This is a genomic window from Streptomyces sp. NPDC003393 (assembly GCF_053589015.1).
This window is the reverse complement of record NZ_JBSFRB010000015.1, coordinates 99,547-154,554: the sequence shown is the minus strand read 5'-3', so window position 1 is coordinate 154,554 and position 55,008 is coordinate 99,547. Positions and strand designations below refer to the sequence as shown.

52 protein-coding genes and 7 tRNA genes (1 of these 59 only partly in view) are annotated in these 55,008 nt (G+C 72.2%); 16 read left to right on the top strand and 43 right to left on the bottom strand.

The genetic code is table 11. The features are described 5' to 3' along the window. The 14 genes from secF to pgsA form a co-directional block, all read right to left on the bottom strand. Positions 1-701 carry the 5' portion of a protein translocase subunit SecF gene (gene secF / locus ACWDUZ_RS17565; protein WP_451632692.1) on the bottom strand. It extends 418 nt beyond the left edge of the window, so 701 of the gene's 1,119 nt are visible here — the first part of the coding sequence; the start codon lies at positions 699-701; its stop codon lies off the left edge, out of view. A 3-nt stretch (positions 702-704) separates the two neighbouring features. Beyond that, a complete protein-coding gene (gene secD / locus ACWDUZ_RS17560) occupies positions 705-2,498 on the bottom strand; it encodes a protein translocase subunit SecD (protein WP_451632697.1) in 1,794 nt (597 codons plus the stop codon). Positions 2,499-2,630: 132 nt separating this feature from the next. Then, complete coding sequence (gene yajC / locus ACWDUZ_RS17555) at positions 2,631-3,119, bottom strand: preprotein translocase subunit YajC (protein ID WP_451632691.1); 489 nt, start codon at positions 3,117-3,119, stop codon at positions 2,631-2,633. Between the two features lie 163 nt (positions 3,120-3,282). Further along, positions 3,283-4,377, bottom strand: a complete 1,095-nt coding sequence (ruvB, locus tag ACWDUZ_RS17550) for a Holliday junction branch migration DNA helicase RuvB (RefSeq protein ID WP_451632690.1) — start codon at positions 4,375-4,377, stop codon at positions 3,283-3,285. Positions 4,378-4,402: 25 nt separating this feature from the next. Continuing rightward, on the bottom strand, positions 4,403-5,008 hold the full coding sequence (gene ruvA / locus ACWDUZ_RS17545) for a Holliday junction branch migration protein RuvA (protein WP_451632689.1): 606 nt from the start codon (positions 5,006-5,008) through the stop codon (positions 4,403-4,405). Next, a complete protein-coding gene (gene ruvC / locus ACWDUZ_RS17540; RefSeq protein ID WP_451632688.1) occupies positions 5,005-5,565 on the bottom strand; it encodes a crossover junction endodeoxyribonuclease RuvC in 561 nt (186 codons plus the stop codon). Before ruvC ends, ruvA begins: the two co-directional genes overlap by 4 nt. Positions 5,566-5,767: 202 nt before the next feature. Next, entirely contained in the window at positions 5,768-6,520 is a 753-nt protein-coding gene (locus tag ACWDUZ_RS17535; protein ID WP_451632687.1) for a YebC/PmpR family DNA-binding transcriptional regulator, read from the bottom strand. 49 nt (positions 6,521-6,569) lie between these two features. After that, complete coding sequence (gene pdxT, locus ACWDUZ_RS17530; protein ID WP_451632686.1) at positions 6,570-7,181, bottom strand: pyridoxal 5'-phosphate synthase glutaminase subunit PdxT; 612 nt, start codon at positions 7,179-7,181, stop codon at positions 6,570-6,572. A 45-nt stretch (positions 7,182-7,226) separates the two neighbouring features. Then, positions 7,227-8,075, bottom strand: coding sequence for a pyridoxal 5'-phosphate synthase lyase subunit PdxS (gene pdxS, locus ACWDUZ_RS17525; protein ID WP_451632696.1), 849 nt, complete (start codon positions 8,073-8,075; stop codon positions 7,227-7,229). Between the two features lie 210 nt (positions 8,076-8,285). Beyond that, the gene (locus tag ACWDUZ_RS17520; RefSeq protein ID WP_451632685.1) at positions 8,286-8,900 is read right to left on the bottom strand and encodes a hypothetical protein; all 615 of its coding nucleotides are present in this window, start codon (positions 8,898-8,900) and stop codon (positions 8,286-8,288) included. Positions 8,901-9,021: 121 nt separating this feature from the next. Next, complete coding sequence (locus ACWDUZ_RS17515) at positions 9,022-9,570, bottom strand: hypothetical protein (protein WP_451632684.1); 549 nt, start codon at positions 9,568-9,570, stop codon at positions 9,022-9,024. 176 nt (positions 9,571-9,746) lie between these two features. After that, positions 9,747-10,925: a glycosyltransferase family 4 protein gene (locus ACWDUZ_RS17510; RefSeq protein ID WP_451632683.1), complete on the bottom strand. Its 1,179-nt coding sequence runs from the start codon at positions 10,923-10,925 to the stop codon at positions 9,747-9,749. Then, positions 10,922-11,839, bottom strand: a complete 918-nt coding sequence (locus ACWDUZ_RS17505; protein WP_451632682.1) for a phosphatidylinositol mannoside acyltransferase — start codon at positions 11,837-11,839, stop codon at positions 10,922-10,924. Before ACWDUZ_RS17505 ends, ACWDUZ_RS17510 begins: the two co-directional genes overlap by 4 nt. Then, positions 11,836-12,567, bottom strand: coding sequence for a phosphatidylinositol phosphate synthase (gene pgsA, locus ACWDUZ_RS17500; RefSeq protein WP_451632681.1), 732 nt, complete (start codon positions 12,565-12,567; stop codon positions 11,836-11,838). The genes ACWDUZ_RS17505 and pgsA overlap by 4 nt, the downstream gene beginning before the upstream one ends. Positions 12,568-12,830: 263 nt before the next feature. Here pgsA and ACWDUZ_RS17495 point away from each other — a divergent pair, with 263 nt between their 5' ends. Both ACWDUZ_RS17495 and ACWDUZ_RS17490 read left to right on the top strand, forming a co-directional pair. Then, positions 12,831-15,029, top strand: coding sequence for an elongation factor G-like protein EF-G2 (locus ACWDUZ_RS17495; RefSeq protein ID WP_451632680.1), 2,199 nt, complete (start codon positions 12,831-12,833; stop codon positions 15,027-15,029). 247 nt (positions 15,030-15,276) lie between these two features. After that, entirely contained in the window at positions 15,277-16,932 is a 1,656-nt protein-coding gene (locus tag ACWDUZ_RS17490) for a hypothetical protein (protein ID WP_451632679.1), read from the top strand. 145 nt (positions 16,933-17,077) lie between these two features. Here the strand turns inward: ACWDUZ_RS17490 and ACWDUZ_RS17485 are convergent, their stop codons facing one another. From ACWDUZ_RS17485 to ACWDUZ_RS17470, 4 genes are all read right to left on the bottom strand, one after another. Continuing rightward, entirely contained in the window at positions 17,078-17,626 is a 549-nt protein-coding gene (locus tag ACWDUZ_RS17485) for an HIT family protein (RefSeq protein WP_030166387.1), read from the bottom strand. Between the two features lie 104 nt (positions 17,627-17,730). Then, positions 17,731-19,707: a threonine--tRNA ligase gene (gene thrS / locus ACWDUZ_RS17480; protein WP_451632678.1), complete on the bottom strand. Its 1,977-nt coding sequence runs from the start codon at positions 19,705-19,707 to the stop codon at positions 17,731-17,733. 261 nt (positions 19,708-19,968) lie between these two features. After that, positions 19,969-21,198 carry a hypothetical protein gene (locus tag ACWDUZ_RS17475; RefSeq protein WP_451632677.1) on the bottom strand — a complete coding sequence of 410 codons (1,230 nt, stop codon included), beginning with the start codon at positions 21,196-21,198 and terminating at the stop codon, positions 19,969-19,971. Continuing rightward, a complete protein-coding gene (locus tag ACWDUZ_RS17470) occupies positions 21,195-21,761 on the bottom strand; it encodes a DUF4365 domain-containing protein (protein WP_451632676.1) in 567 nt (188 codons plus the stop codon). Before ACWDUZ_RS17470 ends, ACWDUZ_RS17475 begins: the two co-directional genes overlap by 4 nt. A gap of 197 nt (positions 21,762-21,958) precedes the next feature. Here ACWDUZ_RS17470 and ACWDUZ_RS17465 point away from each other — a divergent pair, with 197 nt between their 5' ends. After that, positions 21,959-22,687 (top strand): exonuclease domain-containing protein, encoded by a 729-nt coding sequence (locus ACWDUZ_RS17465; protein ID WP_451632675.1) that lies wholly within the window; start codon positions 21,959-21,961, stop codon positions 22,685-22,687. A 186-nt stretch (positions 22,688-22,873) separates the two neighbouring features. After that, positions 22,874-24,073: a cellulose binding domain-containing protein gene (locus tag ACWDUZ_RS17460; protein WP_451632674.1), complete on the top strand. Its 1,200-nt coding sequence runs from the start codon at positions 22,874-22,876 to the stop codon at positions 24,071-24,073. Positions 24,074-24,160: 87 nt separating this feature from the next. Here the strand turns inward: ACWDUZ_RS17460 and ACWDUZ_RS17455 are convergent. From ACWDUZ_RS17455 to ACWDUZ_RS17440, 4 genes are all read right to left on the bottom strand, one after another. Then, positions 24,161-24,232: transfer RNA gene (locus tag ACWDUZ_RS17455), tRNA-Val, on the bottom strand. A 39-nt stretch (positions 24,233-24,271) separates the two neighbouring features. Next, positions 24,272-24,724 (bottom strand): SRPBCC family protein, encoded by a 453-nt coding sequence (locus ACWDUZ_RS17450; RefSeq protein ID WP_451632673.1) that lies wholly within the window; start codon positions 24,722-24,724, stop codon positions 24,272-24,274. An 842-nt stretch (positions 24,725-25,566) separates the two neighbouring features. Continuing rightward, a tRNA-Val gene (locus ACWDUZ_RS17445) sits at positions 25,567-25,638 on the bottom strand. A gap of 66 nt (positions 25,639-25,704) precedes the next feature. After that, positions 25,705-26,190 (bottom strand): TIGR02611 family protein, encoded by a 486-nt coding sequence (locus ACWDUZ_RS17440; protein WP_451632672.1) that lies wholly within the window; start codon positions 26,188-26,190, stop codon positions 25,705-25,707. A 198-nt stretch (positions 26,191-26,388) separates the two neighbouring features. On the opposite strand from ACWDUZ_RS17440, the gene ACWDUZ_RS17435 reads away from it, so the two are divergent. After that, positions 26,389-26,802: an SsgA family sporulation/cell division regulator gene (locus tag ACWDUZ_RS17435; RefSeq protein WP_004002642.1), complete on the top strand. Its 414-nt coding sequence runs from the start codon at positions 26,389-26,391 to the stop codon at positions 26,800-26,802. 231 nt (positions 26,803-27,033) lie between these two features. After that, positions 27,034-27,594, top strand: a complete 561-nt coding sequence (locus ACWDUZ_RS17430; RefSeq protein ID WP_451632671.1) for a CGNR zinc finger domain-containing protein — start codon at positions 27,034-27,036, stop codon at positions 27,592-27,594. Between the two features lie 58 nt (positions 27,595-27,652). Here ACWDUZ_RS17430 and ACWDUZ_RS17425 read toward each other — a convergent pair whose 3' ends face one another. Then, positions 27,653-27,805 carry a hypothetical protein gene (locus ACWDUZ_RS17425; protein ID WP_189898003.1) on the bottom strand — a complete coding sequence of 51 codons (153 nt, stop codon included), beginning with the start codon at positions 27,803-27,805 and terminating at the stop codon, positions 27,653-27,655. A 195-nt stretch (positions 27,806-28,000) separates the two neighbouring features. Further along, positions 28,001-28,453, bottom strand: coding sequence for a hypothetical protein (locus ACWDUZ_RS17420; protein ID WP_451632670.1), 453 nt, complete (start codon positions 28,451-28,453; stop codon positions 28,001-28,003). A 313-nt stretch (positions 28,454-28,766) separates the two neighbouring features. Here ACWDUZ_RS17420 and ACWDUZ_RS17415 point away from each other — a divergent pair, with 313 nt between their 5' ends. Continuing rightward, complete coding sequence (locus ACWDUZ_RS17415; RefSeq protein ID WP_451632669.1) at positions 28,767-29,294, top strand: DsbA family protein; 528 nt, start codon at positions 28,767-28,769, stop codon at positions 29,292-29,294. Positions 29,295-29,362: 68 nt separating this feature from the next. Here the strand turns inward: ACWDUZ_RS17415 and ACWDUZ_RS17410 are convergent, their stop codons facing one another. From ACWDUZ_RS17410 to ACWDUZ_RS17400, 3 genes are all read right to left on the bottom strand, one after another. Then, positions 29,363-30,187, bottom strand: a complete 825-nt coding sequence (locus ACWDUZ_RS17410) for a GNAT family N-acetyltransferase (RefSeq protein ID WP_451632668.1) — start codon at positions 30,185-30,187, stop codon at positions 29,363-29,365. Between the two features lie 74 nt (positions 30,188-30,261). Continuing rightward, the gene (locus tag ACWDUZ_RS17405) at positions 30,262-31,083 is read right to left on the bottom strand and encodes an aminotransferase class IV (RefSeq protein ID WP_451632667.1); all 822 of its coding nucleotides are present in this window, start codon (positions 31,081-31,083) and stop codon (positions 30,262-30,264) included. A gap of 42 nt (positions 31,084-31,125) precedes the next feature. Continuing rightward, positions 31,126-32,175, bottom strand: a complete 1,050-nt coding sequence (locus ACWDUZ_RS17400) for a chorismate-binding protein (RefSeq protein WP_451632666.1) — start codon at positions 32,173-32,175, stop codon at positions 31,126-31,128. A 176-nt stretch (positions 32,176-32,351) separates the two neighbouring features. Between ACWDUZ_RS17400 and ACWDUZ_RS17395 the strand changes: the two genes are divergently transcribed. The 5 genes from ACWDUZ_RS17395 (at position 32,352) to ACWDUZ_RS17375 (ending at position 32,841) form a co-directional block, all read left to right on the top strand. Beyond that, positions 32,352-32,424, top strand: a tRNA-Gly gene (locus ACWDUZ_RS17395). A 37-nt stretch (positions 32,425-32,461) separates the two neighbouring features. Continuing rightward, positions 32,462-32,535: transfer RNA gene (locus ACWDUZ_RS17390), tRNA-Cys, on the top strand. Position 32,536: 1 nt separating this feature from the next. Beyond that, positions 32,537-32,608, top strand: a tRNA-Val gene (locus ACWDUZ_RS17385). Positions 32,609-32,643: 35 nt separating this feature from the next. Then, positions 32,644-32,715, top strand: a tRNA-Val gene (locus ACWDUZ_RS17380). A 54-nt stretch (positions 32,716-32,769) separates the two neighbouring features. After that, positions 32,770-32,841 (top strand) — tRNA-Val (locus ACWDUZ_RS17375). A 56-nt stretch (positions 32,842-32,897) separates the two neighbouring features. Here ACWDUZ_RS17375 and ACWDUZ_RS17370 read toward each other — a convergent pair. The 3 genes from ACWDUZ_RS17370 to ACWDUZ_RS17360 form a co-directional block, all read right to left on the bottom strand. Then, entirely contained in the window at positions 32,898-33,179 is a 282-nt protein-coding gene (locus ACWDUZ_RS17370) for a TFIIB-type zinc ribbon-containing protein (RefSeq protein ID WP_451632665.1), read from the bottom strand. Between the two features lie 80 nt (positions 33,180-33,259). Then, the gene (locus tag ACWDUZ_RS17365) at positions 33,260-34,213 is read right to left on the bottom strand and encodes a phosphotransferase family protein (RefSeq protein WP_451632664.1); all 954 of its coding nucleotides are present in this window, start codon (positions 34,211-34,213) and stop codon (positions 33,260-33,262) included. Positions 34,214-34,464: 251 nt separating this feature from the next. After that, positions 34,465-34,644, bottom strand: a complete 180-nt coding sequence (locus ACWDUZ_RS17360; RefSeq protein ID WP_451632663.1) for a hypothetical protein — start codon at positions 34,642-34,644, stop codon at positions 34,465-34,467. Positions 34,645-35,234: 590 nt separating this feature from the next. Between ACWDUZ_RS17360 and ACWDUZ_RS17355 the strand changes: the two genes are divergently transcribed. After that, on the top strand, positions 35,235-36,653 hold the full coding sequence (locus tag ACWDUZ_RS17355) for a protein kinase domain-containing protein (protein WP_451632662.1): 1,419 nt from the start codon (positions 35,235-35,237) through the stop codon (positions 36,651-36,653). Between the two features lie 46 nt (positions 36,654-36,699). Here the strand turns inward: ACWDUZ_RS17355 and ACWDUZ_RS17350 are convergent, their stop codons facing one another. The 8 genes from ACWDUZ_RS17350 to ACWDUZ_RS17315 all read right to left on the bottom strand — a co-directional run bounded on the left by ACWDUZ_RS17350 (position 36,700) and on the right by ACWDUZ_RS17315 (position 48,051). Next, complete coding sequence (locus tag ACWDUZ_RS17350) at positions 36,700-37,518, bottom strand: TrmH family RNA methyltransferase (RefSeq protein ID WP_451632661.1); 819 nt, start codon at positions 37,516-37,518, stop codon at positions 36,700-36,702. A gap of 105 nt (positions 37,519-37,623) precedes the next feature. Next, positions 37,624-38,853, bottom strand: coding sequence for a uroporphyrinogen-III C-methyltransferase (gene cobA / locus ACWDUZ_RS17345; RefSeq protein WP_451632660.1), 1,230 nt, complete (start codon positions 38,851-38,853; stop codon positions 37,624-37,626). A gap of 195 nt (positions 38,854-39,048) precedes the next feature. After that, positions 39,049-42,864: a nicotinate-nucleotide--dimethylbenzimidazole phosphoribosyltransferase gene (gene cobT / locus ACWDUZ_RS17340; protein ID WP_451632659.1), complete on the bottom strand. Its 3,816-nt coding sequence runs from the start codon at positions 42,862-42,864 to the stop codon at positions 39,049-39,051. A 345-nt stretch (positions 42,865-43,209) separates the two neighbouring features. Continuing rightward, positions 43,210-44,430: a precorrin-6y C5,15-methyltransferase (decarboxylating) subunit CbiE gene (cbiE, locus tag ACWDUZ_RS17335; protein ID WP_451632658.1), complete on the bottom strand. Its 1,221-nt coding sequence runs from the start codon at positions 44,428-44,430 to the stop codon at positions 43,210-43,212. Positions 44,431-44,582: 152 nt separating this feature from the next. Beyond that, positions 44,583-45,221, bottom strand: a complete 639-nt coding sequence (locus ACWDUZ_RS17330; protein WP_451632657.1) for a GNAT family N-acetyltransferase — start codon at positions 45,219-45,221, stop codon at positions 44,583-44,585. A gap of 145 nt (positions 45,222-45,366) precedes the next feature. Next, positions 45,367-46,203, bottom strand: coding sequence for a MetQ/NlpA family ABC transporter substrate-binding protein (locus ACWDUZ_RS17325; RefSeq protein WP_451632656.1), 837 nt, complete (start codon positions 46,201-46,203; stop codon positions 45,367-45,369). A 73-nt stretch (positions 46,204-46,276) separates the two neighbouring features. Continuing rightward, positions 46,277-47,014 (bottom strand): methionine ABC transporter permease, encoded by a 738-nt coding sequence (locus tag ACWDUZ_RS17320; RefSeq protein ID WP_451632655.1) that lies wholly within the window; start codon positions 47,012-47,014, stop codon positions 46,277-46,279. After that, the gene (locus tag ACWDUZ_RS17315; protein WP_451632654.1) at positions 47,011-48,051 is read right to left on the bottom strand and encodes a methionine ABC transporter ATP-binding protein; all 1,041 of its coding nucleotides are present in this window, start codon (positions 48,049-48,051) and stop codon (positions 47,011-47,013) included. The genes ACWDUZ_RS17320 and ACWDUZ_RS17315 overlap by 4 nt, the downstream gene beginning before the upstream one ends. Positions 48,052-48,621: 570 nt before the next feature. On the opposite strand from ACWDUZ_RS17315, the gene ACWDUZ_RS17310 reads away from it, so the two are divergent. Together ACWDUZ_RS17310 and ACWDUZ_RS17305 are read left to right on the top strand one after the other, a co-directional pair. Beyond that, a complete protein-coding gene (locus tag ACWDUZ_RS17310) occupies positions 48,622-48,981 on the top strand; it encodes a hypothetical protein (protein ID WP_358865143.1) in 360 nt (119 codons plus the stop codon). Between the two features lies 1 nt (position 48,982). After that, entirely contained in the window at positions 48,983-49,426 is a 444-nt protein-coding gene (locus ACWDUZ_RS17305; RefSeq protein ID WP_451632653.1) for a hypothetical protein, read from the top strand. Here ACWDUZ_RS17305 and ACWDUZ_RS17300 read toward each other — a convergent pair. The 3 genes from ACWDUZ_RS17300 to ACWDUZ_RS17290 all read right to left on the bottom strand — a co-directional run bounded on the left by ACWDUZ_RS17300 (position 49,416) and on the right by ACWDUZ_RS17290 (position 51,760). Then, the gene (locus tag ACWDUZ_RS17300; protein WP_451632652.1) at positions 49,416-49,913 is read right to left on the bottom strand and encodes a GNAT family N-acetyltransferase; all 498 of its coding nucleotides are present in this window, start codon (positions 49,911-49,913) and stop codon (positions 49,416-49,418) included. The genes ACWDUZ_RS17305 and ACWDUZ_RS17300 overlap by 11 nt on opposite strands. 45 nt (positions 49,914-49,958) lie before the next feature. Continuing rightward, positions 49,959-50,465, bottom strand: coding sequence for an RNA polymerase sigma factor (locus ACWDUZ_RS17295; protein ID WP_451632651.1), 507 nt, complete (start codon positions 50,463-50,465; stop codon positions 49,959-49,961). Positions 50,466-50,542: 77 nt separating this feature from the next. Further along, positions 50,543-51,760 (bottom strand): glycerophosphodiester phosphodiesterase, encoded by a 1,218-nt coding sequence (locus ACWDUZ_RS17290; RefSeq protein WP_451632650.1) that lies wholly within the window; start codon positions 51,758-51,760, stop codon positions 50,543-50,545. Positions 51,761-52,026: 266 nt separating this feature from the next. Here ACWDUZ_RS17290 and ACWDUZ_RS17285 point away from each other — a divergent pair, with 266 nt between their 5' ends. Continuing rightward, positions 52,027-52,788: a lysophospholipid acyltransferase family protein gene (locus ACWDUZ_RS17285; RefSeq protein ID WP_451632649.1), complete on the top strand. Its 762-nt coding sequence runs from the start codon at positions 52,027-52,029 to the stop codon at positions 52,786-52,788. Between the two features lie 117 nt (positions 52,789-52,905). Here ACWDUZ_RS17285 and ACWDUZ_RS17280 read toward each other — a convergent pair whose 3' ends face one another. Both ACWDUZ_RS17280 and ACWDUZ_RS17275 read right to left on the bottom strand, forming a co-directional pair. Further along, complete coding sequence (locus ACWDUZ_RS17280) at positions 52,906-54,417, bottom strand: MFS transporter (RefSeq protein WP_451632648.1); 1,512 nt, start codon at positions 54,415-54,417, stop codon at positions 52,906-52,908. Next, a complete protein-coding gene (locus ACWDUZ_RS17275) occupies positions 54,414-54,962 on the bottom strand; it encodes a TetR/AcrR family transcriptional regulator (protein WP_451632647.1) in 549 nt (182 codons plus the stop codon). The genes ACWDUZ_RS17280 and ACWDUZ_RS17275 overlap by 4 nt, the downstream gene beginning before the upstream one ends. Positions 54,963-55,008 lie beyond the last annotated feature (46 nt).

Genomic DNA, 55,008 nt, shown 5'->3' with positions numbered 1-55,008 from the left:
AGGTCGCTGTAGGTCCAGCGGGTCTGCCGGGTGATGCCCTTGGTCTGCTCCTTGAGGCTGTCGAAGACGACGACCGTGTCGTAGAGCGAGTAACCGAGGATCGTCAGCAGACCGATCACCGTACCGGGGGTGACCTCGAAGCCGACGAGGGCGTAGATGCCGCTGGTGATCGTGATGTCGTGGATCAGGGCGACCAGCGCGGCCAGCGCCATGCGCCACTCGAAGGCGATCGCCAGGTAGATCACGACCAGGATCATGAAGATCGCCAGGCCCTGCCAGGCCTTGTTGGCGATCTGCTCACCCCAGCTGGGGCCGACCAGGTCGGCGTTGATCTGCTCCGCGTCGACCTTCAGGTCCTTGGACAGCTCGTCCTTGATCTGGTCGGACTTGGCGGTGTCGATGCCGGCGATCTGGATGCGCAGGCTCCCGTCACCGAGCTTCTGCACGATCGCGTCGTGGCCGGAGGCCTCCTCCGCGTACGTCTCGGCCTGGCTGACCGAGGTGCTCATGTGCTTCGGCGTGGTGAAGACCGCTCCGCCCTGGAACTCGATGCCCATGTTCAGGCCGCGCACCGCCAGGCCCAGGATGGCCGTGATGGTGATCAGGATGGAGATGCCGTACCAGATCTTGCGGTTCTTGACGAAGTCGTAGCCGACCTCGCCACGGTGCAGTCGGGCGCCGAGGTTGCCGAGTTTCGACATCGCTCACGCCTCCTTCGTCTCGACGGGGCCGGCGGCAGGACCGGAGGGACGGCGGGTGCGGCGCAGCGGCGGCTTGGCTCCCAGGCTCTTGGGGTCCAGGCCGGACCAGCGATGACCCTGTGCGAAGAACTTCCTGCGGGCGAGGACCGTCATCAGCGGCTTGGTGAACAGGAAGACGACGACCACGTCGAGCACGGTGGTCAGGCCGAGCGTGAACGCGAAGCCCTGGACCTTGCCGACGGTGACGATGAAGAGCACCGCGGCGGCCAGGAACGACACGAAGTCGGAGACCAGGATGGTGCGCCGGGCCCGGGGCCAGCCGCGCTCGACGGCGGGGCGCAGCGAGCGCCCCTCGCGGATCTCGTCCCGGATGCGTTCGAAGAACACGATGAACGAGTCCGCGGTGATGCCGATGGCGACGATCGCACCGCACACGGCCGGCAGGTTCAGCGCGAAGCCGATGGCCGGGCCGAGCAGCGACATGATCACGTAGGTGAGGACCGCGGAGACCAGCAGCGAGGCGACGGCGATCATCGACAGGCCGCGGTAGTACACCAGCAGGTAGAGGACGACCAGGGCGAGGCCGATGGCGCCCGCGACGATCCCGGCGTGCAGCTGGTCGCCGCCGAGCGCGGCGGTGACGGTGGTGACGCTGTCCTCCTTGAAGGTCAGCGGCAGGGCGCCGTAGGACAGCATGTTCGCCAGGCTCTGCGCCTCATCCTGCGTGAAGCGGCCGGAGATCTCCGCGCTGCCGCCGGTCAGCGCCTGGCTGACGTACGGGTCGGAGACGACGTTGCCGTCCAGGACGATCGCGAACTGGTTCTGCGGCGACTGGTTCTGAGCCAGCTTGCCGGTGATGTCCGCGAACTTCTTGGCGCCCTTGCCGGTGAACTCCATGGTGACGGTCCAGCCGGAGGCGTTCTGCGTGTTGAAGACCGCCTGGGCCTCCTTCACGTCCGTGCCGTCCACGGCGGCGGGGCCGAGGACGTACTTCTGCCACTGGCCCTGCGAGTTCTGGCCGCAGGCCACGGTCGGCTCGGTGGACTTGACGCCCTTGCCGGCGGTGGCGCGGACGTCCTCCTTGGAGCAGTCCAGCGCGGCGTACTGGGCCTGGAGCTTGGCGGTGGCGTCGTCGGAGGTGCCGCCGCTCGCGGACGGAGACGGGCTGGCGGCGGCCTTGGGGGTGCCGGACGCCGTGCCGCCCGCGGAGGGGGTGGCGTCCGCCTTCAGGCCGTCGGTGACGGCGCGGCCCTGCGGGCTGGCGGGCGCCGAGGGGGTGGCGGAGCCGGTGGAGGTCGCCTTGTCGCCGGCCTTGTCCGTCGCCTTGTCCGTCGCCTTGTCGCCGGGCTTGCCGGAGGCGCTCGGGGAGGGACTGGCGGCGGCACCGGCGGACACCTCGGTGGCCAGAACCGGGCGGAAGTACAGCTTGGCGGTGGTGCCGACCTGCTCCCGGGCCTGCTTGGAGTTCGTGCCCTTGGGGATGTTGACGATGATGTTGTCGTTGCCCTGGGTCTGGACCTCGGCCTCCGAGACACCAAGACCATTGACACGGCGTTCCATGATGTTGACGGCCGTGTCCATGTTGGTCTTGTTGATCGCGGATTCCTGACCGCGCTCGGGGACCGCCCGCAGTGTGATGCTCGTACCGCCGGCCAGGTCGATGCCGAGACGCGGCGTGGTGTTACCGGAGGCGAACATGCCTCCGGTGAGCGCCACGATGGCGATCAGGATGAGGGCCAGCGAGCGCCACGGCTTGCTCTGGGCGCTCGCGCTCCGGCCCTTCTTAGGTGCTGCCACCTTCTCGTACTCCCTCTCGGGCCGCTCCGCGCCGGTGGGACCGGGGGGCGGCCATGACATGGTGTCGGGCTCCCGCAGGAAGTGAAACACGTGCCAGGGCGCGCGGGCGGTACCGCGCGCCCTGGGCGGTGACTACTTCACTTCGGATTCGCCGTCGGTCTTCTTCGGCTCTTCGTCCGTCTTCGCCTCGGCGGTGGCGTCGGCCGGCTCCTCGGCCGCGTCCTTCTTGCCGAGGTCGATGGGCGTGTCGTCGGAAGCGTCGGCGGCGGGCTCGTCGGTCTCGGTGAGGGAGGAGGCGTCGTCGGGAACGAGGTCGGCGTCGGCCTTCAGCTCGTGCTCGATGCCGTGGACGATGCGGTTGTACTCGTCGTCGGACAGGACGGTCGCGATGGCGTTCTTGGCGAACAGCAGTTCCACGCCGGGGCCGGCGTCCAGGAGGACCGTGTCGTCATTGACCTCCTTGACCGTCGCGTACATGCCCCCGATGGTGCGGATACCGCTTCCGGGCTGCATCTGGTTCCGCATTGCGGCCGCCTGCTGCTGCTTGCGCTTGGCCGACCGGGTCATCAGGAACATGGCCCCGATGAGCACGATGAACGGGAGGAGGGTCACGAGACTCACGGGTCGGTACTTCCTTCACACGACCGCGAAAGTGAGCGGCCTGATGGTTGGGGGTATGTGTGCCGCCGACAAGGGCGGCATCGGCGGAGTCTAAGGGAGTCCGCGTGCATGGAACAACGCTCAGCATGGCACCTGGGTTCCTCCCCAGGCCAATGGATCGCCCTCACGCCCCGAACAGGTCCTGTTGTCCGTTTCCCACCCCTGACGAGCGGGGCGGGGTCAGGCCGAGGTGCGCCCAGGCCGCCGGTGTGGCGACGCGGCCGCGCGGAGTGCGGGCCAGCAGCCCCTCCCGGACCAGGAAGGGCTCGGCGACCTCCTCCACGGTCTCGCGCTCCTCCCCCACCGCGACCGCGAGCGTCGACAGCCCCACGGGGCCGCCGCCGAACAGCTTCAGCAGTGCCTGGAGGACGGCCCGGTCCAGCCGGTCCAGGCCGCGGGTGTCGACCTCGTAGACCGCGAGGGCCGCCGCCGCGACCTCGCGGGTGATGATCCCGTCGGCCTTGACCTGCGCATAGTCGCGCACGCGGCGCAGCAGGCGGTTGGCGATCCGGGGGGTGCCGCGGGAGCGGCCGGCGATCTCGGCGGCGCCGTCGCCCTCGATCTCGACGTCGAGCAGGTGCGCCGAGCGGTGCACGACGCGCTCCAGCTCCGCGGGCTCGTAGAACTCCATGTGGGCGGTGAAGCCGAAGCGGTCGCGCAGCGGGGGCGGCAGCAGGCCCGCGCGGGTGGTGGCGCCGACCAGGGTGAAGGGGGGCAGTTCCAGCGGGATGGCGGTGGCACCGGGGCCCTTGCCGACGATCACGTCGACGCGGAAGTCCTCCATCGCCATGTACAGCATCTCCTCGGCGGGCCGGGACATGCGGTGGATCTCGTCGAGGAAGAGCACCTCGCCCTCCTGGAGGGAGGACAGAATGGCCGCCAGGTCGCCCGCGTGCTGGATGGCGGGCCCGGAGGTGATGCGGATGGGTGCGCCCATCTCGGCGGCGATGATCATCGACAGGGTGGTCTTGCCCAGGCCGGGGGCGCCGGAGAGCAGCACGTGGTCCGCGGTGGCGCCACGGGCCCGGGCGGCGCGCAGTACGAGGTCGAGCTGCTCGCGGACCTTCTCCTGGCCGATGAACTCGCCGAGGTCCTTGGGGCGCAGGGCGGCCTCCACGGCCTGGTCCTCGCCGTCGGCGGCCGGGCCCACCAGCCGCTCCCCGGCGGGGCCGACGAGCCGCTCGGCGGCCGGGGTGTCGGTCGTGTCGTCCCAGTTCATGTGGTTCGCCTCAACGGTGGTGGGGTCAGCGGGCACGGTTCAGGGTCTGCAGGGCGGCCTTGAGCAGCTGCCCCACCTGCGGCGTGCCCCCGGCGGCCTCGGCCTGCGGGGCCACGGCGGTCACGGCCTCCTCGGCCTCGCGGGTGGCGTAGCCGAGGCCGATGAGGGCGGCGTGCAGCTGGTCGCGCCAGCCCTGGGTGACCGGCGCGCCCACCGCGGGGGCGCCGACCGGTTCGCCCAGCCGGTCCTTGAGCTCCAGCAGCAGCTTCTGGGCGCCCTTCCTGCCGATGCCGGGGACGGCCGTCAGCGCCTTCTCGTCGCCGGTGGCGACCGCGCGGCGCAGCGCGTCCGGGGAGTGCACGGCGAGCATCGCCTGCGCCAGGCGGGGGCCCACGCCGCTGGCGGTCTGCAACAGCTCGAAGATCTGGCGTTCGTCGTCGTCCGCGAAGCCGTACAGCGTCAGGGAGTCCTCGCGCACCACGAGGGAGGTGTGCAGCTTGGCGGGCCGGCCGACGCGGAGGGCCGACAGCGTGTTCGGCGTGCACTGGACGGCCATGCCGACGCCGCCGACCTCGACGACCGCCGAGTCGGGGGCGAGCGCGGCGACGGTGCCGCTGACGAAGGCGATCATGCCGTACGGCCTTTCGACGTGAGCGGGGCCTCAACCGGGGCCGCGGCCGTGTGCCGGGCGACGGCCTGCTGGAGGCGGTTCTGGGCCGGGGCGCGCCAGATGTGGCAGATGGCGAGGGCGAGGGCGTCGGCCGCGTCGGCCGGCCGGGGCGGCTCGGCGAGCCGGAGCAGCCGGGTCACCATGGTGCCGACCTGTGCCTTTTCGGCGCGGCCGCTGCCGGTCACGGCCGCCTTGACCTCGCTGGGGGTGTGCAGGGCGACGGGGATGCCGCGCCGGGCGGCGCACAGCATGGCGACGGCGCTGGCCTGCGCGGTGCCCATGACCGTGCGCACATTGTGCTGGCTGAAGACGCGCTCCACGGCGACGTACTCGGGCCGGTGCTCCTCCAGCCACTGCTCGAGGCCCTGCTCGACGGCGAGCAGGCGGTGACTGAGGTCGGCGTCCGCGGGTGTGCGGACGACGCCCACGCCGAGCATGGTGAGCGGGCGGCCCGCCACTCCCTCCACGACGCCGACTCCGCAGCGGGTCAGCCCGGGGTCCACCCCCAGTACACGCACGCGCGCCCCTCCCCTCTTCGCAGCCCAGCCGCCGCTGTCGCGGACCTGGCCGAGCACCGTCGCGGTTCCTCGACGGCTGGTCGCGGTCCGCGGCCGGTGATCTCCGGATGTCCGCCAGGCTAACGGCTGCCACCGACAACGCCGACGGGCCGGTGGTCACGTGTCCCACCGGCCCGCCGTGTTCCGCTGCACCCGCGCGGTGCTACGCGCCGACCTTCTCCATGATCTCGTCGCTGACGTCGAAGTTGGCGAAGACGTTCTGCACGTCGTCGCTGTCCTCGAGCGCGTCGATCAGCTTGAAGATCTTCTTGGCGCCCTCCTCGTCCAGCTCGACCTGGACGGAGGGGACGAAGTTGGCCTCGGCGGACTCGTAGTCGATGCCGGCCTCCTGCAGGGCGGTGCGGACCGCGACCAGGTCGGACGGCTCGCTGATGACCTCGAAGTTCTCGTCGAGGTCGTTGACCTCCTCGGCGCCCGCGTCCAGGACGGCCGCCAGGACGTCGTCCTCGGTCAGCTCGCCCTTGGGGACGATGACGACGCCCTTGCGGTTGAAGAGGTAGGACACCGAACCCGGGTCGGCCATGGAGCCGCCGTTGCGGGTCATGGCGACGCGGACCTCGGACGCGGCACGGTTGCGGTTGTCGGTGAGGCACTCGATGAGCACCGCGACGCCGTTCGGCCCGTAGCCCTCGTACATGATCGTCTCGTAGTCGGCGCCGCCGGCCTCGAGACCGCCGCCGCGCTTGATGGCGGAGTCGATGTTCTTGTTCGGGACCGACTGCTTCTTGGCCTTCTGGACGGCGTCGTAAAGCGTCGGATTGCCCTCCAGGTCGACGCCGCCCATGCGCGCCGCGACCTCGATGTTCTTGATGAGCTTCGCGAAGAGCTTGCCGCGCTTGGCGTCGATCACGGCCTTCTTGTGCTTCGTCGTGGCCCATTTAGAGTGGCCGGACATCTGCCTGTCTCCTTCGCGTAACCCGTCTCTGCAACGAACTCCAGAGATCCTACAAGGACTCCGGTGCCCGGTCGGCGCGCACCATGTCGACGAACAGGGAGTGCACGCGGTGGTCGCCGGTCAGTTCCGGGTGGAACGACGTGGCCAGCGCGTTGCCCTGGCGGACGGCGACGATGTGGCCGTCGTGCTCGGCGAGCACCTCGGCCCCGGCGCCGACGGACTCGACCCAGGGGGCGCGGATGAAGACGCCCTCCACAGGATCGCCCGTGACTCCCTTGACGTCGACCGCGGCCTCGAAGGACTCGTTCTGCCGTCCGAAGGCGTTGCGCCGGACGATCATGTCGATGCCGCCGACGGTCTCCTGGCCCGAGCGCGGGTCGAGGATCTTGTCGGCCAGCATGATCATGCCGGCGCAGGTGCCGTAGACGGGCATGCCGTCGCGTACGCGCGCGCGGAGCGGGTCCATCACTCCGAAGAGGACGGCCAGCTTGGAGATGGTGGTGGACTCGCCGCCGGGGAGGACGAGGCCGTCGACCTCGGCGAGTTCATCGGGGCGCCGCACCGGCCTGGCCACGGCGTCGGCCGCGGCCAGGGCGACGAGGTGCTCCCGTACGTCGCCCTGGAGGGCCAGGACGCCGATGACAGGGGCTTCGTTGGACATGCGTGAGGGAACCTTCTCGCGGCTGCTCTTCGCTGCTGACCCGGCTTACCAGCCGCGGTTGGCGTAGCGCTCGGACTCGGGCAGGACGTCGCAGTTGATGCCGACCATGGCCTCGCCGAGGTTGCGGGACGCGTCCGCGATGATCTTCGGGTCGTCATAGAAGGTGGTGGCCTTGACGATGGCGGCGGCGCGCTTGGCCGGGTCGCCGGACTTGAAGATGCCGGAGCCGACGAAGACGCCCTCGGCGCCGAGCTGGCGCATCAGCGCGGCGTCGGCCGGGGTGGCCACACCGCCGGCGGAGAAGAGGACCACGGGCAGCTTGCCGAGCTCGGCGACCTCGCGGACCAGCTCGTAGGGGGCGCGCAGCTCCTTGGCGGCGGCGTACAGCTCGTGGTTGTCCAGGCCGCGCAGGCGGGCGATGTCGCCCTTGATCTGGCGCAGGTGGCGGACGGCCTCGACGACGTTGCCGGTGCCGGCCTCGCCCTTGGAGCGGATCATCGCGGCGCCCTCGGCGATGCGGCGCAGGGCCTCACCGAGGTTGGTGGCACCACACACGAAGGGGGTGGTGAAGGCCCACTTGTCGGAGTGGTTGACCTCGTCGGCGGGCGTGAGGACCTCGGACTCGTCGATGTAGTCGACGCCGAGGGACTGAAGGACCTGGGCCTCGACGAAGTGCCCGATGCGGGACTTGGCCATGACCGGGATGGAGACGGCGTCGATGATGCCCTCGATCATGTCCGGGTCGGACATGCGGGCCACGCCGCCGTCCTTGCGGATGTCGGCGGGGACGCGCTCCAGGGCCATGACGGCGACGGCGCCCGCGTCCTCGGCGATCTTCGCCTGCTCCGGCGTGACGACGTCCATGATCACGCCGCCCTTGAGCTGCTCGGCCATGCCGCGCTTCACCCGGGCAGTGCCGGTCTCGGGGGTCTGGGCGGAGTCGGAAAGCGTGGTGGACACGGGTGACCTCACTCGGTGAAAGAGGGTTTGGTGCACCGACGAGGAAACGGGAATGGACCAGTCCACGGCAAGGGCCAATGGGAACCCTGTGGATCCTTTTCTCCGCGCGGCACCCGTTTCGGGTGCGCGCGGACGCGCACCCGCCTACCGGCTCCCGTACTCCTGAACGGCCCTGGTCAGGGCGGTGTGGGCGGTGATCGGCGCGTCGGCGGAGATCAGCAGCCGACGCGCGGTGAGGCTCGAGCCGTCCCGCAACCGCAGTTCCACCGGCTCCCGGAGGGCCACCGCGATGTCGGCGGCCCCGGCGACGGTGCACACCACGTCGCCGTCGCCGCCGGGCACCGGCCGGACGCCGCGGCCGGGCGCGGACGCGGTCCGGCGCGAGACCGACCGTACGGCGCTCAGCGGAAGCACGATCTCGTCGAACAGCCCGGCGCGGATCGTCAGGGCGCCGGCGGTGAGCCGGTGCGGACGGCGCCGGGTGACGGCGGCGAAGAACAGGGTCAGGTCGATGAGAACGGCCATCCAGACCAGGTGGAACGGCTGCCAGGCGGGCGGGATCATCGAGACGTCCATGAGCGCCTCGACGACCACCTCGGTGCCCACGAAGGCGAACACCGTGCCGCGCAGGGCCCCGGAGTGGCCGACGACGACCTCGCCGGGCCCCCCGAGGGGTCGTCCGGTCAGCCAGGCGGTCAGATCGCGCAGCGCCGGTCCCAGCAGGTCCCGCGCCGTCCCCGCTGTCACCACGATCGCCATCTCGCCCTCCCGTCGAGCCGCTTCGTCCGGAAACGATCACAGCACGCATCCGCACGGTGTGCCAGGACGGCACAGGTCATCCCTTGGCCGGAAACATCCGGCAGCGCGGCCCAGGGGACGGCTACGGCCGGTCCGCCAGGGCCGCCGGCGGTTCGTCGTCCATTTCGAAGGCCATGGGGAACGGGGCGTGACCGGCCAGCCTGAACCACCGCACCTTGCGGTGCTCACGGAGTCTGCGGGCGGCCCCGACGGCGTCGTTGTGGAAGCGGCGGGCCATCGGGACCCTGCGCACCGCCTCGGTCAGCTCGCGTGCCGCCTCCTCTCCCCCGGGCGCCTCGCGGACCTCGTCGACCTGCTGCGTCTCGGCGAAGACCGCCCGGAGCGCCTGGCTCAGCTCGCTCTCGGCGACCTCCCGATGGTCCTCCTCGGCCTGCCGGGCGGCGTGCGCGGCCTCGTAGAGCACGATCGAGGCGGCCGGGTCGAGCACTCCGGAGGTGGCCAGCTCCTGGGCCACCGACGCGCGCCGCAGCAGCTGGGCGTCGAGCGCGGCACGCGCGGCGTCGATCCGCGCGTGCAGCCGGTCCAGCCGGCCCGCCGTCCAGCTCAGGTACAGGCCGATGACGACCAGCGCGACAAGGATCCAGATCAGCGTTGCGGTCACGGGCGGCAAGGCTACAGGGCGCTCCGCCAGGGGCGCCGGGGCCTGTGGGGCCGTGGATGTTCAGGCGCCGTGCGTCGGTGTCACCGTCCCCGGTGGCTGCCCCAGACCCCCGCTTCGGCCTGAACGGCCTCGTCCGCAAGCGCCGGACGGGCCGGTTCTCCTCCCCCGCTCGTGTCCCCTCGTCCTCAAACGCCCGACGTGCTGCCCTTCCCCGCCCTCAGTCTCGCCCGCAGGCCCGTGACCCGGTCGTCCGCGGCGACCGCCGCCGCGCCGGCCGTCACGGTCTCGTACACCGACAGGATGTCCGCGCCCACCGTCGACCAGTCGAAGCGGCGGACGTGGGCGCGGCCGTGGGTGCGGAGTTCGGACCGGCGGGCCGGGTCGGCGAGGAGGCGTACGGCGGCGTCCGCCAGGGCGTCCGCGTCCTCGTTGGCGAACAGTTCGCCGGCCTTGCCCTGGTCCAGGACCTGGGCGAAGGCGTCCAGGTCGGAAGCGAGGACCGGGGCGCCGGCGGACATGGCCTCGACGAGGATGATGCCGAAGCTCTCGCCGCCGGTGTTCGGGGCGACGTACAGGTCGATGCTGCGCAGGAAGCGCGCCTTGTCCTCGTCGCTGATCATGCCGAGGAACGTCACGCGGGAGCGCAGCTCCTTCGGCAGCGACTGGACCGCCTCCTCCTCGTCGCCGCGGCCCGCGACCAGCAGCCGGGTCTGCGGCCGGGCGGCGACGATCTTCGGCAGGGCCCTCATCAGCACCGGCAGGCCCTTACGGGGCTCGTCGATGCGGCCTATGAACCCGATCGTGTCCCGCTGCCACTCGGGCCGGGGTTCGGCCCGCGCGAAGAAGTCCACGTCGACGCCGTTGGGGATCACCACCGCGTCACCGCCCAGATGTTCGACGAGGGTGCGCCGGGCGTACTCGCTGACGGCGATCCGCGCGCTGATCTTCTCCAGGGCGGCCTGGAGGATGGCGTACGCCGCGATCATCGCCCGCGACCGGGGATTGGAGGTGTGGAAGGTGGCGACGATCGGTCCCTGCGCGGCCCAGCAGGTCAGCAGGCCCAGCGAGGGCGAGGTCGGCTCGTGGATGTGGATCACGTCGAAGCGGCCCTCGTGCAGCCAGCGCCGTACCCGGGCCGCCGAGAGGAACCCGAAGTTCAGCCGGGCCACCGAGCCGTTGTACGGCACCGGCACCGCGCGTCCGGCCGAGACGACGTAGGGCGGCAGCGGGGTGTCGTCGTCGGCGGGGGCGAGGACGGACACCTCGTGGCCGAGACCGATGAAGTACTCGGCGAGATCGCGGATGTGGAACTGGACGCCGCCCGGCACGTCCCAGGAGTAGGGGCAGACGATGCCGATCCTCACGTCCGCTCCCCGTCGGCCGGTCGGGGCTCGAGGTCCGCGAGCCACAAGCGCTGGAGCATGTGCCAGTCCTCCGGATGATCCGCGATGCCGGTGGCGAAGGCGTCGGCCAGCGCCTGTGTCATGGCAGACGTCTTCTCGGCCCGCGTACCTGTCTCGGGTACCTCGATCGGGGGATGGACGCGACCCTGCATGACGGGTGAGTCGTCGTACCAGAGGGTGACGGGCAGCAGCAGCGCGCCGGTCTGCTGGGCGAGCAGGGCCGGTCCGGCCGGCATGCGGGCCGTCTCGCCGAAGAACTTCACCTCCACGCCGGAGGCGGAAAGGTCGCGGTCGGCGACCAGGCAGACCAGGCCGCCGTCGCGCAGGCGCCGGGCCAGCCTGCCGAACGCGGAGCCGCCGCTGTGCGGCAGGACCTCCATGCCGAGGCCCTCTCGGTAGGCGACGAACCGGTCGTAGAGCGTCTCGGGCTTCAGACGCTCGGCGACCGTGGTGAACGGCGTCCGGAGCTCGGTGGTCACCCAGGCGCCGGCCAGGTCCCAGTTGGCCAGGTGGGGCAGGGCGAGGACGACGCCCCGGCCGGAGGCGAGCCCGTCGGTGAGGTGGTGCACGTCCTTCGGGGCGAAACCGGTGCGCACGCGTTCGGGACTCCAGGCGGGCAGCCGGAAGGATTCCATCCAGTACCGCAGATACGAGCGCATGCCCGCACGGGAGAGTTCGGCCAGCCGCTCGGGGCTCGCGTCGGGCACCACGCGCGCGTAGTTGGCCTCGAGCCGCAGCACCCCCTTGCCGCGCCGCTTCCAGGCGAGGTCGGCGATCGCGCGGCCCAGCCGTACGGCGACCGGCTCGGGGAGGTTCTTGACCGTGCTCCAGCCCAGGCCGTAGAGGGCGTCGACGAGACGGTCCCGGGTGTTCACGTCGCCGCCCCGCTGCCCTGGTTCTCCTGCCGTCCGGCGGCCGCCTCCGCTTCCGCCGACTCGCGTCGGACGGTGACGACCCGCTGGATCAGCGTGACCAGGCTGCCCGCGGCGACGATCCACAGCGCGATGGGCAGCAGGTACTGGATGCCGGGCACGCCGAACTTGTGCAGGCCCGCGAATCCGGCCGCGACCAGCGAGATCACCAGCCGTTCGGCGCGCTCGACCAGTCCGTTGACCGCGACGGGCAGGCCGATCGACTCGCCGCGCGCCTTGGTGTACGACACCACCTGGCCGCTGGCCAGGCAGAAGATCGACACCGCGCACAGCACGTTGTCGTCGCCCCGGCCCGCGTACCACAGCGCGAAACCGCCGAAGACGGCGCCGTCGGCCACCCGGTCGAGGGTGGAGTCGAGGAAGGCGCCCCAGCGGCTGGAACGGCCGAGCTGGCGGGCCATGTTGCCGTCGACCAGGTCGGAGAACACGAACAGGGTGATCACGACCGTGCCCCAGAAGAATTCGCCCCGGGGGTAGAAGACCAGCGCGCCCGCGACCACTCCGGCGGTGCCGATGAGCGTGACCGTGTCGGGGCTCACCCCGCGGCGGATGAGAAACGCGGCGAACGGTGTGAGGACACGCGTGAAGAATGCACGCGCGTACTTGTTCAGCATGGCCTTCCCGAGGGTCGGTGTCGCCGGGCGGCCCCTGCTGGCCACCGGCGGGCCCAATCGTAGCCACGCGCACGCGTGGGCGACGTCCGGGCACCCGCGGACCCCCTCGGCGGCACCGGCCGGGGGCGCGCGACCGCGGCGCGCGGCGGCCGTTCCACCCCGGGTGACGGCAGGTGGCGGCGGGATCGGGTCGTTCGTATGGACGCGGCATGACGGGAGTGGAAAGCTCGAATCAACCGCGGGCGTCGCAGGAGCCGCCAGTGACGCGGTGCCGCGTGTCCGCGCCCACAGTGACCTCACCGTGCACGGGAGGCAGGATCATGGGCGACAAGGCGCACACACACCCCGGAGCCGCCGGCAGGGCTATGGCGGCCGACCGACCCACGTCCCTACGGAATGTGGTGCTGGTCGGCCACTCCGGTTCGGGCAAGACGACTCTGGTGGAGGCTCTCGCGCTGACCGCGGGAGCGGTGAACCGGGCGGGCCGCGTCGAGGACGGCGGCTGTGTCTCGGACTACGACGAGATCGAGCACCGGCAGCAGCGCTCGGTGCAGCTTTCCCTGGTGCCGGTGGAATGGGACGGCATCAAGATCAACCTGTTGGACACCCCCGGCTATGCGGACTTCGTCGGGGAGCTCCGGGCCGGTCTGCGTGCGGCGGACGCGGCCCTCTTCGTCGTCTCCGCCTCCGACGGCGTGGACGGCTCGACCCGGATGGTGTGGGAGGAGTGCGCGGCCGTCGGCATGCCGAGGGCCATCGTGATCACCCACCTGGAGTCCGCGCGCGCGGACTTCGAGGAGATGACCCGGGTGTGCGCCGAGTCCTTCGGCGCGGACGACCCCGACGCGGTGCTGCCGCTCTATCTGCCGCTGCACGGCCCCGAGGGCCCCGACGGGCACAGGCCCGTGACGGGTCTGGTCGGGCTGCTGACGCAGAAGGTGTTCGACTACTCGACCGGGGAGCGCAAGGAGTCCGAACCGGGCGAGGACCAGCTGCCGGAGATGGACGAGGCCCGAGCCCGGCTGATCGAGGGGATCATCTCCGAGAGCGAGGACGAGACCCTCATGGACCGCTACCTCGGCGGTGAACCGGTCGACCTCGAAACCCTGATCAAGGACCTGGAGCGGGCCGTCGCGCGGGGGGTCTTCCACCCCGTGCTGGCCGCCGCCCCCGCGGTCGAGGGCGCGAAGCAAGGCATCGGCACGGTGGAGCTCCTGGAGCTGATCACCCGCGGCTTCCCCACCCCGCTGGAGCGCGAGGCGCCCGTCGTCACCACGCCCGACGGCAAGCCGCGAGAGCTGGCGCCGTGCGCCCCGGACGGGCCGCTGGTCGCCGAGGTCGTCAAGACCTCCTCCGACCCGTACGTCGGCCGGGTGTCCCTCGTCCGGGTCTTCTCCGGCACCCTGCGGCCCGACCAGACGGTGCACGTCTCCGGGCACGGGCTGACCGACCGTGGCCACGAGGACCACGACGTCGACGAGCGCGTCGGCGCCCTGTCGATGCCCTTCGGCAAGCAGCAGCGGCCCGTGACGCACGCCGTCGCGGGCGACCTGGCGTGCGTGGGGAAACTGGGCCACGCGGAGACCGGCGACACGATCTCCGCCAAGGACGACCCGCTGCTGATGGCCCCGTGGGAGATGCCCGACCCGCTGCTGCCGCTCGCCATCCAGGCGCACAGCAAGGCCGACGAGGACAAGCTCTCCCAGGGTCTGGCCCGGCTGGTCGCCGAGGACCCGACGATGCGCCTGGAACAGAACCAGGACACCCACCAGGTGGTGCTGTGGTGCCTGGGCGAGGCGCACGCGGACGTCGCCCTGGAGCGGCTGCGCAGCCGGTACGGCGTCCAGGTCGACGTGGTGCCGCACCGGGTGTCGCTGCGGGAGACGTTCGCGAACCGGGCCGCGGGGCGTGGCCGGCACGTCAAGCAGTCCGGCGGGCACGGTCAGTACGCGATCTGCGAGATCGAGGTGGAGCCGCTGCCGGGCGGCTCGGGCATCGAGTTCGTCGACAAGGTGGTCGGCGGGGCGGTGCCCCGGCAGTTCATCCCGTCGGTGGAGAAGGGCGTGCGCGCCCAGGCCGCCAAGGGCGTCGCCGCCGGCTACCCGCTGATCGACGTCCGGGTGACGCTGCTGGACGGCAAGGCGCACTCGGTGGACTCCTCCGACGCCGCGTTCCAGACGGCGGGCGCGCTGGCGCTGCGGGAGGCCGCGACGGACGCGAAGATCCATCTGCTGGAGCCGGTGGCCGAGGTGAGCGTCCTGGTCGGCGACGACTATGTGGGCGCCGTGATGAGCGATCTGTCCGGGCGGCGCGGCCGAGTGCTGGGCACCGAACAGGTCGGCAGCGGGCGCACGCTGGTGCGGGCCGAGGTGCCGGAGATCGAGATCGGCCGGTACGCCGTCGACCTGCGGTCCCTGTCGCACGGCACGGCCCGCTTCGACCGCCGCTACGTCCGGCACGAGCCGATGCCGCCGCAGGTCGCCGACCGGGTCCGCGAACAGGAGCGCGAGGCCTCGTAGTCGGCGTGCCCGGCGCACAACCGGGCGACCGAGCGAGGCTGCGGAACGCTTCGCTCCGCAACTGCCCCCGCAGGCGGGCGGCTTCGGCCGTCCGCCTCCGCGTGTCAGTGGCTGCGGATACGCTGATGACCTGATCAACAGGTGTGCGGGGCAGGGAAGTCGGGAAGGCCGCAAGGGCCTGCCTGATACCCGGCGGGAATTGTCAGACGGGCCGCGGGTGCGGACGCGGCGACAGTGGGGGCGGTCAGTGACGGACGGATTCGATTTCAGTCCCGGGGCGCAGGTGCCCCTGTCGGGCGCGGCGGGGCAGACGGCGGCGACCTACGCGCTGGCCGCGGCCGCCTACCGGGACGACGAGGTGGCCCGGATCAAGGAAGCCGACAACGAGTGGCACCAGTCCGAGGTGAAGCCCCCGCGCCCGTGGGCGAAGATCTTCCGCCCGCTGCTCGGCGAGGCGTTCTCCCGTGCGGTGATCGACCGCACACTGGGGGCCGGGCGCAAGCCGCTGATCCAGTCCTTCGGCCTGGAACCCCAGGTGGTCGTCGAGCACTGTCTGGCCGCCCATCGCATCCGCCGTGAGCGCGACAACTGGCTCACGGCGGTGACCGTGCTGTGCGGGGTGCTCTTTCTGCCCGGGTTCCTGGTGTGGCTGCTGGTGTTCACCCTGCGCACCACCATGAGCCGGCGGGAGGACAAGCGCGCCGGCCTGCTCGCCACGCTCATGCTGGTCGCCGTGGGCGCGCTCGCCGCGCTGTTCCTGATCAGGCTGCCGTTCCAGGGGTTCTGGGGGTGGTACGCGCGCGCGGCGGTGGTCATGCCCGTCGTCGGCTGGTTCTGGGCGCGGCAGATCTGCGAGCGCACGGCGCGGGATCTGCGGGAGCGCTGGGAGAGCCTGCTGTCGGGCGGTGGCGTGGGCGCCAAGATCCCCGAGGCGGTCCCCGGTAACCCGGGCGACGCCGCCGAGCAGGTCCGCAAGGAGCTCGCCCGGCTCAGCGCCGAGCAGCGGTCCAACTCGGTCTTCTACGCCGGCCCCAAGGGCATACTCGGCATGGGGACCCGGTGGGGCAGCTGGCAGCTGGCCGAGGACCTGGTATCGGCGGAGCCGGGCAAGGACTTCCACCCGTTCCGCAGCTGGGACGTGATCACCGCGATCCAGGGCGGACTGGCCATGCTGGAGCGCACCCCGATCAACACCGGCGGCTTCCCCAAGCCGTCCATCACGCACTGGATCGTCACACCCGTCGGGGAGAAGGCCAAGGAGGTCTCCCGGCCCAGCGGCACGGACGTGGAGGCGTACACGATCCGGACCCACGCCATACAGGACATCTGCAACAAGCAGCAGTTCGGCAGCGGTGACCGGCACTACCTCGGCGTGCAGTGGGCGCTGTGGGACGGCCATCTGGTGATCACCATGCTGATCACCGTGACGGTGCTGCACGACACCCTGCGCATCGAGGTCACCGGGCACGCACTGGGCCCGCTCAACCCGTTGTTCAACGAGAAACCGGCGGCCAAGGAGAAGGAAGTGCAGAAGTCGTTCCGCTTCTGGGAGACCCGCAAGGTCAAGCTGCCCCTGGTCGACACCGACGAGGTGGTACGCCTCGCCGCCCGCGCACCCCTGACCTGGTACCCGCCGCTGCTCAACTGGCTCGGCGGCAGTCTGACCCTCCCCGAGCCCTTCGGCCTCCGGCACGCCTGGGCCGACCAGCCCTGGCGCCACCGGTTCATGGCCGACGACGCGCTGCGCGCCGCCACTCCCGTGCTCCGGGTGGTGCACGCGGCGGCGCTCAAGACCCTGCGGGACAACGGCGTGGACGTGGAGAAGTTCGGCACCCGTTCGTCCGTCCTCAGCGGGGCAGTGCAGGACGTGAGCCCGAAGAAGGCGGATGTGTACGACGCGTGACGCCTCCGGCCGGCCAGGCGACCGGGCCGGGGGCCGGTGACCGTCCCGGGGCTGCGGGTGACTGTTCCGGGGCTGCGCGTGACCGTTCCGGAGGCCGCGCCCCCGGCCTCCCGCCGGTCCGCTCATGGCCGGCGCGACCCCCGGCTCACGCCGTCGGCCAGGCCTCCGCCAGCATCTTCCGGGTGTCGGCCAGCAGCTGCGGCAGCACCTTGGTGTGGCCGACGACCGGCATGAAGTTCGTGTCGCCGCCCCAGCGGGGCACGATGTGCTGGTGCAGATGGGCCGCGATGCCGGCGCCCGCGACCGTGCCCTGGTTCATGCCGATGTTGAAGCCGTGCGCGCCCGAGGCGGTGCGCAGGGCCCGCATGGCCTGCTTGGTCAGCTCCGCCAGCTCCGCGGTCTCCGCCTCGGTGAGGTCGGTGTAGTCGGCGACGTGCCGGTACGGCACGGTCATCAGGTGGCCGCCGTTGTACGGGTACAGGTTGAGCACCGCGTACACCTGCTCGCCGCGCCTGACGATCAGGCCGTCCTCGTCGGACTTGGCCGGTATGGCGCAGAAGGGGCAGCCGTCTCCGGCCCCGGGGCCGCTCGGCTTGTTCTCGCCCTGGATGTAGGCCATCCGGTGGGGCGTCCACAGGCGCTGGAACGCGTCCTGCGTCCCCACTCCGATCTGCTGCTCCGGCTCACGCGTCATGCGTGCAGCATATGGCGTCGGGCCCGGGCCCAGAGCAAGGCCCCCGGTGAGGCAGATCACCGGGGGCCGGGCCGTACGGCCGCCGTGGCCGAAGCCGTCGCCGATCAGACCTGAACGCGGTCCTCGACGACCTTCACGATCTTCGCGACGGCCTCGTCGATCGGGATGCCGTTCTCCTGGGAGCCGTCGCGGTAGCGGAAGGAGACGGCGTTGTTGGCCATGTCCTCGTCGCCCGCGATGACCATGAAGGGAACCTTCTGCTTCTGGGCGTTGCGGATCTTCTTCTGCATCCGGTCCGAGGAGGAGTCGACCTCGACGCGCAGGCCCTTCTTCTTCGCCGCCGCGGCGAACTTCTCGAGGTACTCCACGTGCGCGTCGCCGATCGGGATGCCGATCGCCTGCACCGGGGCCAGCCACGCCGGGAACGCACCGGCGTAGTGCTCGAGCAGGACGGCGAAGAACCGCTCGATGGAGCCGAACAGCGCGCGGTGGATCATGACCGGACGCTGCTTGGAGCCGTCGGCGGCCGTGTACTCCAGGTCGAAGCGCTCCGGCAGGTTGAAGTCGAGCTGGATCGTGGACATCTGCCAGGTGCGGCCGATGGCGTCCTTGGTCTGGACGGAGATCTTCGGGCCGTAGAAGGCGGCGCCGCCCGGGTCCGGGACCAGCGGCAGGCCCTGCTTCTCGGCGACCTGGCGGAGGGTCTCGGTGGCCTCCTCCCAGGCCTCGTCGGAGCCGACGAACTTCTCCGGGTCCTTGGTGGACAGCTCCAGGTAGAAGTCGGTCAGGCCGTAGTCGCGCAGCAGGTTCAGCACGAAGGTGAGCGTCTTGTCGAGCTCGTCGGCCATCTGCTCACGGGAGCAGTAGATGTGCGCGTCGTCCTGGGTGAAACCGCGGGCACGGGTCAGGCCGTGCACGACGCCGGACTTCTCGTACCGGTACACGGTCCCGAACTCGAACAGGCGCAGCGGCAGTTCGCGGTAGGAACGGCCGCGCGCGTCGAAGATCAGGTTGTGCATCGGGCAGTTCATGGGCTTGAGGTAGTAGTCCACGCCCTCGTCGAGCTGCATGGGCGGGTACATGCCGTCGGCGTACCAGTCCAGGTGGCCCGAGGTCTCGAAGAGCTTCCCCTTCGTCGCGTGCGGGGTGTAGACGAACTCGTAGCCCTCCTCCTCGTGGCGGCGCCGCGAGTAGTCCTCCATGACCCGGCGGACGATGCCGCCCTTGGGGTGGAAGACGGCGAGGCCGGAGCCGATCTGCTCGGGGATCGAGAACAGGTCGAGGTCGTGCCCCAGCTTGCGGTGGTCGCGCTTCTCGGCCTCGGCGAGGAAGTCCAGGTACTGCTTCAGCTCGTCCTTGGACGGCCACGCGGTGCCGTAGATGCGCTGGAGCATCGGGTTCTTCTCGCTGCCGCGCCAGTAGGCGCCCGCGTTGCGCATCAGCTTGAACGCCGGGATCAGCCGGGTGGAGGGCAGGTGGGGACCGCGGCAGAGGTCCTTCCAGCACAGCTCGCCGGTCTTGGCGTCCAGGTTGTCGTAGATCGTCAGCTCGCCGGCACCGACCTCGACATCCGCGCCGTCCTCGGTGGAGGCCGAGCCCTTGAGGCCGATCAACTCCAGCTTGTACGGCTCGTCCGCCAGTTCCGCGCGGGCCTGCTCGTCGGTGACCACGCGGCGGGAGAACCTCTGCCCCCGCTTCTGGATCTCCTGCATCTTCTTCTCGATGGCCTTGAGGTCATCGGGGTGGAAGGGCCGGTCGACGTCGAAGTCGTAGTAGAAGCCGTCCTTGACGGGCGGACCGATGCCCAGCTTGGCCTCGGGGAAGATCTCCTGCACGGCCTGCGCCATGACGTGCGCGGTGGAGTGACGCAGGATGTTGAGGCCGTCCTCGGAGGAGATCTCGACGCCCTCGACGGTCTCGCCGTCCTCGACCTCGTAGGCGAGGTCCTTCAGCTCGCCCCCGACGCGGGCGGCGATGATCGAGCGCTCGCCGGCGAAGAGGTCGGCGGCCGTAGTGCCCGTCGTCACCGTGCGCTCTTCCCGCTCGGAATCGCGTTGGATGATCACACGGACGTCTGACACCGGTCTCTCCTGACTGCAGGTGGGGTGCGGCGCCATACCGGGAGCGCGCGCAATAAGCGATCGTACCGACCCCACCCCACCAACCGCGAAACGGTCTCTCGGGCCCTCCCCGCCCCGCGGCCCGGTCACGCCCCCGCACGCCCGGGTGCCACCCGTCCGTCGACCGGCCCTCCCGGCCCGCGTCCCGCGCCCGGTGCCCCGCCCCGCACCCGTCCCTGCACCGCCCGCGCCCGGAGCCGCCGGCCCGGCCCGCCCCGCCGCTCAGTCGCCGCCGTCCGGCTCCCCCGGCTCGCCGAAGAAGTCGGTGTCGTCCGCGGCCTCCTGGAGGGACTTCATCAGGCGGTCGCGTTCCTCGTCGTCCACCTGGACCGGGGCGACCTCGCAGGCGCCGGTGAGCCGGCGGAAACCGCCCCGGCTCTCCAGCCGGCCGAGCACGCGGACCGGCAGGCCGACCAGATGGGCGTGGCCGGCGACGCGGTAGTCCTCCTCCTCCAGGGCCACGCGGACGTAGGGCACCTCGGCGCCGGAGATCACCCGGAGCCGTACGGTGCCCTCGCCGTGCGGCTGCGACCGGCGCATCCGGACCACGGTGCCGGTGATCCGGACGGGCACGGACGGCTCCGCGCGCAGATAGCGGGCGCCGGCCTCGCGCAGCACGGGCAGGTCGCCCGGCGAGAACTCGACGGTCCGGGCGGCGCAGTCCGCGGGAACACCGGCGGCGGGCGCCCAGCCGACCGTGATCCTGGCCCCCTCGGTGCCACGCACCAGCGCGACCAGGGCCTCGGTGAGTTCCCGGCTGGCACCGGCCCGTACGGCGCCGTCGAAGGCGTCCAGGGCCCCGGTGGCGCGCCGGTAGTCGACGGCCTCGCGCACGGCGAACAGCGCCTGGTGGAGCCGTACGGCGAGCGGCCGGGCCGGGGCGACCGGGACGAAGGCGGTCAGGCTGCGGCCGCCGGCCGCGGAACCGACGAGGACGTGGTCCAGGGAGGCGGCGGCCGAGCGCCGGTGCCGGGCGCCGTGGTAGCCGGCCCGGGCGCGCGTGGCGAGCGCCGCGGCCAGCAGCATCTGCCGGGCGGCGCCGCGCAGCCGTTCCTCGACGGTCCAGGCCGCGGTGCCGGCCGGGCCGCCCGGCACGTCCCGCCACCAGTGGATCTCGTCGCTCGGCACGGCGAGCGCGACCAGCACCGCGTGGGCGGACGGCGTGCCGCTGCGGGCCAGGGCGTCGAGCGCCTCGCCGAGCAGGTCGTCGCTGTCGGGGAAGGCGCGGCTGACGGGCACCAGCAGGCTCGTCCCGGCGCCGCCCGGTCCTGGCGGGGTCCAGCGACCGTAGCGCCCGGCGGCTCCGCCGCGCCGCTGCCAGCCGTGCCGCAGCAGCAGGGCGGCGAGCACGGCGGGGTCGACGTCGGCGGGGCGGGGAGGGCGGTCCCAGGGGGCGTCGACGGGGTGCGGGCGCACCGGGCGCAGTGGCTCGTCGAGGGGGCGGTGCGTCATGGTCTGCCTCCGGTCCCGACCCGCGTCATGATCTCGCACAGGGCCCGGTCGTCGAAGATCCGCGAGGTCGGTATGCGCACGGTGGTGCGGTGCCGGCCGGTGATCGGATGGCCGGCCAGGTTGACCCAGTAGCAGCAGTGCCTGAGGTCGAGCCGGTCGTGTCCGGCCCGCAGCCACTGGTCCTGGGAACGCGGCACGATCATCACGACCAGGATCTTGTGCACGGACACCGGGGTGCGGGCGAGCTTCGCGAGGTGGTCGTTGTCGAGGGTGAAGGAGAAGGAGCGTCCCGGCGGCTGGGGCGGCACCTGGTACGTGCACTTCAGCTGCACCTTGATGGTCACCTCGTCGTCGACGGTGTGCCCGGGCGCGCTGTGGCTGATGTGCCAGTCGATGCCGTTGTCGGGGAAGGGCTGCGAGAGCGAGCACCCGGCGGCCGCGGCGACCGCGTGCAGATACCCCACCTGCAGTGTCTCCATGCAGGCGGTGGTGGCGAGTGCGCCGCGCAGGGTGCCCGCACGCTCGGGCAGCAGCCCGCCCCGCTCGGGCTGCGCAACCGTCATGACCAAACAGCCTTCCGCGCCAAGTGGATCGCCGGGTGCTTCCTGATTCCCCGCACCCCCGCTGCGGGTCCGTGAACTGCAAAGACCCGTACTCCTGTTGTCTCCTTCCGGCGTACGGCGCAAACGGCCCGGGTATCACCAAACGGGCAGAAGACGGGACGTCAGCTGCCGCGGGTGAGCGAGGAGTTGTGGTCGACATGACGTGCTGCTGGTACGAGGGGCCGCTGGCCGCCTTCGACACCGAGACCACGGGCGTCGACGTCGAGACCGACCGGATCGTGTCGGCCGCCGTCGTCGTCCAGGACGCACCGGGCGCCCGGCCGCGGACGGCCCGCTGGCTGGTGAACCCGGGGGTGCCGGTGCCCGACGCGGCGACGGCGGTGCACGGGCTGACGGAGGACCATCTGCACCGCAACGGGCGCTGGCCGGCCCCGGTGATGTACGAGATAGCCGAGGAGCTGGCGGAGCAGGCCACGCTGGGCCGCCCGCTGGTGGTGATGAACGCGCCGTTCGATCTGACGCTGCTGGACCGGGAGTTGCGCCGCCACCGGGCCTCCTCGCTGGACCGCTGGTTCGAGGCGTCACCGCTGTGCGTGCTGGATCCGCGGGTGCTGGACAAGCACCTGGACCGCTACCGCAAGGGCCGGCGCACCCTCACCGACCTGTGCGCGCACTACGAGGTCGAGCTGGCGGACGCGCACGACGCGGCGGCGGACGCGCTGGCCGCCCTCGAGGTCGTCCGCGCCCTCGGCCGCCGCTTCGCGGCGCGCCTGGACCGCCTGACCCTCGCCGAACTGCACACCCTGCAGACCGGTTGGCACGCGGCACAGGCCCGCGGGCTCCAGGCCTGGTTCGCGCGCAGTGGTGCGGAGGAGACGGTGGACCCGTCGTGGCCCTTGCGGCCGGAGCTTCCCGCCGCGGCCTGACCCGGCCGCCCGGCCGTGTGCCCGGCGGTCCGGCGGCGGGCGCGGCCACGAGGACGGCCCCCGAGCACGGCACGCGGGCCCGGCTCGCCCGGGCACCCGGGGAGCAACTCCGATGGACGCACGGGCACGAGCCGGGTGAGACGCGGGTGCCCCCTGTTGCCACCGTTGGCGGCGGGCGCGCACGACATGCCGATCGCGCTGACCGAGACCAACTCCAACGTCCTGATGGACACTCAGCCCACCGCGCTGTTCGCCGCCGACACGTACTTCACGGCTCTGGCCGACGGGGTGTTCACGGTGGACTGGTGGAACACCCACAACGGCCCCGGCGCCGTCTCCACCGCCCCCGGCGGGGCCACCGACTACGGCGACATGGGGCTGCTGTCCAGCGGGGGCTGCACCGGCGACGTCTGCGAGCCGCCGGTCAACACCCCGTTCCCGCCGTACCACGCCCTGCGGATGCTGAGCCGGACCGGCCGGCCCGGTGACCAACTGGTCAACGCCGGATCCACCAGCGATCTGGTGTCCGCGCACGCGGTACGGCAGGCCGACGGCGATCTGAGCGTGCCGCTGATCAACAAGGATCCCGCCGCGTCGCACACCGTGGACCTGCAGCTGAGCGGCTACACGACGAACGGCTCCCCGGCCGATGTGGCGGTCTTCCGCGACGGGGCGTCGTCCATCGACACCACCACCGGTGACGGCGGGAGTCAGACGCTGCCGCCGTACTCGATCACCACCGTCACCCTGCACCCGAAGAGCGGCATCGCCTCCGCGCTGAGCGCACCGGGCGCCCCGAAGGTCACCTCGGTGACGGACACCACGGCGACCCTGTCGTGGTCCCCGTCCACCGGCGGCACCCCTGTCCGGTACGAGGTCTACCGCCGGCAGGGCACCACCAGCGAGCTGCTCACCGGCACGACCTCCACGACGGCGACCGTGCGCAACCTGTCCCCGGGTGCGACGTACACGCTCGACGTGCTGGCCAGGGACGCCGACGGACGGCTGTCACGGTCCTCGGACCCGGTCACCGTACGCACCACGTCACCCGCCGAGTCGGCCTGCAGGGTGTCGTACCGGTTCATCGGGGGCTGGGGCAGCGGCTTCAACGCGGAGATCACCGTCACCGACACCGGACCGAACCCGATCGACGGCTGGACACTGGCCTTCTCCTTCCCGGACAGCGGGGTCTCGGTGACCGGGTACTGGAACGCGAAGGTCACTCAGTCGGGCCGGAACGTGATCGCCACCCCGGAGTCGTACAACGGCCGGCTGGCCGCCGACGGCGGGAACTCGGTCTCGTTCGGCTTCACCGGTGCCAACTCCGGTGCGTACTCGCCGCCGACGGTGTTCACGCTCAACGGCACGGTCTGCACCACAGCCTGACCGGGCGGGCCGGGAACCGGGGCGACGGGAGTTCGGCGCCGGACGACAAAAGAGCCGGTCCACTTGGTGCGGACCGGCTCTTCCCGGTGGGCGATACTGGGTTCGAACCAGTGACCTCTTCGGTGTGAACGAAGCGCTCTCCCACTGAGCTAATCGCCCGGGAACGCACTGAACCATACAGGTCCCGACGGCCTTCGTTCAAACCGCTGCCAGGTACGCCGCCAGCCCGCGCCGGCCGGCACGCATCATCAGCCGGTGGTTGAGCAGGAAGAGCGGGCGCCCCGGCACCGCGAACCTCCTGAGCAGGGGCTGGCGCACGTCGGCCTCCTGGTCGTAGCGGGCGAAGGTGCTCGCGCCCCGCGCGGTGAGCGTCCAGCGGGCCCAGCCGTCGAGGTCCCCGCTCATCGCCGCCTCCAGCACTCCGGCGGCGGGGTCCCGGCGCACCTGGTGTGCGGTGAAGGTCAGGTCGAAGGGCAGGAGGGAGCGGACCTGGATCACACCGGTGGCGCCGTCGATACGACGGACCTCGCGCACCTGTCGCCACCAGCGCGGATAGTCCTCGACCCGCTCCAGCGCGTCGAACACGGAGGCGACGGGTGCGGGCAGGGTCCACAGGCTGCGGAAGCGGAAGCGGTAGCGGGTCGGGTCCATGGCCGTCAGTCTGCCCGTCCCGGCCGAGGGCCTTCGGAGGTCTGAGTACGCATACTCATGCCGCACCACGTGACGTGGGCCACACTGAGCGGGCGAGCGCCGCCGCCCGTGCGGCGGCGCTCCCCCACACCCGGGGCGGAACACACCGTCCGCACCGCCCCGCCGCGCGGCCCGGGACGACGCGAGCCGAGCCGGAAGATACGGCCGACCGCTCGCGTCGGGGTGACACCGGCACGGCAGTCGTCCGGCTCGAGATCACCCACCCCGATCCGCGGGCGCGGATCGAGCAGGACACCCTCTTGTCGTACTGACGAAGAAAAGTGACGGCGTTTTGGAATATGTGCGCGGTGATTTCCGCCGTCGGTCTTCGAAGACCCCGCGTCCGGAACTTCTCGGGGAAAGACCGACGGCGCGAAAGGCCGTCCCGACGTTGATCTCCGGGTACTTCTCCCCGAAGAGGGCGACGGTTCCGAGCGGCCTTCCCCGGCAGGCGACTCGGCATCCCGTCACGGGCAACGGACCGTCACCGTCCCGTTCCCGGGGCCGTTTCGCCGCGGGAGCCGGTCGCGACCCCGGCCCCGAGCGCGGTCACCGAGGACCCGACCAGCTTCGGGATCACTCGCCCCTGGAGATTCCCGCTGATTCCCGCCGTGGGGCCACCCACAGGGCCACCTCGTCGTGGATCGTTTCAGCGCGAGCGTGCCCGCACACGCCGCACACGAGGCGGCAGCGTCTCGGCGGGTCGACGCCGACCCGCCGCCCGGTGCGGCGCCCCGCCGCACCGCGGCCGCGCGTACGACGGCGGCCCGTCCGCTGGTCGCAGACGGGCCGCCGTGTCCGGGTGGGCGATACTGGGTTCGAACCAGTGACCTCTTCGGTGTGAACGAAGCGCTCTCCCACTGAGCTAATCGCCCGGGCGCAGGAAAAACATTACCGCATGTCAGGGTGTGCCCGGGACCACAGACGGCCCCCAGGGCCGATCACTGGTTCCCGATGCTCCAGGGCATGACGAAACCGAACTTCCAGAGGTACACACCCAGCAGCGCGGCGATGATCACGAGGCCGATCACCGTCAGGATGATGTTGCGGCGGCGCACCTCGGGATCCAGGGCCCGCTCGGCCGCCTCGGTGACCTTGCGTTTGGTCCAGCGGAGCACGAGCTGCGCCCACACGAACTCGGTCGCCCAGATCGCCATGCCACCGAAGATCACCACCCAGCCCGGACCGGGCAGCGGGAGCATCACGACACCCGCGCCGACGACCGCGAGCCCGGCGACGAACACGCCGACCTGCCAGCTCACGTGCAGCACACGCCGCGAACGGATGAACTCGGGCGCCCGCGAACCGAGCCCTCGCCGGCGCTTCCCCCCGCCCGCCTCCGGACCCGTCGCCGCCCGGTCCGATCCGGTCGTCGCTCCGTCCGACGCCGCGGTGACTTCGTCCCGCCCGTCACTCCCCGTATTCATGTGCTGAACACTACCGGAGAGAAACCGCAAATCGCGTCACCGGAATGGCCCCACCGGCCGCACCGGTTCTCGGCCGGAAGAGTTACCTAAAGCCAGGCAAAACACTCAGAGGGGTTTACAACGGCACCGTAGGTGGCATGTCGATTTCGCCGACGTGCGAATCCCCGAGCGCACACTGAGCGAAAGGCCCTGGCGCTTATGAACACCACGGTCAGCTGCGAGCTGCACCTGCGCCTCGTTGTGTCGAGCGAGTCCTCCCTGCCTGTCCCCGCAGGCCTGCGGTACGACACGGCCGACCCCTACGCCGTGCACGCAACCTTCCACACCGGAGCCGAGGAGACCGTCGAGTGGGTGTTCGCCCGCGACCTCCTCGCCGAGGGGCTTCACCGTCCCACTGGTACCGGCGACGTCCGTGTCTGGCCGTCGCGCAGTCACGGCCAGGGCGTCGTCTGCATCGCCCTGAGCTCCCCGGAGGGCGAGGCTCTGCTCGAGGCCCCTGCGCGGGCCCTGGAGTCCTTCCTGAAGCGAACGGACGCGGCCGTGCCCCCCGGCACGGAGCACCGGCACTTCGATCTGGATCAGGAGCTCTCGCACATCCTCGCGGAAAGTTAACCGACAGGCCCTTCGGGGCCCCTTCGACTGCCCGTTGCCGTCCACTCGGGGAGACGGCTCGGGCCAGGACAACCGCATATGGGCTGCACCGGCACCGGTTCCCCGCGAGCGGGGGCCGGTGCCGGTGTGCGCCTGTGCGGGTTCCGTGCGCTGCTCGGGGCACGGCGAAGCCACTACCATCGGCCTGCATCGGCGGGCATGCGCCCGATCCCCAGGCCTTGGGAGCGAAACGTGCTGATCACCCACGACACCCGGTGCGCGCTCGACACCGTGGTGGATCTGGTGAACACCGCGCCGGAGGAGGAGTCGGCGCCGGACGGGCTGGCGGACGTCGCGGCGCTCGAGGTTTTCGTACGAAGCCACAAAATGAGTGATGTCGGGGTGCTGTCGGAGTTCGACCTGTCGGCGGTGCGCAGGATCCGCGGCCGGTTCGCGGCGATCTTCGCGGCGCCCGACCCCCGTAGCGCGGCAGGGATGATCAACGAGCTGGTCGCCGCCGCGGGCACCACGCCCCGGCTGACCGACCACGACGGCTACGACTGGCACGTGCACTACTTCGCGCCCGGCGCCTCCGTCGCCGACCACCTGGCGGCGGACTGCGGGATGGCGCTCGCGTTCTTCGTGGTGGCCGGTGAACAGGAGCGGCTGCGGCGCTGCGAGGCCCCCGACTGCCGTCGCGCCTTCGTCGACCTCTCCCGCAACCGCTCGCGGCGGTACTGCGACAGCCGTACGTGCGGCAACAGGCTGCACGTGGCCGCGTACCGGGCGCGACGCAAGGAGTCGGCCGGCTGAGACCGCCTCGGTGGTGTCGTGGTCCCCGGCGGGTGACGCCGAGGACCCACGGTACGGCTCACAGCAACAGCAGATCGTGCAACGCAGCCATGAGCAGCAGACACCCGATCACCGCAAGGAAGATCATCAGCGGCGGCTGGGATAGGGCGAAGAGGCACCCGCGCGGCTCGTCCTTCGGCGGCGCGGCCTCGCTCTGTGTCGTGTCCACCATCTCGCGGTGATGATGACGCAGCCGACACCCGCGACGCGATCAACACGCCTGGAATGTACGGGAGTTCGCCGGATTTCTCGATCTTCGCTTCGGATCGGCCCGGATCCTGATCGTTTCCTGGGAGGCCATGATCACACGCCGCCGGCCGCGCCCGCCGGGAGGCCGGACGCGCAGGTCACCGGTGCCGGACCGCGGTCAGATGCCGTGCTTCTTCAGGATGGCCTCGATGTCGCTGAAGTCGTCCTCGCCGCGGGAGGTGCCCTTCGCCGGGCGGGCGGCGGGCCGGTCGGCCGGGCGGGCGGCGGGGCCCAGGGACGGCGCCGGTGCCGCCGGAGCGACCGCGTCCCCCTGGGCGGCGCGGGCGGCCGCCCTGCGCTCCTTGCGCGTCCCGCCGCGGCGACGCTCCACTCCGCGGGTCGTCGCGAAGAGCACCCAGGCGCAGCCGAGCAGGCCGAAGCCCGCCCACGCCGTCGGGCTGAAGGCGGTGTCGGCCAGCCAGCCGACCACGCCGGTCATCACCAGGCCGATCGGGACGAGGGAGTAGGCGGCGATACGGGTCGCCGCCAGGAACCGCTTGCGGTAGGCCGTGACCGCGGCAATGCCCAGGCCGGCCGCGGAGACGGCGGAACAGACGGTCTCGGCAATCATCCGGTCCTCCAGGGCAGCGCTCACCGGTCGGGCAGTTCGTCCCTTCCATCCTGCACCGCCCACTCCCCGAAAGGCCACGTTCCGGGCGGACATCAGGGACTTCTCCGGGTCTCCTCCTCCCCAGGTACCCCGGCGACCGGGCGTCACAGGCCCCGTCCGGTGACAGGGGCTGCCGACGGCGGAGTGGCTCACTGTGACGGGACGGCCACCGAAAGGTCGGGGGCGGCCGGTGACCGTGTGCGCCGGTGGCCGGACGGCTCCGGGAGGCCGGGCGGATTGGGTGCTGGGGTGGGGGGCTGGGAGACTGGGGGACATGAGCGACTCCACCTCCGTGCCCGCCGTTCCCGTTCTCGACGTCTGGTGCGAGCTGCAGTGTCCGGACTGCCGCACCGCGCTGGACGATCTGCGCGCCCTGCGGTCCCGCTACGGCGACCGGCTGGAGCTGCGGCTGCGGCACTTCCCGCTGGAGAAGCACCAGCACGCGTTCGCGGCCGCGCAGGCCGCCGAGGAGGCCGCCGAGCAGGGGCGGCTGTGGCCGTACGTGGAGGCGGTGCTGGGCCGGGTCGAGGAGCTGGACCGCAAGGGCGAGCCGCTGCTCGTCGAGGTGGCCCGTGAACTCGGTCTCGACGCCGAGGAGTTCGACACCGCGCTCGTCGACGGCCGGCACATCCTGATCGTCGACGCCGACCAGGCCGAGGGCAAGGCGATCGGCGTCACGGGCACGCCGACCTACGTCGTCGGCGGCGAGCGTCTGGACGGCGGCAAGAGCCAGGAGGGCCTGCGCGCACGCGTCGAGGAGATCGTGGACCGGCTGCTGGCCGAGGCCGAACGGCCGCACTGACCGACCGGGGCCGGTGGGCGGGCCGGGACGAGCGGCCGAGGGGGCCTCCTCTCCCCCGGCCGCGGCGGCTACAGGAGCTCCTTGTAGAGGCTGTAGAGAACCGGGCGGTAGCCGAGGGAGTCGTACAGGCGCTCGGCCGGGGTGTTGCCCGCGAAGACGTTGAGGCCCAGGACGCGCTTGCCCGCGGCCAGCGCCTGCGCCTCGGCCAGGAGCATCAGGGAGCGGCCGTGCCCCCGGCCGCGGAAGCGTTCGTCGGCCTCCACGTCGTACACGTAGGCCTGGTCGTCGCCGACGGCCAGCCAGAGAGTGCCGACCGGGGTGCCCTCGTGCTCCAGGACGCTCAGCAGCATGCCGGGGGTCGCCGGTCCCTGGGGCAGCAGCCGGGCGTGGTCGGACTCCGACTTGGCCCATGCCTCCTCGGCGGGTACGCCGCGGTCCATCCAGCTCTGGGCGTAGCCGGCCTTGCCCTGCTCCAGCCACGGCCCGTACTCGGCCTCCGTCAGCGGTCTGCCGCGGCTGCCGGCCGGCAGCTCGGGGGCGGTGGGACCGAGCCGCCTCTCCATGCCGCGGTTGCGCTGGACGTAGCCCAAGGACGTGACGAGCCGGACCGCCGCCTCCTCGGCGGCGGGCACGGCCGTCTCGATCCGTTTGCAGCCCCAGCCGCGCGCCACCTCCTCGGCGGCGAGCGCGGCCACCGTGCCCCGGCCCCGGCCCCGGTCGGCTTCGTCGATGCGCAGCTCCAGGATGCGGGCCACGGACGGTCCGAAGACCGGGTGCGTCGAGAGATGGGTCACGCCGACCGGACGGCTGTTCACGCACACCTGGTAGCGGCGTGAACGTGTCCCGTCGGCGTGGTGCTGAAGCGGCTCGGTGGGCCGCAGGGTCGTGGTCATCAGAGTTGTTCTACCCGCGACCGGTCCCCGGTGTCAGCCGCATTTGCACGGCTTCGGCGGACGTCGGGGCGGATCTACGGGTCCAGGTCGTGCCCCGACCGTTCGTCGAAGACACGCATGGCCTTGGCGGTCACCGGGCCCGCCGTGCCCGGCAGTTCGCGCTCGTTGACGCGGTGGACGGCCTGGACGTCGCGCAGCGTGGAGGTGAGGAAGACCTCATCGGCCCGCTGAAGGACGTCCAGCGGCAGGTCGGTCTCGTGGCCGCCGGTCCACTGGATCGCGAGCTCGCGGGTGATGCCGGCGAGGCAGCCGGAGGCGAGCGGCGGGGTGTGGATCTCGCCGTCGAGGACGACGAAGACGTTGGAGCCGGTGCCCTCGCAGAGCTGCCCGAGGGTGTTGCCGAAGAGTGCCTCGGATGCCCCGTGTCGGTGCGCTCGGGCGAGGGCGACCACGTTCTCGGCGTAGGAGGTGGTCTTCAGGCCGGTGAGCGCGCCGCGCTCGTTGCGGGTCCAGGGAACCGTGACGACGGCGGTGGAGTCCGGGCGGCGGGTCGTCTCGCCGAGGGCGACCACGAGGGTCGGCGGGTGGTCGCCGCGGTCGGAGCCGAGGGGGCCGTGGCCGCCGGTGTAGGTGATGCGCAGCCGGCCCAGCGGCATCGGGTTGGCCTCCAAAACGGCGGCGCAGGCGCGGCGGACCTCGTCGAGGTCGGGCTCGGGCAGCCCCAGGCCGCGCGCGGAACGGCTCAGCCGGTTCAGATGACGGGTGAGCGCGAACGGCTCTCCGTCGACCGCCTTCACCGTCTCGAAGATCCCGTCGCCCACGGTCAGCCCGTGGTCGAAGACGGAGACGCGGGCGGAATCGATGTCCCGCAGCTCGCCGTCGAGCCAAAGCTTCACTGGTCCCTACCTCACACGTACGTCTCGGCCGTACGACTCCCGTCACGGCGTCTCGTACGCACCCTCGTACGCTCCCGACGCTACCGCGAGCAGCCGGGCCGCCTTCAGCTCGGTCTCCCGCCACTCCCCCTCGGGGTCGGAGTCCCAGGTGATGCCGGCGCCGGCGCCGAAGCGCAGGACGGCCGTGCCGCCCGGGGCCCGGTCGATCCAGAAGGTGCGGATGCCGACGGCCAGCTCCCCCACGCCCCGGTCGGCGTCGACCCAGCCGATGCCGCCGCAGTAGGGGCCGCGGGGCGCGGTCTCCAGGGCGTCGATGATCCGTAGCGAACTCGACTTGGGGGCGCCCGTGATCGAGCCGGCCGGGAAGGCGGCATCGAGCAGTTCCGGCCAGCCGGCGCCGGCCCGCAGCTCGCCGCGGACCGAGGACACCAGGTGCACCAGTCCGGGGTGCTTCTCGACGGCGCACAGGTCGGGGACGGTGACGCTGCCGGTGGTGCAGACGCGCCCGATGTCGTTGCGGACCAGGTCCACGATCATCACGTTCTCGGCGTGGTCCTTCTCCAGGAGTTCCGCCTCGGTGCGGGCCGTGCCCTTGATCGGACCCGACTCCACGGTCCGGCCGTCGCGGCGCAGGAACAGCTCGGGGGACGCGGTGGCGATCTCCACGCCGTGCGCGGGCAGCCGAATCGTTCCGGCGTAGGGTGCGGGGTTGCCGTGGGCCAGTACGGCGGTCAGCGCGTCCACATCGGCGTCGGGCGCGATCGGCGCGGAGAGCACCCGGCACAGGTTGACCTGGTAGACCTCGCCGGCCGCGATGTACTCCTGGATGCGGCGCACGCCCGCGGTGTAGGCGGCGCGGTCCAGTGAGGACGTCCAGTCGCCGGCCGCCGGGCCCCGCCACGCGCCGGGCGCCGGGGCGGGCACGGCCTCCCGTCGCACGTCCCGGAAGCGGGCGCAGGTCAGCCGGCCCTCGTAGTCGGCGGCCACGGCCCAGAAGCCGGCGGAGTCCAGGGCCGCGGGGTCACTGGTGACGTCGGTCAGGCCGGTGACGACGCGGTCACCGAAGCGGGCGAGTGGAACGACGTTGTGCACGTGGCAGAGTCTATGGGGGTGTCCCGCGGACGACCGGGGTGTGTCCTTCCGGGGGCCTGACCTGGTCCCCACCCGGACGCAGCGCAGCACGCTGCACAAACGCGTTTTTGTACTGGCCCGGGAATCCGCTAGAGTTCAACACGTCGCCGGGACGCGCAAGCGATCCGAAACGACAGGCGGACGTAGCTCAGTTGGTAGAGCGCAACCTTGCCAAGGTTGAGGTCGCGAGTTCGAGCCTCGTCGTCCGCTCGAAGGAAGCAGGGGACTCCCGGTCCCCTGCACTCCTGGTGGAGTGGCCGAGAGGCGAGGCAACGGCCTGCAAAGCCGTCTACACGGGTTCAAATCCCGTCTCCACCTCCAAGGACGATTAGCTCAGCGGGAGAGCGCTTCCCTGACACGGAAGAGGTCACTGGTTCAATCCCAGTATCGTCCACTGGTCCGCAAGGACCTTGATCCGCGAGGATCCCCGCGCGATTAGCTCAGCGGGAGAGCGCTTCCCTGACACGGAAGAGGTCACTGGTTCAATCCCAGTATCGCGCACGCAGTGCCCATGATCCGCTCCGGTGGGTGACATCGGAGCGGTCGTGGTCCCGAGGACGATTAGCTCAGCGGGAGAGCGCTTCCCTGACACGGAAGAGGTCACTGGTTCAATCCCAGTATCGTCCACACCTCACGAAGCCCCCGGCCGTCTCGTACGGCCGGGGGCTTCGTCGTGCCGCGGTTCAGCTGGAGAACAGCATGTGGCCGAAGCTCTTGTGCCGGTGGCCGTGCCCGTAGTGCCCGTGGCCGCCGTGCGGGGCGCCCCAGGCGGGAGCGGGCGGCGCCGGGTAGGCCTGCGGGGCCGGCGGGGGCGGGGCCGGCTGGGACCACTGGGACTCCAGGCGGGTCAGCGCCTCCAGCTCGCCGTAGTCGAGGAAGATGCCGCGGCAGCCGCTGCACTGCTCGATCTGGACGCCGTTGCGGTTGTAGGTGTGCATCGGCGCGTGACACTTCGGACACTGCATGGTCGGCTCAACTCCTCGCCGTAGGTTCTGCTTCGGGTACCGACAGGACAGACTCCGTCCGGCCTCGGCCCGGTTGCACCCTACTTCGCCCGGTCGCCCGCCAACTCCACGGGGACGCCGCTCATTCGGTCACAGGCGTCCACCACGGCCTGTTCCACCTCGTCCAGCGGCCGGTGCGCCGCGGTCGCCCTGACGACGGCCAGCGCGGCGGTCTGCACGGTGAGCGCGCGAGCGGCGGTGTCCAGGGCGGCCCACGGGTCACCGTCCGCGGGAACGGCCGGACCGCCCGCGGCACGGTAGGCGCCGAGGAAGCGCGTCCACTCCTCGGGCGGCAGCAGTCCGCAGGCGTACCAGGCCGCGGGACGGGCCAGGTCCCAGGCCGGTACGCCGGTGCCGAGGTCGTCCACGTCGATCAGCAGCCAGGACCCGCTCGGGGCCGGGTACCGGACGAGCTGGCCGAGATGCAGGTCGCCGTGGCAGAGGGCGCCGGAGGCGGCGGGCGGCATGGGCGCCTCGGCGCGGGCCCAGGCATGCAGGGCGGACCAGGCGCCCAGGATGGGGCGCGCGGCGGGGTGGCCGGGGGCGGCGGCGCGCAGCCGGGCCACGGCACGGGCGGCCTTCGCGGGACCACGCATGGGGGGCAGTCCCGGCGGGACGGGGCTGCGGTGGAGGCGCGCCAGGAGCGTGGCGGCGGCTTCCCAGGGGGCGGCCTCGGGGGTGTCGGGGTCCACAGGTGTGCCGTACGGCCAGAAGGTGACGAGGCGGTCGTGGAGGGGGGTGGGGGTGGTGGCCGCCGGAGGCAGCGGGGGCAGCAGGATACCGGGGAGGCGGGCGGCCGCGGTGAGGCGGAGGGTGAGTTCGCCGGGGTCGGTGCCGGGGGCGTGGGCCTTGGCGACGGTGCCGGCGTGCCGGACGACCGTGGCGTCGGGGCGGGCGGCGAGGACGGTCGCCTCACAGGGGCAGTTCCTGCCGTCGGCGTGGGCCGCCCGCGCGGCCTGTGCGGCCAGCTCGGACAGGAGGGGGGCGGCGGTCACGGGACTCCCTGGGGTGCTGCGGCGACCGTGAGCTTACGCGGATGAGCCGGGGTGGGGTCAGGCGGTGCCCGCGCTCGCGGGTACCGCCGTGCCGGACGACCGCGCGGCTCCGGGCGCCCGCGCGACATGACAATGCCGGCGCAGCTCCCCAGCTGCGCCGGCATTCTGCCGTCCGCCGCACCCCCGTCCCCACGGGGTTTCATGGATGGATGTCCCCGCCCGGACCGCTCTTCCGGGCCTGGGGTCGCCGCTCAGCGCCCCAGCATCACACCCACGGACGACGCCTGTGTGGCCACTGTGTCCCAGCCGTCGAAGACCAGCAGGAGCAGGGCCGCCAGGGGAAGGGCCATCACGGTCGCCACCAGGGGGTGGCGACGGCCCGTACGGCGGGGGCGTGTACGGAGCACTGTCCGCGGTGCCGTGTGGGCCATGGTCCCTCTCCTGACCGTCTCGGTTGTCATGGGCAGCGGCGGGTGTCTGACCTCGGGGGACGAGTGCTGCACCCGCCGCTTGACCTCAAATCTATGCGGACGGCGACGGCCGGACGTCATGCCCTCGTACCGATTGCCGGGCCTCCCGGAGGATGAGCCGTGAGCTGGTGACTACTCCCCAGGGTGGAGACGCGGCCCCCGGTCTCGGGGTCTTCCCGGAGGGGCCGTCCGGAGTGTCCCGGCTTCTTCCGCCCTCGGGTGGTGACTTCGCTCACTTCCGGCATGTCCCGGAGCGTCGTGCTCCGCCCCCGTTGCCCCACCCGGCGCGCCGCCCCCTGCCGCGTACACGCCGGGTCCCCGGCCTCCGCGCCCCTGCTCGCCCGATGGGCTTCCGGAGGTTCAACCCCCCTTACGTAACACGCGGTTGAGATCACGGTCCGGACCCCGACGTGGGGGTGGCCGGAATCCTGACCGTCCTTCAAGTTCGCTTGTCCTTACCGACAATCGATCGGGTAGAGCGGGCGCGGCCTCTGCGCGCGAACGGCCCCGAAAACGTAAGCTGTGGCTCGTCACAGGACCGGGCAGCGGGGATGAACATGGCGATGATGCGCCTGAGGCGCGAGGACCCGCGCGTCGTCGGCTCGTTCAGGCTTCACCGACGGCTCGGCGCGGGCGGGATGGGTGTGGTCTATCTCGGCTCCGACCGGAAGGGCCAGCGGGTCGCGCTGAAGGTCATCCGGCCCGATCTGGCGGAGGACCAGGAGTTCCGCTCACGCTTCGCCCGTGAGGTGTCCGCGGCCCGGCGGATCCGGGGCGGCTGCACGGCCCGGCTGGTGGCGGCGGACCTGGAGGCGGACCGCCCGTGGTTCGCCACGCAGTACGTGCCCGGGCCCTCCCTGCACGACAAGGTGGCCGACGAGGGCGCCCTGAGCGCGGGGGAGACCGCGGCGATCGGGGCCGCCCTGTCCGAGGGGCTGGTCGCCGTGCACGAGGCCGGAGTGGTGCACCGGGACCTGAAGCCCTCCAACATCCTGCTGTCCCCCAAGGGGCCGCGGATCATCGACTTCGGCATCGCCTGGGCCACCGGCGCCTCGACGCTCACCCACGTCGGCACCGCGGTCGGCTCCCCCGGCTTCCTCGCTCCGGAACAGGTGCGCGGCGCCGCCGTCACCCCGGCCACCGACGTCTTCTCGCTGGGGGCCACGCTGGCCTACGCCTCGACGGGCGACTCGCCCTTCGGGCACGGCAGCTCCGAGGTGATGCTGTACCGGGTGGTGCACGAGGAGCCCCAACTGCACGGTGTACCGGACGCACTGGCTCCGCTGGTGCACGCCTGTCTGGCGAAGGACCCCGAGGACCGGCCCAGCACACTGCAGATCTCGCTTCGGCTGAAGGAGATCGCCGCACGCGAGGCGCAGGACCTGGGCGATCTGCGACCGCCCGGGCCGCGGACCGCCGAGGCGGACCGGCCCACCGGCCGGCTCGTGGACACCTACCCGGACGACATGCGCGCCACCCACGCCGAACAGCAGCGCGCCGGCCGGACCGAGCAGCAGCGGTTCCGTCGGCGCCCTGCGGCCTCCTCCGGTACGCCGGTGCCGCGCGGCACCGTTCCGCCCTCGCGGGGCGGCACCCCGTCGCGCCCGGGCGGTGCGTCCCGTGACGCCGGCACGCCGCGTGGCACCGGCGTACCGGCCCGGTCCCCCGGTGGACGGTCCACGCCCGTGCCCCGCAACGGCGGGCGCGCGGCCGGCGGCCGACCCGTTCCGCGCGGCACCACCCGCCGGCCGGGGCCGCGGAGCACGGCGACCGGCCTGCGGCCGGCCAATCCCAGGCTGCTGCGGCAGCGGCTGTTCGTGTTCGTGGTGGTGACACTGCTGGTGGCGCTCGGTATCGCGGCGGCGCAGGGCTGCCAGGGGCCCGCGCGCGGGCTCGGCGGCGACGGCGGCGTGCCGGTGACGCACACGTCGCCGGGCGTTGCCGGCGGGCCGCAGGCGCGCGCGTCGTAGGGCCCCGGGCCGACGCGTCCCCGTGCCGCGTCGTCCGTGAGCCGTCCTACGCCTGGGGGCGGCCCGTCGCCACCGCGTAGAAGGCGACGGCGGCCGCCGCTCCGACGTTGAGCGAGTCGACGCCGTGGGACATGGGGATGCGGACCCACTCGTCGGCGGCCCCGAGGGCCCGCCTGGACAGGCCCTCGCCCTCCGCGCCGAGCATCAGGGCGACCCGGTCCATCCGGTGCGGGGCGACGTCGTCCAGCGCCTTGGCCTTCTCGTCGGGGGTGAGGGCGAGCAGGGTGAAGCCGGCCTCACGGACCGCGTCCAGGCCCCCCGGCCAGCTGTCGAGACGGGCGTACGGCACGGAGAAGACCGCGCCCATCGAGACCTTGACGCTGCGCCGGTAGAGCGGGTCGGCGCAGTTCGGGGAGAGCAGGACGGCGTCCATGCCCAGGGCGGCGGCCGAACGGAAGATGGCGCCGATGTTGGTGTGGTCGTTGACCGACTCCATGACCGCGACCCGGCGGGCCGTGCGCAGCAGGCCGGCGGCCGTGGGCAGCGGCTTGCGCTGCATGGAGGCGAGCGCGCCGCGGTGCACGTGGTAACCGGTCACTTGTTCGGCGAGTGCGGGATCGACCACGTAGACCGGGGCCGGCGCCTCCTCGATGACGTCCCGCATGACGTCGACCCACTTGGCGGACAGCAGCATCGAGCGCATCGCGTAGCCCGCGTCCCCGGCCCGGCGGATGACCTTCTCGCCCTCGGCGATGAACAGCCCCTCGGCGGGTTCGCGTCGGCGGCGCAGCTCGACGTCGGTCAGACCCGTGTAGTCGGTCAGACGCGGGTCGTCGGGGTCCTCGACAGTGATGAGATCGGCCACAGGGTGTACTGCCTTGTCGTGTCTGCGTGTCTGCGTGTCTGCGTGTCTGCGTGTCTGCGTGTCTGGGGTGCGGGCGGCTCGGAAGGGGGTGGGTTCGCCGGGTGGTCAGGAGGCCGGTGCGCCCACGGCGACGACCGGGCCGACGACGATGACCGCGGGCGGCTTCACGTCCTGGGCGCGTACGGTCTCGGCGACCGTCGCCAGGGTGGCGTCGACGCGGCGCTGGGCCGCCGTCGTGCCCTCCTGGACGAGGGCGACCGGGGTGTCGGGGGACTTGCCGTGGGCCACGAGCGTCTCGGCGATCTTCCCGATCTTGTCGACGCCCATGAGGATCACCAGCGTGCCGGTCAGCCTGGCCAGGCTGGGCCAGTCGACCAGGGAGCGTTCGTCGTCGGGGGCCACGTGGCCGCTGACGACGGTGAACTCGTGCGCCACCCCACGGTGGGTGACGGGGATGCCCGCCGCGCCCGGCACCGAGATGGAGCTGGAGATGCCGGGGACGACCGTGCAGGGGATGCCCGCCTCGGCGAGCGCCTGGACCTCCTCCATGCCCCGGCCGAACACGAACGGGTCGCCGCCCTTGAGCCGGACCACCGACCTGCCCTGCTTGGCGTGCTCGATGAGCGCCTGGTTGATGGCCTCCTGGGCCATGTACCGGCCGTAGGGGATCTTCGCCGCGTCGATCACCTCGACGTGCGGGGGGAGTTCGGCGAGCAGGTCGCGCGGGCCGAGGCGGTCGGCGATGACGACGTCGGCCTCGGCGAGGAGCCGGCGGCCGCGCACGGTGATCAGGTCGGGGTCGCCGGGGCCGCCGCCGACGAGGGCGACACCCGCGGTGCGGGTGCGGTGGTGCGGGGCGACGAGGGTGCCGTCGCGCAGGCCCTCCACCACGGCGTCGCGGACGGCGGCGGTGTGCCGGGGATCGCGACCGCGCGCGCTCGTGGTGAGCACGGCGACGGTGACGCCCTCGCTGTGGCCGGTGGCCGGGGTCCAGGCGGTCGCGGCGTCGGCGTCGTCGGAACGGACGCACCAGACGCGGTGCCGCTCCGCCTCGGCGGAGGCACGCGTGTTGGCGTCGTGGTCACTGGTGGCGATCAGGGCGTACCAGGCGTCGGCGAGGTCGCCGTCCCGGTAGGGGCGGCACTCCCAGGTGATCTCCCCCGCGTCCGCCATGGCCTCGACGGAGGGGGTCGCTTCGGGCGAGACGAGGACGATGTCCGCGCCCGCGGCGATGAGCGCCGGCAGGCGGCGCTGGGCGACCTGGCCGCCACCGAGGACGATCACGCGGCGGCCGGTGAGGCGGAGGCCTACGGGGTAGGCGGGATGTTCGGCCATGGGGGTGCGGCTCCTCGTCCGGGCGGTCGCAGCGGTGCTGTGCGGGGGGAGACAGTCGAAGCGGTACGAACGGGCGCTACGGCTCCGGAGCAGCCCTGACATGCGGATTTTAGACGTGCGTTCAGCGTACGGCGGGGTCGGGGGATGCGCAGGAGCGCGATCGTGCCGACCCCGGCCGCGGACGTGCCTCGCGGCTCACTTCTCGGTGACGCCCGCCGAGTCGAACGTCGCCACCTCGTGCATCGCTCGCGCCGTGCTCTGCACCAGCGGCAGGGCGAGCAGGGCGCCTGTGCCCTCGCCGAGGCGGAGGTCGAGGTCGACCAGGGGGCGCAGGCCGAGCTTGTTCAGGGCGGCGACATGGCCCGGTTCGGCGCTGCGGTGGCCGGCGATACAGGCCGCGAGGACCTCGGGGGCGATCGCGCGAGCCACCAGCGCGGCGGCACCGGCGCTGACACCGTCCAGGATCACCGGCGTGCGCAGCGAGGCGCCGCCGAGGAGCAGGCCGACCATGGCCGCGTGCTCGAAGCCGCCGATCGCGGCCAGCACGCCGATGGGGTCGGCCGGGTCGGGCCGGTGCAGTTCGAGGGCGCGGCGGACCACGTCGGTCTTGCGGGCCAGGGTCTCGTCGTTGATGCCCGTGCCCCGACCGGTGACCTCGGACGGGTCGGCACCGGTGTAGACCGAGATGAGCGCCGCGGACGCGGTGGTGTTCGCGATGCCCATCTCGCCGGTGAGCAGTGCCTTGTTGCCCGCCGCGACCAGGTCGCGGGCGGTCTCGATGCCGACCTCGATGGCCTTCTTGGCCTCCTCGCGGGTCATCGCGGGGCCGGTGGTCATGTCGGACGTGCCCGCGCGCACCTTGCGGGGCAGCAGGCCGGGCGTGGCCGGCAGGTCGGCGGCGACACCCACGTCGACGACGCAGACCTCGGCGCCCACCTGGGCGGCGAAGGCGTTGCAGACCGCTCCCCCGCCGAGGAAGTTGGCCACCATCTGGGAGGTGACCTCCTGCGGCCAGGGGGTGACGCCCTGGCCGTGCACCCCGTGGTCGCCGGCGAAGATCGCCACCGCCGCGGGCTCGGGGATCGGCGGCGGGCACTGGCGGGACAGCCCGGACAGCTGGGCGGAGATGATCTCCAGCATGCCGAGCGCGCCGGCCGGCTTGGTCATCCGCTTCTGCCGCTCCCAGGCCTCGCCGAGCGCCTTGGCGTCCAGCGGGCGGATCTGCGCGACGGTCTCGGCGAGGAGGTCGTGCGGCTCCTCACCGGGCAGGGCGCGGCGGCCGTACGTCTCCTCGTGAACCACCCAGGACAACGGGCGGCGCTTGGACCAGCCGGCCTGCATCAACTCCGGCTCGTCCGGGAACTCGTCGACGTACCCGACGCACAGGTAGGCGATGACCTCCAGGTGTTCGGGCAGGCCGAGGGCGCGAACCATCTCGCGCTCGTCGAAGAAGCTGACCCAGCCCACGCCGAGGCCCTCGGCGCGGGCCGCGAGCCACAGGTTCTCCACGGCGAGCGCGGCGGAGTACGGCGCCATCTGCGGCTGGGTGTGCCGGCCGAGGGTGTGGCGGCCGCCACGGGTGGGGTCGGCGGTGACCACGATGTTCACCGGGGTGTCGAGGATGGCCTCGATCTTCAGTTCCTTGAACTGCTTGGCCCGGCCCTTGGGCAGCGACTTGGCGTAGGCGTCGCGCTGGCGCATGGCCAGTTCGTGCATCGCGCGGCGGGTGTCGGCGGAGCGGATGACGACGAAGTCCCAGGGCTGGGAGTGGCCGACGCTGGGCGCGGTGTGGGCGGCCTCCAGGACGCGGAGCAGCACCTCGTGCGGGATCGGGTCGCCGCGGAAGCCGTTGCGGATGTCGCGGCGCTCGCGCATCACCTTGAGCACGGCCTCACGCTCGGCGTCGTCGTAGCCGGGCGCGGCCGGGCCGGTGGGCTGTGGTGCTTCCGGCACCGCGCCCGTGCTCTCCTCCTGGTGCTCCGCCTGGTCGGCGATCCGGGTGTCCAGGTCCTCCGCGTGCTGGGCCATCACCGGGTCGGGCTCCTCGCCCGGGACCGCGGGAACGATGTCGCCGTCGCGGGGGCCGGGGACCGCGGCGACCGGTTCCTGCGAGGTCTCCCCGGCGGGCAGCGGCTCGGCCTCCTGAGCGGTTGCCGGTTCGGGCTGCGGCTCCGTCCGGGCCTGCGTTCCGGGCCCGGCCTGGGCCTCGGGCTCGGCCGGCGCTTCGGACCGGGTCTGCGGCTGGGCCACCGGGTGGTCCGTCGGGACGACGAGCGGGTGCGGGGGCGTCGGCGCCAGGTGCGGGGTCGTCGGGACCGAGCCCTCGACCGGTACGAACTGCCCCAGCGACAGGCCGGGTTGCATCTGCGTCGGGACACTGCTGGGGAGCGGGGTGCCGCCGGGGACGGCGGCCGGCGTGCCGTCCCCGGGGGAGACCGCGGCGGGTGCGGACGCGGCGGCGTGCTCCGCGGGCGCCTGTTCCGTGGTGGGGGGCGTTTCGCCGTGGGGGGCCTCGGGGGCCGCCTGCGCTTCGGGATGCGCCTCGGGGTGTGCCTCGTCATGGCCCTCGGGGGACACGGACGCGTCGGCGGCTGCCGGGACCTGGGCCATGGGGGGCGCTTGGCCGGCCGACCGGTCCTGCTCGCCGGCCCTGCCGTCGCCGGCCGGAGGTTCGCCCGCCGCGGGCGTCGCCGGCTCGGGCGCACCCTGGGCCTCCGGGTGGGACGTGGCCTCGGGTGCGGGCACAGCCTCCGTGGGCTGCGCGGTCGCCTCCGTGCCGGACGCGTCCACCGGGAGCTGCTCGGGGGCGGGGACCTGCTCGGCGGGAGCCTCCACCGGTCCGGTGACCGGCCCGCCTTCCGTGACCGGTACGGCCTCTGCGACCTGCGTGCCGTCGGGAGTCTGCGCACCCTCCGGGCCGTGACCGGCCTCGACGGCCTCCTCCGGCCCGGCGGCCGGGGTGCGGGTGGCCTCGGGCGCCTGCCCGCCGTCCGTGGGCAGCGCGTCGTGAGGAGCCGGGGCGGTCCCGGTGTCGGGCGTGGTCGTGTCCGGCGCCTGACCCGGCTCCGCCGCCGGTACGGCCTCGGCCGAAGGTCCCGCGTACCCGGCGCCGGGCGCCTGGGCGTCGGCAACGCCGTGCGCGCCCACCGGCTCCTGACCCGCGCCGGAGGCGGGCACGCCGCCCGTGCCGTCCGTCGTCTGCGCGAACTCGGCGCCGTGCGCCTCGTGGGCGGCCTGCGCGTCGTCCTGCCCGCTCGTCCGGTCCTGCGGCACTCGGCCGTCCTCGGGAGCGTATCCGGCAGCGGGCACGGACGCGCCGGCCTGTGCTGCGAGGCGGGCCACGGCGGCCTGGGCCGCACCGACCGGCTCGCCGTCACCCGGAACAACCGTTTCCGCAGCCGCCGCCTGTGCCCCGACCGGAGGCACCGCGGACGCCTGCACGCTCTGGGCGGCCTGCACGCTCCGCGCCGGCTGCGCCCCCCAGGGAGCGGCGCCCTGCGCGACCGTCTCCGGCGCCTGCTGCACGTCGAGGTACTCGGGTCCGACGGTGGGCGGCCCGGCGTGCCGGACCGGTGCGCCCGCGGGCCCGCGGTCGGCCAGGGAGCGGACCGGACTCGCGGAGGCGTCGGGGATCTGCGGGCCGAGGTGCAGGGGCCGCCGCGGGGACGACGCCGCGGCGGGCACGGCGGACGCGGCAGGCACGGCGGGCGCGACGTGCGGCGTGGCCGTCGGGTCGGGGTGCAGTACTCCCCCGAGGTCGACGGAACCGCTGTCCCGGCCGGACGTCTCGTGCGGGCCCGGCTGGTGGACGGCCTCGACGACCGGCTCCGGGGCGGGCGGGGCCACTTCGTTGCCCCACGCGCCCTGGGAGCCGGGCAGCAGCAGGTCTTCGTCCTCGGCGGGTGACTCGGAGAGGTAGGTGTACACGCCGTGCGCGGGGACGCCCGGCTGCTCCACCATGCCTGCGCTCTCCGGCAGCCCCTCGCCCGGGACCTGGCCGGTGTCGGTCATGCGTACCCCTCGCCCATCGGTTAGTGCTTCTCAGACCAGCTCACCGGGAACGGCGCACCGACCGCCCCCAGTGAAGAACGAGCGTCCCCGCCCGGCGGCACGAACGACCCGCCCGTAAAAGGCGACAAAGCCATTGAGTGGCATTGTCGCGGTCGTCCGGCCGCGGCGACAACGTGATCCGCCTCGGTCCGCTGTGGACTGCGCCACGTTGCGCGTCCCCTGGTTCTGCCGTACCACACCCACCGCAAAACGGGCGGGTTTTCCGGACATTGAGGAACGAACTTCCGGACCACCCAGTGCGGTACAACGATCGGCCAGCCTACCGCGCGCGGTACGACGATCCGATCACGGGGCGCGGTCGGGGAGCACTCCGAAGAGCAGGAAAGCGACGCTCCGCTCCGTCTCCGTCCAGGCGCGCGTGTCGAGTTCGACAGACTGGAGGAGAGCGCATTCCACCTGGTAGCCGTGCTCGGTGAGGTCGCGGCCGACGAGTTCGGCGGCGTCGCGGTTGGCGGCGTGCGCGACGATGCGCTGCGGGCGCCGGTCGGCGACCGCGGAGACCACGGCGGCTCCCCCGCCGCCGACGCGGACGACGTCCGGTTCGGGCAGGTTCTCCAGGACGTGCGGGGCGGTGCCCCGCACCACTTGCAGTTGGACGCCGAAGCGGCGTGCGGTGGCCTCGGTGCGGGCGCAGGACTCCGGGTCGCGGTCGACGGCGATGACGGCGGCGCCGGCGCGCGCGGCCTCGGTGGCGAACGCCCCGCTGCCGCAGCCGATGTCCCAGACGAGGTCGCCGACGCGCGGTCCGAGGCGGGCGAGCTGAGCGGCCCTCAGCAGATCCGTTTCTCCCTCGCCGAGCCGGCCGCCGTGCGAGACGTAGGAGGCGGCGGGCTGGGTCCAGCCGCGCGGTCCGGCTGCGGGGTCGCGCCCGGCGATCCAGCCGCCGCCCTCGCCGGCCCCGGGCCGGCCGCCGATGACGATGACGACGTTCGGGTCACGCCAGGTGTGGTCGGCCGCCTTGTCGGAGGTGACGACGGTGACCTGTTCGCGTTCCGTGCCGAGCTCCTCGCAGATGACGAAGGTGCGGTGCACGCCGTCGAGGAGCAGGCCCAGTTCGGCCGGTCCGGCGCCGGGCGCGGTCAGCACGGCGACCTTGGTGTGGGCTCGGCATACGTTCACCGCGCGTCGCAGGGTGCGCTTGTGTGCGACGACCACCTGTGCGTCGTCCCAGGGCATTCCGGCGCGGGCGAAGGCGGCGGCCACGGAGGAGACGGCCGGGACGACCTCGACCTCCAGGCCGAACTCCGGTGCGCGCAGGGTCCGTACCACCCCGAAGAAAGCCGGGTCGCCGTCGGCGAGCACCACCGCGGTGCCCCGGTGGGCGGCGATACGGCGGGCGGCGAGGGCGACGCTGCCGAGGCGGATGCGCTCGGCCGAGGCCGGCACCTCGGGCAGCGCCAGGTGGTGGGGGGCTCCCGCCACGAGGGTGGCGGCGCCGAGAGCGCCGCGCGCCGCCTCGGTCAGCGGCGAACCGTCCCAGCCGATCACCGTGACCCGGTCGGCCATCGTCGTCAGTCTCCTGGGGGTGTTCTCTGGGGGGGTTGTTCGCGCAGGTCGTCGGGGCGGCCCGCACGGCGGCCCCGTGAGAGTACCCCGGTTCGGCGGTGCGCCGGAGCGCGGGGCCGGGCGCGTCGCCGTGGGCCGTGGCCGGACCGCCGTCAGTTCCAGTCGGCGTACGACGCGAAGCCGCCGGTGTCCGCCAGCTGCTCGCCCACGCCTTCCAGGTCCTCGGGCAGCAGGCTCCAGACGATGAGGTCGGTGCGTACGTCGGTCCACTCGCCGTCGCCGTTCCTGGTGCGGGCCATCCACGCGCCGCGCAGCACTCCCTCGCTGATGCAGCCGATCTTCTGGGCGACCTGCTGGGAGGCGGTGTTGCCGGCGGCGGTGCGCAGTTCCAGGCGCTCGAACCGGCGGTCCTGGAACACCCACTGGGCGGTGGCGAGAGCGGCCTCGGAGGCGTAGCCCTCGCCGCGGGCCCACGGGGCGACGACGTAGGCGATCTCGGTGGAGCGCACGCGCCAGTCGGTGTTGCGCAGATGGACCGTGCCGACCAGCCGCTGGGTGAGGAACTCGTCGACGGCGAAGACTATGCCGCGGCCCTCCTCCCGTTCGGCGGGGGCGAGTTCGGTGATCCAGGCGCGGGCGTCGGCCTCGGTGTAGGGGTGGGGCACGGAGGTCCAGGCGGTGACCAGCTCGTCGTTCATCATCTCGGCGAAGGCCTCGATGTCCGACTCCTCGAAGGGGCGCAGGACCAACCGCTCCGTGCTGATGGAGACGTTGGGGAAGGTGCTCGTCATGCGCCGCTCCGTAACCTTCGGTGAACCTTCAGGGACTGCTGAACTGCCCAGCATGCAGCATGGAAGCACCGGAACGCACCACGGGGTCCACCCCGGTGAGGGAGTGGACCCCGTGCCGGCTGCCCGGGCGGTGGCGGGGGGCCGGTCAGAACGCCGGGACGACCGCGCCGGCGTACTTGTCCTGGATGAACTTCTTCACCTCGGGCGAGGTGAGCAGCTTCGCCAGCTTCTTCACGCGCGGGTCGTTCTCGTTGCCCTTCTTCACGGCGAGGAAGTTGGCGTACGGGTTGCCCTGCGCGGACTCGGCGACGAGCGCGTCCTTGGCCGGGGAGAGCTTGGCCTCCAGGGCGTAGTTGCCGTTGATCACCGCGGCGTCGACGTCACCGAGCGAGCGCGGCAGCTGGGCCGCCTCCAGCTCCTTGAACTTGACGTCCTTGGGGTTGGCGGTGACGTCCTTGGGGGTCGCCTCGTAACCGGCGCCGGCCTTCAGCTCGATGAGGCCGTTGGCCTCCAGCAGCTTCAGTGCGCGGGCCTCGTTGGTGGTGTCATTGGGGAGGGCGATCGTGGCGCCCTTCTCGAGGTCCGCGAGCTTCTTGACGCTCCGGGAGTAGACACCGAGCGGCTCCAGGTGGACGCTGCCGCCGGGCACCGGGACGATGTCGGTGCCGTTCTTCTTGTTGAAGTCGTCCAGGTACGGCTTGTGCTGGAAGTAGTTGGCGTCGACCTGGCCCTGCTGGACGGCGGTGTTCGGGGTCACGTAGTCGGTGAACTCCTTGACCTCCAGCTTCAGGCCTGCCTTCTGCGCCAGGTGGTCCTTGACGTAGGTGAGGATCTCGCCCTGAGGGGTGGGGGTGGCGGCGACCGTCAGGGGGGCGTCGGCGTCCTTCTTGCCGGAGTCGGAGTTCGAGCCGCAGGCGGAGAGCCCGAGGGTGAGGGCCCCGGCGGCCAGGACGGCTGTGGTGATCTTGGCGGTGTTACGCACGAAAAGTGCCTTTCCTAGGTGGTGCTGCCCCGTGTCGGGTGGACGGGGTGTCTGGGGGTGAGCCGGAGTGGCGTCAGGCGGCCTCGGTCGCCTCGGCCCGCGCGGGCTCCTTGGCCTTGAGCAGGCGCAGCCCGGGCGCCGGGCCGGAGCGGCCACCGCGCCGGTGCAGGGAGCGGGCGGCGAGGTCGCCGGCGAACTGGATGACGGAGATGACGACCGCGAGGATCGCGACGGTGATCCACATCAGCTGGGTCTCGAAGCGCTGGTAGCCGTAGCGGATGGCGATGTCGCCGAGGCCTCCGGCGCCCACGGTGCCGGCCATCGCGGAGTAGCCGATGAGGGCGACGACCGTGGTGGTGGAGGAGGAGATGAGGGACGGCAGGGACTCCGGGACGAGCACCTTCCGTACGACGGTCCAGGTGTTGCCGCCCATCGACTGCACGGCCTCGACGAGCCCGCCGTCCACTTCACGGACGGCCGTCTCGACCAGGCGCGCGAAGAAGGGGATGGCGCCGATGGCGAGCGGCACGATGGCGGCCTCGCGGCCGATGGTGGTCCCGGTGACCCAGCGGGTGAAGCCCATCAGCGCGACCATCAGGATGATGAACGGCATCGACCGGGCGATGTTCACGGTCTGCCCGATGAGCTTGTTGGCGCCGACGTTCTGGAGCAGCCCGCCCTTGTCCGTCAGGACGAGCAGGATGCCGAGGGGCAGGCCGCCGACGACGGCGATGAGCGTGGACCAGCCGACCATGTAGAGCGTGTCCCAACACGCCTGGGACAGCAGCGGCTGCATCTCGGACCAGGTCACAGCTCGGCACCTTCCTTGACCAGAACGGGCTTGTCGTCGCCCACGACGTCGATCTGGAGGCCCTGCTCGCGCAGGAAGCCGATGGGCACGACGTTGTCCTCGTAGCGGCCGGGCAGTTCGATGCGCATCCGGCCGACCTGGAGGCCGCCGACGGTGTCGATCGCGGCGCCGAGGATCGATATGTCGATGTTGTAGGTGCGGGCGAGCTGCGAGATGACCGGCTGGGTGGCGGCCTCGCCGTGGAAGGTGACGTCGACGACGGTCCGGTCGTCGGCGGTGGCGTCGCCGTCGACCGGGAAGAGCGCGGCGGCCAGCTGGGAGCCGGGGGTCGCGAGCAGTTCGCTCACCGTGCCCGACTCCACGATGCGGCCCTTCTCCATGAGCGCCGCCGAGTCGCAGATGGACTTCACGACGTCCATCTCGTGCGTGATGAGCAGGACGGTCAGTCCGAGCTGTCGGTTCAGGTCGCGCAGCAGCTGGAGGATGGAGCGGGTGGTCTCCGGGTCCAGGGCGCTGGTGGCCTCGTCGGAGAGCAGCACTTTGGGGTCGCCGGCCAGCGCGCGGGCGATGCCGACGCGCTGCTTCTGACCTCCGGACAGCTGGGCGGGGTAGGCGCCGGCCTTGTCGGCGAGGCCGACCAGGTCGAGCAGTTCGAGCGCCCTGCGGGAACGTTCCTTCCCCGACGTCCCGAGGATCTCCAGGGGAAGCTCGACGTTGTCCTGCACGGTGCGTGAGGAGAGCAGGTTGAAGTGCTGGAAGACCATGCCGATCCGGCTGCGCGCCCGGCGGAGTTCCTTGCCGGCACGCGGCCCCCGGCCGGCGAGGGCGGTGAGGTCCTGCCCGGCGACGGTGACCGTGCCGGCGGTGGGACGCTCCAGGAGGTTGACGCAGCGGATGAGCGAGGACTTTCCGGCGCCGGACTGGCCGATGACGCCGTACACCTCGCCTTCACGGACGTGCAGGTCGACGCCGTCGAGGGCGGTGACCTCGCGGTCGCGCGAGCGGTAGACCTTGGTGAGGCCCGATGTGGTGATCACGTGGGGTTTCCGTCACTGTCGAGTGCGCGGGCACGGGTGTGCCCGGGCACGGGTGCATGCGGTCGTGAACGCGGCACGGTTCTCGCGGTGGCGGTGGAACCGGGGGAGAACGTGTGCGCGGGGGCGGGGCTCAGCCACGTCTGCGAAGGTGCCGGGGGTGCCGGACGGACGAGAAGGACGTGATGAGCGGGCACTCGCTTCGGGGCGCGAGGCTCAGGTGGTGCAGGGGCCCTCTAGAAGGCGCGCATTCGACGCTCGGGACACATACAACGAGCACCGGGCGTCATGGTCGCCTCGGTCGCAGGGATGCGGTCGCTCGTCGTGGTCATGCGGTCAGTAAACCAGACCGGCACCGCTGACCCGGCATCGCCGTCCGCATGGTGGACACCCGTGAAACACCCCGCTGCTCGCCTTCACCGCCTCCGTGACCAGCACGTACGGGCCCGGCGGGCCACTCACCCCCATGTCGTCGCCCAGCCCGACGGCTGCCCGCTGTGGCCAACACCACGGGCGGGAGCCCGGGACCGGGGCGGGCGCGGAGGGGGGATTGCGCCGTAATAGGGTCACCTCATGCTTGATGCCCTGACGCTGGTGACCGGCGTCGCCGCGTTGCTGCTCGCCGCCTGGTGCGGATGGGCGGCCTATCGTGACCAGCCGACGAAGGACTGGCACTTCATCGGGATGGCCGTGGTCTCGCTGCTGGCGCTGATCCAGCTGGTGATCGGGATCGTGGCGCTGGCGCGGGGCGAGAAGGCGGACCAGGGGACGGCGATCTTCGTGGCGTATCTGCTGGGCGCCTTCGCCTGTGTCCCGGCGGCGGGCGTCATGTCGCTGGCCGAGCGCACGCGCTGGGGCTCGGTGACGGCCGCGGCCGGCGGCATCGTCCTCGCCGTCCTCGAAGTGCGGCTCTACGACATCTGGGGAGGGTGAGATGGCCGGCGTGGAACAGCGGAAACAGAGAGAACGGCAGCCGAAGCGGCTCATCAGCGGCCCGGGCATGCTGCTCGTCTGGCTCTACGGCGTGATGGTCGTCGGCGCGGTCTCCCGCTCCGTCTACCAGATCGCCACCGACTTCGGCCGGGCGCCGCTCGCCTACTCGCTGTCCGCCGTGGCGGGCGTGGTCTACGGGTTCATCACCTACTCCCTGGTGCGGGGCGGGGAGACGGCCCGCAAGGCGGCGCTGGTGTGCTGCGCCGCCGAGCTCGTGGGCGTGCTGACGGTCGGGACCTGGACGCTCGTCGAGCCGTCCGCGTTCCCCGACGCGACGGTCTGGTCCGACTACGGCATGGGCTACATCTTCATCCCGGTGCTGCTGCCGCTGTCCGCGCTGTACTGGCTGCGCACGTCCCGCGACGCCGGTGGCGTCACGCGGTAGCCGCGTAGGTTGCCGCCGGCTTCTCCAGAACGATCATCGGCACCCCGTCGGCACCCTCGGAGGTGCCCACCGGCGAGTAGCCCACCCGCCGGTACAGACGCAGGTTGCCCTCGCTGCGGTGCCCGGTGTGCAGACGGAACCGGGTGGCGCCGCGCTGCTCGGTCAGTGCGGCCTCGACGGCGCGCAGCAGCCGGGCCCCGATGCCGTGCCCCTGGAGGCGCGGGTGGACGCAGAGCTTGCCGATGAAGGCGGCGCCGTCCTCGGCGCCCCGGCCGCGCACCGAGCCGACCACCTCCTCGCCGAGCCGGGCGACGAACACGCAGTCCCCGGTCACTTCCTGACGGACCGAGTCCAGGCTCTGGACCAGCGGGTCGATGCGGTAGTTCCCGTACAGCGCCGCCTCGCTCTGGAAGCACAGGTACTGCAGCTTGAAGATCTGCTCCGCGTCCTGCTCGGTCGCCGCAGAGATGGTCACGCTCATGCCCATGTGCGCACGCCTTCCGCTCACCTGATCACCGGTCGTCCATCACTCCTATCCCCGCGGTTCGCGGGCCGCAACCTCCGGTGTCAGCAAACGACGCAGACATCCCAGACATCTGGAGCGTTCCGGTCCGAGACTTCCCTGTGAGATACCCAACTCCCCCGCGATCTCCCGGTAGGTGAGGTCCCTCGGCGACAGCAGCGCCTCCAGCAGCCGGGGACAGCGGCCGGGCAGCCGGCGCACCGCCTCGCGCAGCGCGCTCCGGCGGGCCGCCGCCAGGACGAGGTGTTCGGGGCCGCGCTCACTGTCCTCCGCGGGCTCCAGGCCGTACGGCCGTTCGATGCTGACGGTGCGTCGCGTACGGCGCGCCTCGGAGCGGACGGCCTTGCGCAGCCAGCCGTGCGGATCGTGCGGCGGTCCGTCCGCCTCCAGTCGCTCCAGCAGGCGCAGCCAGACCGCCTGCTCCAGGTCGCCCGGCTCGGTTCCGGCGGCATGTGCCTCGGCCGAGGCCTCGGCGACGAGCAGGGGACGCAGGGAGGCGAGGAGCTCGGGTGTCATATGCGGCACGACGAAGCCGCCCCGGCAGGGGTTGCCGGGACGGCCACCGATTCACTCCGACGAGGGCGAGGCGCGCCTCAGTTGTTGACGGAACGGCGGGCGAGGAAGTCCGCACGGGCGAGCAGTCCGGTGTCGGCGTTGTCGGTGAAGATGCCGTCGATGCCGGTCTCGAAGTACCTCTGGAACACGCCGAAGACGTCACCGTAGGCGTCCGGGTCGCCGCCCTTGCGGAAGGCGGGCGGCAGGAAGGGGTTCTCGTTGCGGACCGTGTAGGGGTGCAGGACCAGGCCCACGGCGTGCGCGTCCCGGACGAGGCTGCTGGGCTCGGTGAGATTGCCCTCGGCGTCCTTGGGGATGACGAGGTCCACGGTCGGGCCGATGCCCTGGGCGTAGGAGGCCAGCTCCCGCAGCCCCTTCCTGGTGATCAGGTCGGCCACGGTGCGCGGGTCGCCCGCCTCGACGAAGTCCCAGGGCCGGGTGTCGGCACCGGAGAGCAGTACCACCAGCGGGTTGTCCACCAGCCTGTTCAGCCGCTGGATGCTGCTCGGTTCGAAGGACTGGAGGATGACCGGCGAGTTCCGCCGGTCCTTGCCGTACGTGCGCAGCAGCTTGGCGACCCGTTCCTCCAGGCCGAGGCCGAGTCCCCGGAAGTAGGTGGGGTGCTTGGTCTCGGGGTAGATCCACACCTGCCGGCCGCGCCTGAGGGTCTGTTCGTCCTGCCACGTCAGGACCTCTTCGAAGGTGGGGATCTCCCAGCGGCCGTTGTAGAGGGTGTTGTGCGGGCGGTTGGCGGGGATGCGTTCGACCGCGCGCAGCGTCTTCAGTTCGGCGAGGGTGAAGTCCTCGGTGAACCAGCCGGTGGTGGGCACGCCGTCGAGCGTCTTGGTGGTCCTGCGGTCCGCGAACTCCGGATGGTCCGCGACATCCGTGGTGCCGCCGATCTCCGGCTCGTGCCGGCACACGAGGTGACCGTCCCTGGTGGGCACCAGGTCGCCGGCCTCGACGATGTCGGCGCCGAGGTCGAGGGCCAGCTCGTAGGAGCCGAAGGTGTGCTCGGGCCGGTAGCCGCCGGCGCCGCGGTGGCCGATGACCGTGGGCACGGGCAGGCTGCCGAGGCCGCCGCCCTTGTGACCCGTCGCCCGGCTCCCCACGGCTCCGGCCGTGCCGGGCAGCCCGAGGACCGCTCCGCCGGCGCCCAGCACCGCGGCGCCGAGCAGCGCCCGGCGCGCGGTCCCGCTCGCCTTGTCGTCGGACTCCCGCGTCCCGGACCGCTCGTGCGGCGTCTGCGTCCCCATGGACCGCCTCCTGCCTCTCGTGTCCTGCGTGGCGCGCCGATGGTAGGCGGGCGTGGGTGACGCGCGGGAGACCGCGTGCCGAACACGGCGGTGACACGGGATGTCGGCTCAGTGCGGTCGTCGAGGCCCCGTCGTCGGGCCGGGAGGCGTCCGTGGCGGGCCGGTGCGCGAGCTCCGTCACACCGGCACACACCGGTCATCGGGAGGCAACGTGCCCGCCCCGCAGGTGAACGTACGTCAACAATGCGTAAGACCTGGTGAGCCCGATGTGCAATCCGGACCGCGCCACGAGTATCGTCCTCACCTGCACAGACTCGTACAGCTTCCCAGACAATCCCTTGACACCGGAGGGCCCGTTGTCCCGCTTCGCGCTCATCAAGGCAGCGCTCGGTCCGATCATGCGCCTGATGTTCCGCCCACAGGTGGAGGGCGCGGAGCGCATCCCCGGCGAGGGGCCGGTCATCCTGGCCGGCAACCACCTGACGTTCATCGACTCGATGATCCTGCCGCTGGTCTGCGACCGGCAGGTCTTCTTCATCGGCAAGGACGAGTACGTCACCGGCAAGGGACTCAAGGGCCGGCTGATGGCCTGGTTCTTCACCGGCGTCGGCATGATCCCGGTCGACCGCGACGGCGGCAAGGGCGGGGTCGCGGCGCTGATGACCGGCCGCCGGATCCTGGAGGAGGGCAGGATCTTCGGCATCTACCCCGAGGGCACCCGCTCCCCCGACGGCCGCCTGTACCGGGGGCGCACCGGCATCGCGCGGCTGACGCTGATGACCGGCGCGCCCGTGGTCCCCTTCGCCATGATCGGCACGGACAAGATCCAGCCGAGTGGCTCGGGCATGCCCCGGCCGAGCCGGGTCACCGTGCGCTTCGGCGAGCCCATGGAGTTCTCGCGCTACGACGGCATGGACCGCGACCGCTATGTGCTGCGGGCGGTGACCGACTCGGTGATGACCGAGGTGATGCGGCTGTCGGGGCAGGAGTACGTGGACATGTACGCCACCAAGGCAAAGGCCGCGTAAGCCTTCGGCGGTCGTACGCCGTAGGGCGGCGGCCGCTTCCCCGGGCGCGGTCCGTTCCGGTCACCCGGCGCCCACTCGGCCGGACCGCATGCCGGTACGGACCCGCCCCTGAGGTGCTCAAAGCCTCTGTCCCTTCAGCAGGACCCATGCCGCCACCGCGGTCGCCAGCAGGACCGCCGCGCCCGCGCCCGAGGCCAGGTGGAGGCCGTGGACGAAGGACTCGCGGGCCGCCGAGAGCAGCGTCTGCGCGGTGTGTCCGGGCAGGTTCGCCGCCGCCTCCACCGCGCCGCCCAGTGACTCGCGGGCCTGGGGCGGTGTTCCGGCCGGGCCCGGGAAGCCGCGGTAGGCGGCGGTGACGATGGAGCCGAGCAGGGCGATGCCCAGGGCAGCGCCGAGTTCGTACGCCGTCTCGGAGACCGCGGAGGCGGCGCCCGCCTGCTCCTTGGGCACGCTGGAGAGGATCACGTCGGCGGTGACCGTGAACGAGAAGCCGGCGCCGACGCCGACCACCAGCAGGGCCGCACCCAGCAACGGGTAGCCCGTCGTGGCGTCCAGCGTCGTCAGCGCCGCCAGTGCCAGGCCGACGGCGGCCAGACCGCCCGAGACGACGGCGCGCACCGAGAAGCGCCGGGCGGCCCGGCCGGCCACCAGACCGGCCGCCACCGCGCCCACGGCCGCGGGCACCTCGGCCAGGCCCGCCTCGAACGGCCGCCTGCCCTGTACCAGTTGCAGGTACTGGGAGAGGAAGAAGACCAGGCCGGACATGCCGAGGACGGTCAGCAGATCGGCGAGGACCGCGCCGCTGAAGCCACGGTTGCGAAAGAGCCGGATGTCCAGCAGCGGGGCGGGCAGGGTGAGCTGCCGGCGGACGAACCGGTACAGCGCGGCCGCGCCCACCGCTCCCGCGCCGAGGACCGCCGGGGTGAACCCGTGCGCCGCGGCCTCCTTCACGGCGTACACGACGCCGATGACACCGACGAGGGACAGCAGGACGCCGGACAGGTCCCAGGGGCCCGGGTCCGGGTTGCGGGACTCGGGCAGCAGGCGGACGCCGACGAGGACCAGGACCGCCATCACGGGCAGGTTGATCAGGAAGACCGAGCCCCACCAGAAGTGTTCGAGGAGGAATCCGCCGGCGATCGGGCCGACGGCCGTCCCGGCGGAGGCGGTGGCGCCCCAGATGCCGACCGCGAGGCTGCGCTCGCGCGGGTCGTGGAAGAGATTGCGGATCAGGGCGAGCGTGGCGGGCATCAGCGTGGCGCCCGCGACGCCGAGCAGCGCCCGGGCGAGGATCATCAGCTCCGGGGTGGTCGCGTACGCGTTGAGCACGGAGATCGCGCCGAACGCCGTGGCGCCGCCGAGCAGGATGCGCTTGCGGCCGATGCGGTCGCCGAGGCTGCCCATGGTGACGAGCAGCCCGGCGATGACGAACGAGTAGACGTCGCCGATCCACAGCAGTTGGGTTCCGGAGGGCTCGAGGTCCTCGCTGATGTAGGGGGTCGCCAGGCCGAGGACCGTCGCGTCGACGGCCACCAGCAGCACGGCGAGCACGAGGACGGCCAGCGCGAGCCACCGGCCCGGCCGCTGCCCCGTCTCCGTCGCGGCCGCCGGCCGCAGGGTGCTGGTCATGGTTCCTCTCTTCGCAGGGCACCGCCGAGCAGCAGCTCGACGATCATGTGGGTGAAGTCCTTGGGGGCGACCCGGCCGTCCTGCGCGGCCCAGGCGCAGGAGGCGATCAGCCCGTAGAGCGCCTCGGTGAGCCAGACCGGGCTGAGATCGATGCGGAACTCGCCGCTTCGCTGACCGCGCACGAACACGGCGCCGATCCGCGCGTCGATCCGGGACCATCCGGGGTTGCCCTCGGCCTCCCAGAGCTGGTTCTCGCCGTACAGGAAGGCGAGCAGCCCGGCCGCGGGCTGGATCTCGCGCACCAGTCTGCGCACCGCCTCGCTCGCCGGCCCGTCGTCCAGCCGGGCCCTGGTCAGCGCGGCCTCGCACTCGGCGATGCCGAGCGCCTCCAGCGCCCGGACGAGCGCGTCGCGGCCCGCGAAGTGGCGGTGCAGCGTCGCCCGGCTGATCCCGGCGGCTCTGGCGACCTCGTCCATGGTCGCGGTGGACTTGCGGGTCAGCAGGTCGGCTGCGCTGCGCAGCACGTGCTCACGATCGACGGCCATGAGACGAGCATAGTCCATGTGAGACATTGATGTCTCACTACGGGCG

Bases quoted from the DNA above. Each gene is read 5' to 3' on its own strand.
- ruvB (WP_451632690.1), bottom strand. From the start codon at position 4,377: ATGAACTGGGACGACACGACCGACACCCCGGCCGCCGAGCGGCTCGTC.
- ruvA (WP_451632689.1), bottom strand. From the start codon at position 5,008: ATGATCGCCTTCGTCAGCGGCACCGTCGCCGCGCTCGCCCCCGACTCG.
- ACWDUZ_RS17535 (WP_451632687.1), bottom strand. From the start codon at position 6,520: ATGTCCGGCCACTCTAAATGGGCCACGACGAAGCACAAGAAGGCCGTG.
- pdxT (WP_451632686.1), bottom strand. From the start codon at position 7,181: ATGTCCAACGAAGCCCCTGTCATCGGCGTCCTGGCCCTCCAGGGCGAC.
- pdxS (WP_451632696.1), bottom strand. From the start codon at position 8,075: ATGGCCGAGCAGCTCAAGGGCGGCGTGATCATGGACGTCGTCACGCCG.
- ACWDUZ_RS17520 (WP_451632685.1), bottom strand. From the start codon at position 8,900: ATGGCGATCGTGGTGACAGCGGGGACGGCGCGGGACCTGCTGGGACCG.
- ACWDUZ_RS17495 (WP_451632680.1), top strand. From the start codon at position 12,831: ATGGGCGACAAGGCGCACACACACCCCGGAGCCGCCGGCAGGGCTATG.
- ACWDUZ_RS17485 (WP_030166387.1), bottom strand. From the start codon at position 17,626: ATGACGCGTGAGCCGGAGCAGCAGATCGGAGTGGGGACGCAGGACGCG.
- ACWDUZ_RS17475 (WP_451632677.1), bottom strand. From the start codon at position 21,198: ATGACGCACCGCCCCCTCGACGAGCCACTGCGCCCGGTGCGCCCGCAC.
- ACWDUZ_RS17470 (WP_451632676.1), bottom strand. From the start codon at position 21,761: ATGACGGTTGCGCAGCCCGAGCGGGGCGGGCTGCTGCCCGAGCGTGCG.
- ACWDUZ_RS17465 (WP_451632675.1), top strand. From the start codon at position 21,959: ATGACGTGCTGCTGGTACGAGGGGCCGCTGGCCGCCTTCGACACCGAG.
- ACWDUZ_RS17460 (WP_451632674.1), top strand. From the start codon at position 22,874: ATGCCGATCGCGCTGACCGAGACCAACTCCAACGTCCTGATGGACACT.
- ACWDUZ_RS17450 (WP_451632673.1), bottom strand. From the start codon at position 24,724: ATGGACCCGACCCGCTACCGCTTCCGCTTCCGCAGCCTGTGGACCCTG.
- ACWDUZ_RS17440 (WP_451632672.1), bottom strand. From the start codon at position 26,190: ATGAATACGGGGAGTGACGGGCGGGACGAAGTCACCGCGGCGTCGGAC.
- ACWDUZ_RS17435 (WP_004002642.1), top strand. From the start codon at position 26,389: ATGAACACCACGGTCAGCTGCGAGCTGCACCTGCGCCTCGTTGTGTCG.
- ACWDUZ_RS17425 (WP_189898003.1), bottom strand. From the start codon at position 27,805: ATGGTGGACACGACACAGAGCGAGGCCGCGCCGCCGAAGGACGAGCCG.
- ACWDUZ_RS17420 (WP_451632670.1), bottom strand. From the start codon at position 28,453: ATGATTGCCGAGACCGTCTGTTCCGCCGTCTCCGCGGCCGGCCTGGGC.
- ACWDUZ_RS17415 (WP_451632669.1), top strand. From the start codon at position 28,767: ATGAGCGACTCCACCTCCGTGCCCGCCGTTCCCGTTCTCGACGTCTGG.
- ACWDUZ_RS17410 (WP_451632668.1), bottom strand. From the start codon at position 30,187: ATGACCACGACCCTGCGGCCCACCGAGCCGCTTCAGCACCACGCCGAC.
- ACWDUZ_RS17370 (WP_451632665.1), bottom strand. From the start codon at position 33,179: ATGCAGTGTCCGAAGTGTCACGCGCCGATGCACACCTACAACCGCAAC.
- ACWDUZ_RS17360 (WP_451632663.1), bottom strand. From the start codon at position 34,644: ATGGCCCACACGGCACCGCGGACAGTGCTCCGTACACGCCCCCGCCGT.
- ACWDUZ_RS17355 (WP_451632662.1), top strand. From the start codon at position 35,235: ATGAACATGGCGATGATGCGCCTGAGGCGCGAGGACCCGCGCGTCGTC.
- cobA (WP_451632660.1), bottom strand. From the start codon at position 38,853: ATGGCCGAACATCCCGCCTACCCCGTAGGCCTCCGCCTCACCGGCCGC.
- cobT (WP_451632659.1), bottom strand. From the start codon at position 42,864: ATGACCGACACCGGCCAGGTCCCGGGCGAGGGGCTGCCGGAGAGCGCA.
- cbiE (WP_451632658.1), bottom strand. From the start codon at position 44,430: ATGGCCGACCGGGTCACGGTGATCGGCTGGGACGGTTCGCCGCTGACC.
- ACWDUZ_RS17330 (WP_451632657.1), bottom strand. From the start codon at position 45,221: ATGACGAGCACCTTCCCCAACGTCTCCATCAGCACGGAGCGGTTGGTC.
- ACWDUZ_RS17310 (WP_358865143.1), top strand. From the start codon at position 48,622: ATGCTTGATGCCCTGACGCTGGTGACCGGCGTCGCCGCGTTGCTGCTC.
- ACWDUZ_RS17305 (WP_451632653.1), top strand. From the start codon at position 48,983: ATGGCCGGCGTGGAACAGCGGAAACAGAGAGAACGGCAGCCGAAGCGG.
- ACWDUZ_RS17300 (WP_451632652.1), bottom strand. From the start codon at position 49,913: ATGGGCATGAGCGTGACCATCTCTGCGGCGACCGAGCAGGACGCGGAG.
- ACWDUZ_RS17295 (WP_451632651.1), bottom strand. From the start codon at position 50,465: ATGACACCCGAGCTCCTCGCCTCCCTGCGTCCCCTGCTCGTCGCCGAG.
- ACWDUZ_RS17290 (WP_451632650.1), bottom strand. From the start codon at position 51,760: ATGGGGACGCAGACGCCGCACGAGCGGTCCGGGACGCGGGAGTCCGAC.
- ACWDUZ_RS17285 (WP_451632649.1), top strand. From the start codon at position 52,027: ATGTGCAATCCGGACCGCGCCACGAGTATCGTCCTCACCTGCACAGAC.
- ACWDUZ_RS17280 (WP_451632648.1), bottom strand. From the start codon at position 54,417: ATGACCAGCACCCTGCGGCCGGCGGCCGCGACGGAGACGGGGCAGCGG.
- ACWDUZ_RS17275 (WP_451632647.1), bottom strand. From the start codon at position 54,962: ATGGCCGTCGATCGTGAGCACGTGCTGCGCAGCGCAGCCGACCTGCTG.